Source organism: Streptomyces sp. NPDC059534, from assembly GCF_042743475.1.
Classification (GTDB): domain Bacteria; phylum Actinomycetota; class Actinomycetes; order Streptomycetales; family Streptomycetaceae; genus Streptomyces.
In genome coordinates this window covers 39,280-96,950 of record NZ_JBHWAQ010000005.1, presented here as the reverse complement: position 1 = coordinate 96,950, position 57,671 = coordinate 39,280, and the positions used below count along the sequence as shown (strand labels likewise).

General features: G+C 69.0%; 50 protein-coding genes and 3 pseudogenes (1 of these 53 running past the window's edge). 10 read left to right on the top strand and 43 right to left on the bottom strand.

Annotated elements, in window-relative coordinates; all coding sequences use genetic code 11:
* From ACFVZH_RS08065 to ACFVZH_RS07990, 16 genes and pseudogenes are all read right to left on the bottom strand, one after another.
* Positions 1-451, bottom strand: partial view of a hypothetical protein gene (locus ACFVZH_RS08065; RefSeq protein WP_384894453.1) — the 5' portion only. 143 nt of this gene lie to the left of the window's left edge; the window shows 451 of its 594 coding nt (coding positions 1-451); the start codon lies at positions 449-451; its stop codon lies off the left edge, out of view.
* A gap of 10 nt (positions 452-461) precedes the next feature.
* A complete protein-coding gene (locus ACFVZH_RS08060) occupies positions 462-1,232 on the bottom strand; it encodes a hypothetical protein (RefSeq protein WP_384894451.1) in 771 nt (256 codons plus the stop codon).
* Positions 1,229-1,477, bottom strand: coding sequence for a hypothetical protein (locus ACFVZH_RS08055; RefSeq protein ID WP_384894449.1), 249 nt, complete (start codon positions 1,475-1,477; stop codon positions 1,229-1,231). The genes ACFVZH_RS08060 and ACFVZH_RS08055 overlap by 4 nt, the downstream gene beginning before the upstream one ends.
* Positions 1,474-1,752, bottom strand: a complete 279-nt coding sequence (locus tag ACFVZH_RS08050; protein WP_384894447.1) for a hypothetical protein — start codon at positions 1,750-1,752, stop codon at positions 1,474-1,476. The genes ACFVZH_RS08055 and ACFVZH_RS08050 overlap by 4 nt, the downstream gene beginning before the upstream one ends.
* Positions 1,749-2,396, bottom strand: coding sequence for a toprim domain-containing protein (locus ACFVZH_RS08045; protein WP_384894445.1), 648 nt, complete (start codon positions 2,394-2,396; stop codon positions 1,749-1,751). The genes ACFVZH_RS08050 and ACFVZH_RS08045 overlap by 4 nt, the downstream gene beginning before the upstream one ends.
* A gap of 13 nt (positions 2,397-2,409) precedes the next feature.
* Positions 2,410-2,604, bottom strand: a pseudogene (locus ACFVZH_RS08040) (CHC2 zinc finger domain-containing protein); the annotation flags it as partial.
* 44 nt (positions 2,605-2,648) lie between these two features.
* Complete coding sequence (locus tag ACFVZH_RS08035; protein ID WP_384894443.1) at positions 2,649-3,071, bottom strand: RusA family crossover junction endodeoxyribonuclease; 423 nt, start codon at positions 3,069-3,071, stop codon at positions 2,649-2,651.
* Positions 3,068-3,862: a DnaB-like helicase C-terminal domain-containing protein gene (locus ACFVZH_RS08030; RefSeq protein ID WP_384894441.1), complete on the bottom strand. Its 795-nt coding sequence runs from the start codon at positions 3,860-3,862 to the stop codon at positions 3,068-3,070. The genes ACFVZH_RS08035 and ACFVZH_RS08030 overlap by 4 nt, the downstream gene beginning before the upstream one ends.
* 21 nt (positions 3,863-3,883) lie before the next feature.
* Complete coding sequence (locus ACFVZH_RS08025; protein ID WP_384894439.1) at positions 3,884-4,183, bottom strand: hypothetical protein; 300 nt, start codon at positions 4,181-4,183, stop codon at positions 3,884-3,886.
* Positions 4,184-4,286: 103 nt separating this feature from the next.
* Positions 4,287-4,709 (bottom strand): hypothetical protein, encoded by a 423-nt coding sequence (locus tag ACFVZH_RS08020; protein WP_384894437.1) that lies wholly within the window; start codon positions 4,707-4,709, stop codon positions 4,287-4,289.
* Positions 4,702-5,517, bottom strand: coding sequence for a RecB family exonuclease (locus ACFVZH_RS08015; RefSeq protein ID WP_384894435.1), 816 nt, complete (start codon positions 5,515-5,517; stop codon positions 4,702-4,704). Before ACFVZH_RS08015 ends, ACFVZH_RS08020 begins: the two co-directional genes overlap by 8 nt.
* Before the next feature lie 2 nt (positions 5,518-5,519).
* The gene (locus tag ACFVZH_RS08010) at positions 5,520-5,771 is read right to left on the bottom strand and encodes a hypothetical protein (protein WP_384894433.1); all 252 of its coding nucleotides are present in this window, start codon (positions 5,769-5,771) and stop codon (positions 5,520-5,522) included.
* Between the two features lie 88 nt (positions 5,772-5,859).
* Positions 5,860-6,156: a hypothetical protein gene (locus ACFVZH_RS08005; RefSeq protein ID WP_384894431.1), complete on the bottom strand. Its 297-nt coding sequence runs from the start codon at positions 6,154-6,156 to the stop codon at positions 5,860-5,862.
* 157 nt (positions 6,157-6,313) lie between these two features.
* Positions 6,314-6,727, bottom strand: coding sequence for a WhiB family transcriptional regulator (locus ACFVZH_RS08000; protein WP_384894429.1), 414 nt, complete (start codon positions 6,725-6,727; stop codon positions 6,314-6,316).
* Between the two features lie 103 nt (positions 6,728-6,830).
* Positions 6,831-7,259, bottom strand: a complete 429-nt coding sequence (locus ACFVZH_RS07995; protein ID WP_384894427.1) for a hypothetical protein — start codon at positions 7,257-7,259, stop codon at positions 6,831-6,833.
* 321 nt (positions 7,260-7,580) lie between these two features.
* Positions 7,581-8,534, bottom strand: a pseudogene (locus tag ACFVZH_RS07990) (ABC transporter transmembrane domain-containing protein); the annotation flags it as partial.
* A gap of 322 nt (positions 8,535-8,856) precedes the next feature.
* Between ACFVZH_RS07990 and ACFVZH_RS07985 the strand changes: the two are divergent.
* The 3 genes from ACFVZH_RS07985 to ACFVZH_RS07975 all read left to right on the top strand — a co-directional run bounded on the left by ACFVZH_RS07985 (position 8,857) and on the right by ACFVZH_RS07975 (position 13,654).
* On the top strand, positions 8,857-9,576 hold the full coding sequence (locus tag ACFVZH_RS07985; RefSeq protein ID WP_384894425.1) for a DUF6333 family protein: 720 nt from the start codon (positions 8,857-8,859) through the stop codon (positions 9,574-9,576).
* Between the two features lie 227 nt (positions 9,577-9,803).
* The gene (locus tag ACFVZH_RS07980; RefSeq protein WP_384894423.1) at positions 9,804-12,236 is read left to right on the top strand and encodes a hypothetical protein; all 2,433 of its coding nucleotides are present in this window, start codon (positions 9,804-9,806) and stop codon (positions 12,234-12,236) included.
* 203 nt (positions 12,237-12,439) lie between these two features.
* Positions 12,440-13,654 (top strand): glycosyltransferase, encoded by a 1,215-nt coding sequence (locus tag ACFVZH_RS07975; protein WP_384894421.1) that lies wholly within the window; start codon positions 12,440-12,442, stop codon positions 13,652-13,654.
* Between the two features lie 91 nt (positions 13,655-13,745).
* On the opposite strand, the gene ACFVZH_RS07970 is transcribed toward ACFVZH_RS07975, so the two are convergent.
* A complete protein-coding gene (locus tag ACFVZH_RS07970; protein ID WP_384894419.1) occupies positions 13,746-14,342 on the bottom strand; it encodes a DUF1349 domain-containing protein in 597 nt (198 codons plus the stop codon).
* 288 nt (positions 14,343-14,630) lie between these two features.
* Here ACFVZH_RS07970 and ACFVZH_RS07965 point away from each other — a divergent pair, with 288 nt between their 5' ends.
* On the top strand, positions 14,631-14,834 hold the full coding sequence (locus ACFVZH_RS07965) for a cold-shock protein (protein ID WP_030213732.1): 204 nt from the start codon (positions 14,631-14,633) through the stop codon (positions 14,832-14,834).
* 75 nt (positions 14,835-14,909) lie between these two features.
* Here the strand turns inward: ACFVZH_RS07965 and ACFVZH_RS07960 are convergent, their stop codons facing one another.
* Positions 14,910-16,172, bottom strand: a complete 1,263-nt coding sequence (locus ACFVZH_RS07960; protein WP_384894417.1) for a PP2C family protein-serine/threonine phosphatase — start codon at positions 16,170-16,172, stop codon at positions 14,910-14,912.
* A 403-nt stretch (positions 16,173-16,575) separates the two neighbouring features.
* Between ACFVZH_RS07960 and ACFVZH_RS07955 the strand changes: the two genes are divergently transcribed.
* Positions 16,576-18,678 (top strand): ATP-binding protein, encoded by a 2,103-nt coding sequence (locus ACFVZH_RS07955; RefSeq protein ID WP_384894879.1) that lies wholly within the window; start codon positions 16,576-16,578, stop codon positions 18,676-18,678.
* A 130-nt stretch (positions 18,679-18,808) separates the two neighbouring features.
* Here ACFVZH_RS07955 and ACFVZH_RS07950 read toward each other — a convergent pair whose 3' ends face one another.
* The 4 genes from ACFVZH_RS07950 to ACFVZH_RS07935 form a co-directional block, all read right to left on the bottom strand.
* Complete coding sequence (locus tag ACFVZH_RS07950; protein WP_384894415.1) at positions 18,809-19,570, bottom strand: MerR family transcriptional regulator; 762 nt, start codon at positions 19,568-19,570, stop codon at positions 18,809-18,811.
* 152 nt (positions 19,571-19,722) lie between these two features.
* On the bottom strand, positions 19,723-20,868 hold the full coding sequence (locus ACFVZH_RS07945; RefSeq protein WP_384894877.1) for an RNA polymerase sigma factor: 1,146 nt from the start codon (positions 20,866-20,868) through the stop codon (positions 19,723-19,725).
* Positions 20,869-20,876: 8 nt separating this feature from the next.
* Positions 20,877-21,284 (bottom strand): YciI family protein, encoded by a 408-nt coding sequence (locus ACFVZH_RS07940; RefSeq protein ID WP_384894413.1) that lies wholly within the window; start codon positions 21,282-21,284, stop codon positions 20,877-20,879.
* Positions 21,285-21,325: 41 nt separating this feature from the next.
* A complete protein-coding gene (locus ACFVZH_RS07935) occupies positions 21,326-21,808 on the bottom strand; it encodes a hypothetical protein (protein ID WP_384894411.1) in 483 nt (160 codons plus the stop codon).
* Between the two features lie 270 nt (positions 21,809-22,078).
* Here ACFVZH_RS07935 and ACFVZH_RS07930 point away from each other — a divergent pair, with 270 nt between their 5' ends.
* Positions 22,079-22,831, top strand: a complete 753-nt coding sequence (locus ACFVZH_RS07930; RefSeq protein ID WP_384894409.1) for a hypothetical protein — start codon at positions 22,079-22,081, stop codon at positions 22,829-22,831.
* 166 nt (positions 22,832-22,997) lie between these two features.
* Here the strand turns inward: ACFVZH_RS07930 and ACFVZH_RS07925 are convergent, their stop codons facing one another.
* The 9 genes from ACFVZH_RS07925 to ACFVZH_RS07885 form a co-directional block, all read right to left on the bottom strand.
* A complete protein-coding gene (locus tag ACFVZH_RS07925; RefSeq protein ID WP_384894407.1) occupies positions 22,998-24,209 on the bottom strand; it encodes a hypothetical protein in 1,212 nt (403 codons plus the stop codon).
* A 96-nt stretch (positions 24,210-24,305) separates the two neighbouring features.
* Entirely contained in the window at positions 24,306-26,402 is a 2,097-nt protein-coding gene (locus ACFVZH_RS07920) for a hypothetical protein (protein WP_384894405.1), read from the bottom strand.
* A gap of 92 nt (positions 26,403-26,494) precedes the next feature.
* Positions 26,495-28,525, bottom strand: a complete 2,031-nt coding sequence (locus tag ACFVZH_RS07915; protein WP_384894403.1) for a hypothetical protein — start codon at positions 28,523-28,525, stop codon at positions 26,495-26,497.
* A 242-nt stretch (positions 28,526-28,767) separates the two neighbouring features.
* On the bottom strand, positions 28,768-29,628 hold the full coding sequence (locus ACFVZH_RS07910) for a nuclease (protein ID WP_384894401.1): 861 nt from the start codon (positions 29,626-29,628) through the stop codon (positions 28,768-28,770).
* 74 nt (positions 29,629-29,702) lie between these two features.
* Positions 29,703-30,887: a peptidoglycan-binding protein gene (locus tag ACFVZH_RS07905; RefSeq protein WP_384894399.1), complete on the bottom strand. Its 1,185-nt coding sequence runs from the start codon at positions 30,885-30,887 to the stop codon at positions 29,703-29,705.
* Positions 30,888-31,107: 220 nt separating this feature from the next.
* Entirely contained in the window at positions 31,108-31,413 is a 306-nt protein-coding gene (locus ACFVZH_RS07900) for a hypothetical protein (protein WP_384894397.1), read from the bottom strand.
* A gap of 47 nt (positions 31,414-31,460) precedes the next feature.
* Positions 31,461-31,787 (bottom strand): hypothetical protein, encoded by a 327-nt coding sequence (locus ACFVZH_RS07895; RefSeq protein ID WP_384894395.1) that lies wholly within the window; start codon positions 31,785-31,787, stop codon positions 31,461-31,463.
* 162 nt (positions 31,788-31,949) lie between these two features.
* Positions 31,950-32,573: a histidine phosphatase family protein gene (locus ACFVZH_RS07890; protein WP_384894393.1), complete on the bottom strand. Its 624-nt coding sequence runs from the start codon at positions 32,571-32,573 to the stop codon at positions 31,950-31,952.
* Positions 32,574-32,711: 138 nt separating this feature from the next.
* Entirely contained in the window at positions 32,712-33,095 is a 384-nt protein-coding gene (locus ACFVZH_RS07885) for a VOC family protein (protein ID WP_384894391.1), read from the bottom strand.
* 190 nt (positions 33,096-33,285) lie between these two features.
* Here ACFVZH_RS07885 and ACFVZH_RS07880 point away from each other — a divergent pair, with 190 nt between their 5' ends.
* Together ACFVZH_RS07880 and ACFVZH_RS07875 are read left to right on the top strand one after the other, a co-directional pair.
* The gene (locus ACFVZH_RS07880; RefSeq protein WP_384894389.1) at positions 33,286-33,729 is read left to right on the top strand and encodes a DUF6234 family protein; all 444 of its coding nucleotides are present in this window, start codon (positions 33,286-33,288) and stop codon (positions 33,727-33,729) included.
* Between the two features lie 238 nt (positions 33,730-33,967).
* Complete coding sequence (locus ACFVZH_RS07875; protein WP_384894387.1) at positions 33,968-34,636, top strand: DUF4232 domain-containing protein; 669 nt, start codon at positions 33,968-33,970, stop codon at positions 34,634-34,636.
* A gap of 105 nt (positions 34,637-34,741) precedes the next feature.
* Here ACFVZH_RS07875 and ACFVZH_RS07870 read toward each other — a convergent pair whose 3' ends face one another.
* A complete protein-coding gene (locus tag ACFVZH_RS07870) occupies positions 34,742-36,478 on the bottom strand; it encodes an acyl-CoA dehydrogenase family protein (RefSeq protein ID WP_384894385.1) in 1,737 nt (578 codons plus the stop codon).
* A gap of 222 nt (positions 36,479-36,700) precedes the next feature.
* Complete coding sequence (locus tag ACFVZH_RS07865) at positions 36,701-37,258, bottom strand: PadR family transcriptional regulator (protein ID WP_384894383.1); 558 nt, start codon at positions 37,256-37,258, stop codon at positions 36,701-36,703.
* Positions 37,259-37,368: 110 nt separating this feature from the next.
* Between ACFVZH_RS07865 and ACFVZH_RS07860 the strand changes: the two genes are divergently transcribed.
* Positions 37,369-37,557, top strand: a complete 189-nt coding sequence (locus tag ACFVZH_RS07860; RefSeq protein WP_384894381.1) for a hypothetical protein — start codon at positions 37,369-37,371, stop codon at positions 37,555-37,557.
* Positions 37,558-37,598: 41 nt separating this feature from the next.
* On the opposite strand, the gene ACFVZH_RS07855 is transcribed toward ACFVZH_RS07860, so the two are convergent.
* From ACFVZH_RS07855 to ACFVZH_RS07810, 10 genes and pseudogenes are all read right to left on the bottom strand, one after another.
* A complete protein-coding gene (locus ACFVZH_RS07855) occupies positions 37,599-38,039 on the bottom strand; it encodes a DUF6086 family protein (protein ID WP_384894379.1) in 441 nt (146 codons plus the stop codon).
* 234 nt (positions 38,040-38,273) lie between these two features.
* Entirely contained in the window at positions 38,274-39,314 is a 1,041-nt protein-coding gene (locus ACFVZH_RS07850) for a vWA domain-containing protein (protein WP_384894377.1), read from the bottom strand.
* A 137-nt stretch (positions 39,315-39,451) separates the two neighbouring features.
* Entirely contained in the window at positions 39,452-40,315 is an 864-nt protein-coding gene (locus ACFVZH_RS07845; RefSeq protein ID WP_384894375.1) for an ABC transporter permease, read from the bottom strand.
* Positions 40,312-41,424, bottom strand: coding sequence for an ATP-binding cassette domain-containing protein (locus ACFVZH_RS07840; protein WP_384894373.1), 1,113 nt, complete (start codon positions 41,422-41,424; stop codon positions 40,312-40,314). The genes ACFVZH_RS07845 and ACFVZH_RS07840 overlap by 4 nt, the downstream gene beginning before the upstream one ends.
* 276 nt (positions 41,425-41,700) lie before the next feature.
* A complete protein-coding gene (locus ACFVZH_RS07835) occupies positions 41,701-41,856 on the bottom strand; it encodes a VenA family class IV lanthipeptide (protein ID WP_352019973.1) in 156 nt (51 codons plus the stop codon).
* A 44-nt stretch (positions 41,857-41,900) separates the two neighbouring features.
* Positions 41,901-44,636 (bottom strand): class IV lanthionine synthetase LanL, encoded by a 2,736-nt coding sequence (gene lanL / locus ACFVZH_RS07830; RefSeq protein ID WP_384894371.1) that lies wholly within the window; start codon positions 44,634-44,636, stop codon positions 41,901-41,903.
* A gap of 561 nt (positions 44,637-45,197) precedes the next feature.
* A pseudogene (locus ACFVZH_RS07825) lies at positions 45,198-45,285 on the bottom strand.
* 34 nt (positions 45,286-45,319) lie between these two features.
* Positions 45,320-46,054 (bottom strand): hypothetical protein, encoded by a 735-nt coding sequence (locus ACFVZH_RS07820; RefSeq protein ID WP_384894369.1) that lies wholly within the window; start codon positions 46,052-46,054, stop codon positions 45,320-45,322.
* 103 nt (positions 46,055-46,157) lie between these two features.
* Positions 46,158-46,706, bottom strand: coding sequence for a GNAT family N-acetyltransferase (locus tag ACFVZH_RS07815; protein ID WP_384894367.1), 549 nt, complete (start codon positions 46,704-46,706; stop codon positions 46,158-46,160).
* Positions 46,707-46,869: 163 nt separating this feature from the next.
* Positions 46,870-50,328, bottom strand: coding sequence for a DNRLRE domain-containing protein (locus ACFVZH_RS07810; protein WP_384894365.1), 3,459 nt, complete (start codon positions 50,326-50,328; stop codon positions 46,870-46,872).
* A gap of 709 nt (positions 50,329-51,037) precedes the next feature.
* Between ACFVZH_RS07810 and ACFVZH_RS07805 the strand changes: the two genes are divergently transcribed.
* Positions 51,038-57,541: an RHS repeat domain-containing protein gene (locus ACFVZH_RS07805; RefSeq protein ID WP_384894363.1), complete on the top strand. Its 6,504-nt coding sequence runs from the start codon at positions 51,038-51,040 to the stop codon at positions 57,539-57,541.
* Positions 57,542-57,671 lie beyond the last annotated feature (130 nt).

The following is a 57,671-nucleotide window of genomic DNA, read 5'->3' as shown; positions in this document are numbered from 1 at the left end:
GCGGTTCTTCCCGGTCGTACCGCTTCGCGATCACCTGAGCGTCGAGGATGGGAAGGGCGCCGTAAGCGCGGTCGAGGTCCCAGAGAGCAACGATGACTCCTCCGGCCGTGACCGAGTTCCCGTCATCCTTCGTCGGAGGGTTCTCCCAAAGCTCGGGCCTGAAGAACGCCTTCTCGAAGAGTGCGCGGACTTCGGGGGACGTGTAAACGTACTGGGCCGAGTGATACAGGAACTTGTACCGCTCACGGCCCGCGTAGGACACGGCCACCTGACGGAAGTTCTTTCGAAGCTGCCCATCGGGATAGTCGGCCGTCACGTACGAACCCTCCTTCTCGACTACGTGCAGAAGGATTTCCTGACTCAGGTCCTCGGCGTCAATTCCGGGGTACTCATTGGCAACCTTGCGCGCGACGCTTTCGGCAATGCGCGTGTACTTCGTCCAGTCGATCATGCGTGCTCTCCTAAGCAGTCTTGAAGCCGTACGTCTTGCCTTCGACCACGAAGGATCCGTTCGGACGGATGAATACAGGGACGGGGGTAACGCGGTTCTTCTCGACGTATAGAATTCCGAAGCCTTGCGTCCAGTTACCCGAACCGGCGCGCAGATAGGTTGCGCTCTTGAAGCGCATCAAGTTGCCGACCTCGAACCCCCAACGCTCCTTGGTGATCCGACCGTTTACGCTCATGTGCTCATGCTGAATTCCGAGCTTGTGAGTGTGGCCGCAGATGACCGAGTAGCCCCATTTACGGGCGAGGGCGAGGGCCGTACCGCCGGGAAGGCGGGAACTGGCTCCTTCGTCGCCATGGGCTATCAGCCATCCGGGGGCGATCTCGTAAGGATCTTCATGCCAGTTGATGTCGTAGCGCTTGAAGTCGAGGAGGGATGGCACTTCGAGGGCCTTCAGGCCCATAAGGCCGGGGGCTCGGGTCCGCACGTACGTAAGGGGCCGGTCCATGTGATTCGACCGCTCGAAGTGAACCGGGCCCTGATAGACCTTCCGGAGCGGCTGGGCGAAGGCCCGGCCGAAGGTGTCGCAGTGCTGCTGAAGGTCGCCCTTATACTCGCCGGCCTGGCCGCGCGTCCATCGGCTGATCTGAGGGAAGTCGACTTCGTCGCCGACCGAGTGAATTTCGTCGGGCTGGTATTCACCGATGAAGTTGATTACGTTCCGAAGGGCCCGCTTATCGTGAAAGGGAATCTGCATGTCAGACAGGACTACGATGCGCTTCAAAGAGTTACGTCCTTCTCTCGAAGGGCGTCTTCGAGCTTCTTCAGTCGGATGTCGAGCATGGCCGCGTAGACGGCTAGGTCTTGGGCTTCTTCTCGGGCGTAAATGACCAGTTCAACCAGCGGCATGGTTTCGAACTTCTGGCGCCCGTCAGGCTCTTCGTACTGTTCGGCGCCGATGCCGAGGATCCGTCCTCGGCATCGGCGGATGAAGTTGCCTACTTCGTCGGCCAGTTCCTCGCTGGTCACTTGTGATCTCCCAGGTACTTGGCCATGGCGTCAGTCTTCTGACGCTCCTCGGCCGCCTCCCTGACAAATCGACAGAGCTTCATACAGGCCAGGACAACGGCGTTTTCCGCGCTCTGCCCCTCCTTCGGGGTCGCGTAGACCTCGGTCACGAAAGCCGACCCGAAGCGGCGCTCTCTGCGCACCTGAACTGTGATGCCGTACAGATCGTCCGCAACTCGGTAGAAGTAGCCGGCAGGAAGTTCGGGAGCCCCGAGGTCGGTAAGAGCGTTCTTCATTTCTTGATCTCCAGGAGTTCTAGAAGGGCCTCGGGGCCGTTAGCAAGGACGAAGCTGTTCACGTCGTGTCCGGCGGGCATGGGGCAGATTCGTGCGTTCTTGATCTGCTCGGCGACCTTCTCGGCGAATTCCATTCCCTGCCCCTTGTCGTCCGCGTCGGCGAGAATGTAGACAGCCTTATAGCCCTTGAAGCACCGCGCGAAGTAGGGCTTCCATGCGGAAACGCCACCGATTCCGATAGCCGGTACTCCGGTGAGGGTCGCAGCTATGGCATCGAATTCGCCTTCGCAGATGGCGATGTAGTCGGACGGGATGAGAAGCGCGGACGCGTTATAGATGCGCGGGAGGTCTCCAGGGACCGATCGGTATTTCGGCCCGTCACCGTCGCCGAGGCGTCGGAACCGAATGGTCGTCACTCCGGACCTAGTCAGGTAGGGGACGGCAATCATTCCCCGTGCGGATTCATGCCCCGGCAAGGGGTTTTCGACGTAGCCCAGCCTGTAGGAGGCTGCGTTGTCCTCGGACAGGCCGCGCTTCTTCAAATACGCCACGGCGGCGGGGCTTCTCGTCAGATCCGCTTCGTACCGTGCCGTAGCTTCCTCCAAGAAGCTTCTCAGCGCAGGATCGGGCACAAGGGAAGTCACGACATCCTTCCTGGTGGGCGATTACGTCGAAGCTGTCGCCCGAGATATCGCAAGCGAAGCACCGGAATTTGTTCTCGGCGGTGCAGACCGAGGCGGACGCGTTGCGATCCTCATGAAGGGGGCATTTGATCTTTAGCCACCGATCACCTTCGGGGACATCGGCGGCTCCGTAGTGCTCTAGCACTTCCGCAATCGGCGGCTTTTCCATCCCACCCTCACATTCCAAATATTAGTTTCGGACGGGTGGCGGAATCAATGAGCGGGATAGACCCGTATCCGCGCTCCCGGATCCTGGCCGAGTTCGGCGTAGACCTTTCGCGCGCCAAGGATGACCACCTGGGCGTCGTCCTCGAAGGCCCCGCCAGCCTTCAGGCCGTCGAGCGTGGAGCGACACAGCTTGTCTACGTCCGGGTACTTCGCCGGATGCACGGGAGCGTCCGGCCGGAGCTGATCGGCGTAACGCCCAGTCCGGTAATGGGACTTGGGCCGCTTAAGCCTGAACGTGGCGAAGACGGCTACACAGGGCCATGGCCCGAAGGTGTGGTTCAGGGCCTCACTGGCAATGGCTGCACGCCAGGGCTTGACCTTCTTCGAGGACTCCACCATGCGGCCCCCGCCAACGTGCCGCTTACTGCCCTGGGGGGCCGGGGTGCCGATCACGTCTATCTCGATCATCCGACGAGCCTCATTCGCTCCATGTCGGCGTCCAGGTAGAGGATCATCTGCCCGGACGCGTCAGCCTTGCCCGTACGGTTCTTCACGACGGAAACACCCATCTGGCGAGAGCCGTCGTCGCCTATCCGGTGAAGGGTGAGGACCATTTCCGGTACACGGCCAATCTGCCCCTTGATCTGGGACAGCGGCACCGGCTGGTTACCGTCGTTGCTGTCACCCTTGACGTGGTGCAGGGCGACCACGCAAGCGCCCGTCTCGCGGGCAAGTTCGTGCAGGTACTCACAGACCTTTTCCAGGGCAACGTAGGAAGAACTGTCGCCCTCGGCGTCCGGCACGACGTTCGACAGGTTGTCGACGATGATCAGCTCGGGCCACATGCCGTACGTGATGGCAAACGCCTTCAGTTCGGCTTCAAGGTCGTCGATCGTGAGCGACGCGGTGAAGTCCCAGCGCAGGTGGTCGAAGCCGTCCAACTGGGCTTCCACGGCTCGGGTGTTGCCGCGCTCCATCGCGTTTTCGATGTCTCGCGTCGACCACCCGCTGACGTTCGCGGCAGCCCGAACGAACATGGTCTGGGGGTCGGTGTCCGCGCTGAAGTAGAAGGCCGGCACGCGCGCGTGCAGGGCGAGCGCCATGCTCAGGGCCGACTTACCGACCCCGGGCGCAGCGGACACGATGGTGAACTGTCCTCGGCGGAAGTGCACCGTGTTCGCGGCGAAGGTCTTGAACAGGGTCGGGAGGGGCTCGCCGGTCTTTCCGGCGTCGCCCTTTGCTCGAACAATGGTGTACAAGGGCGCTCCTCTCGGAGGTAGTTACGCGGCCGTCCAGATGGGCAGGGGAGCGCAGTTGCGGTAACGGCTGGATCGGAAGTTGCCGGTAGTGGCGATGAGTCCGCGCTTCGCTGCGCGGCGCATTACGGGACCGAGGGCGCGAGGCTCGCGCGGCTTGATGAGTCCGGCGTCCCACAGGTCATCGGTGGTGAACTCGGCCATGCGGCCGGACAGTTCGGCCACGAAGCCGAGGGCGTACGCCTTCCATTCGGCGTCCGCGTTTGCGTCGACCTGGGCGATAGCCGCGTCACGGGTCTTCTGGGCGTCGAGAGTGCTAGGCATGATGTCTCCGCGGGTTGGTTTAAACGGGGCGTGAAGAGGGCGCGTTGGGAGGCCAGTTGGCCCGGCAGTCGCGCCCCTGCCGTTTCAAATATGAGCTTCGGGCCTACTTGATGAACTCCAGCGAGCACGCGTCCGGGGTGCCCTGGGGGGCCGGGCAGGCCCACGCCTTCCAGTTGCCCGGCTTGTTCCTGTAGGGCTTCTCCAGGAAGCGCTTCGTGCCGTGCGGGCACGTCGGAGGGGTGCCGTACGGGGTCGCGGGAGCGGCCTGGGCCTGGGGCGCGGCCGGGCTGCCGGCGTAGCTCGCGGGGTGCTCGACAGGGCGGGCGCCGAGCTGGGCTCCGAGGGTCTCTTCGGCACGAAGGGCCGCGGTGGCTTCGCCGATCAGCGCACTGATTCCGGTCTTCGCGAAGCCGTCGAGCTGTTCGACCAACTCGGCCTGACTGGCGGCCTTGATGACCACCCACGTCGCGTCGTGGCCGCCGTGCGCCTTCAGCGTCACGGTGAACTTCTCGGGGTTCTCAGACATTCACACTCTCTTCGTAGGGGTACTGGCGCGCGTCGACTCCGTTGAAGTCGCAGAAAGGCCGGACCGTGCAGACTCGGCACGCGTCACCAGGGTTGGGAAGGAAAAGGCCGAGACGAACGGCCTTGTCCATGTTGCGGAACCAGCGGGTGACCTTCTCCAGCGTGTAGTTCTGAAGGTTCCACGGGTCGGTAGGGGCGTTGTTCTTCGCCATGAAGAAGTCGCCAAAGCCCGGCTTCTCGCCGAACATGTCGTTCAGTGCATGGTCATAGATGGCGAGCTGAAAGGCCGTGTCGGGAAGCTTGGTCCCCGTCTTCAGGTCCCGTACCCGAAGGTGCCCGTCCGGGTACTCCACAACCTGATCGATGAATCCCCGGATCTCGATACCGCCGAGGTCAAGCGTGAATGGAAGTTCGACCGCCGGCTGACCCTCGATCGGCTCCCAGATTCGTTCCGTGGCCTCGATCGCATACTCGAAATACGCTTCAACCTGAGCGCGCCCGCGTTCGCGACGCCGCTTAATATCGGTCTCAGACTTCGTGACACCCCCGGTAAGCCATCGGGAGGTATCCGGCTCGACTGCCAGGGCGGCGGCCATGTCCCGTTCCCATGCTTCCTCGAACCATGCCGCCATCGCCTCGGGCCCATAGGCGCGGTGGCTCTTCTCCCAGCGCTCTACCGCTTCGTGGTAGGCGGTCCCCTGAACAAACCAGGCTGCCTGTTTTTGGGGGGCCCGCGCGATCTTCTCTAGCCGGTACGCCTCGCCGCAGCGGACGAAGCTCGAATACTGCGATACGGAGCGATGGGCCACGTTCACGCGCCGTTAGGGGTGGGGTTGTCCATGGCCAGGTTCTCGATCTCGCCGAGGAGGGCCGCCCAGGTCATGCCATCGAGAAGCTTCCGGATGATGCCGTTGGGAAGGTGGACAGTCGTGCCATCCACGTTCAGCTCGACCACGTTGCGCCTGATCCCGTAGTGGTAGACGGGACGCACGGTGACCGGGCGGCCGTCGGCGTCGGCGAAGTTCATGGCGGCGGTGTTCTTCGAGGCATCGAAGGCAGTCACGCGCATCCCTCTTTCCAAATGTGAGCTTCAGGGTAAACAGAAGGGGCACCCTCAGGGGGTGCCCCACAGGTTTTAAGTTGTCGTACTGCTAGTCGAACACCCAGGCCACACTGGTGTATTCGTCGCCGTGCCCGCATCCGAGAGTGTCGCTCTCGTAGCCCCTGAGCGGTATGGCCCCGATGGGCCACATCTCGCGACTCACGTCGTAATCGTCTTCGTCGGCATTCGTGTTGCAGAAGGAGAACTCCAACCTCGTCCCGTTGGCGTACCTGAGACGCGCAACAGATATGACTTGGGGTACGTCCCACAGGATATCTACGCCCTGAAGGTCTTCCCCCGCAGTGTTGAGGTCGACCCCTTTAGAGCTATCTACGAGCATGGACATTTCCCCGAGCTTGTTTCCGCACAACCAACCTTGGGGTCGGTTTTCTCAGTCTATCTGGAGTCGCTCATTCCGCAACCATGTATGTGAAGGTTTCAGCACATGCGTTACCCCTTCGTGATCTGATCCAGGGAACGCGTAGGAACTTAGGGTTGCCTTATTAGGCGGCGAGATTCAAGATCTTCCGGATGCGATCCGTCAAAGTCTTTCTGGGGATGCCCAGTTCGCGACTCATGGCCGATATGGAGACCCCGGCGGCGCACATCTCGCGGATGCGAGAGTTGTTCATCTCTTCGAGCAAGATCACGCGGAAGCGTCGGGCCCTGCGAATCTCATCCGGGGTCATGCCGCCCCAAATGCCGAAATCCTCATTCTCGCCCAACTCGGCACATTCGACTCGCGCAGGGCAAAAGCCGCACGCCTCCTTCGCGGCTTCGGCGTCTTCACCCTTCCCCGAGAACCACAGGTCAGGATCAGCTTCACAGGGGTGCAATATTTCCTCGCTTAGCCGGGTGATATTCCGTCGCGGTATTACGCACACCCCCGGCCCGAATGGGCGGTTCTTCTGTGGCATCCCCCGCTGACATGTATATCTTCACTCGACACCCCTGGCGGAGTCAAATGATAGTTTCAGGAAGCAGAAAAGCCGCCCTGGTAAGGAAGGCGGCTCGGCTTGTTTAAACGGACTTGGACCCTTGGGGGTTGGGCGTCTTTATTACGGGCTCAGAATCCGCATCCGGGTCGACGCGGATCAGGTTGGTACCGTCGGAGGGGCGGCGCTTCGAGTAGTACCACCCGCCGGTATTGCTCGCCGGGTTCGGAACCTGCTCGCGGTTGTAGCAGACGACTACATCGGCTTCCTTGATCTCCGCTAGCCACTTATCGAGCATTCGCTCCTTAACCTCGGGAAGCGTCTCTCCCTGCTCGCGGCGGGAGAATAGGCGGAGCATAGCGTTCGGGCGCGCCTGAGCGTGACCGGCCTTTACGGTCCACGGAATGTACTTGCTGTGGTCCGGGCGCTTGCTCGTTTGCTTGGAGTCGCGGAGCTGAAGGTAGACGGCACCTCGGGTGACTCCGTACATCTCCGCGATTTCGTCGTACGTCATGCCTTTGCTGCGATGATCGCGCAGGACGTCGGATGTCGGGAGGCGTCTGGGGGCCGGCATCGCTGGGACCCTTTCACGGAGGTTGGTCGGTTGTTGATCAAGGTAGCAGGCGGGTGGAAGCTGTCAACAACCTCAGCTGTCTAGCTTCAATCACAGTATAGGTGCGTAGAGCTTCAAGGGTTGTACGGCGGATGAATAAATCTTAGCTTGACCTCGGTCTCAATTCGGAAACCTGTTCGACGACCCCGCTCGAACAGCCCTTGACGCCCCTCCTGGGGCCTCCTATGTTAGGGCGTAAGAGCTGCGTTTCCGCAGGTCAGGGCGCTGTTTCTGGTTGAACTCGAACATGATGCGGGTCGCGCTCGCGTAGTACGTGAACGCCACGATCACCGCCTCCACCCCGTGCTCGGCCCCACCGAGGCCCAGCGCGAGCACCAGCCCCAACACGTTCGTCAGCACCGACATCGGCGCCACCAGCGTGTCGATCCGCAGATTGCCGTAGTCCCACGAACGCAGCGTCAGCCTCCGCGACTCCGCCACCCGAGACCGGTGCTCCGCGGCCTCCCGGTCCTCCGCGGCGAACGCCCTCACCGTGTCCATGTTCATCAGACTGTCCGCGACATGCCCCGACACCCGGGCGATCGCCTGCTCGCGCTGCGCCACCAGCACCTGGCGGCGCCGGATCAACGGCGCCGCGCACAATCCCGTGAACACGATCATCGCCAGAAGCCCCACCACGAGCATCGGGTCGTACTGCCACAACACCACGGACGCGAACAGCAACGGCAGGAAACTGCCCATCACCGAAAACGTCAGCGTGTCCACGAACTCCTCGAAACGAGAAGCGAAACTCAACACCCGCTTCGTCAGCGACCCGGCGAAATTGTCATGGAAGAACGCGGCGTCCTTCGCGAACAGCTCGTCCATACCGACCACGTACAGCTGCTCGATGCCCCGCGCGTCCAGCCGGTTCAGACAGTGCAGCCCCACCCGCCACAACGCCTCGGCGGCGAGCAACACACCGGCGAACCCCAGGACATAAGGCAGCATCGACCCGACCCGCGCCGCCTCCCCGCCGTCCCCCGCGATCCGCCCGACCAGCTTCGCCACGACCAGCGGCGCGATGTAATGAATCCCGATGTTGCCCAGCGCCGGCAGCAACATCGCCGGCAGCGTCAACCACCGCAGCCGAACCAATTCCCGTCCATAGCACCGAAGTGCCAGAAGAACCGAACCCTTGCTCGGTAAACCTTCGTGCGATTCAGGCGATCCCATACCCAACCCATTGTTGTCTTCCCGAAAGGCCAACAATCGGATTCTCCCGCGCCCCCACCCACCCGGTCCAAGCCTTTTCCACCCGCTGCCCGACCTCACAGGCGAAGCCACATGACCAGCCCGACGGCAGATGCCACGCTCGCGGGCCGGTACATCGCGCGTTCGCGTTCCTCGGTACGCATCAGTCGCTGTTCCACCAGGGCCGCCATGCCGAGAATCCCCCGGCCCCGGGCTTCCCCGAAAGGCGGACTTCCGGATCGGTCCGGTGTGCGTCCGAGCCGCATGACCCGCCGGGCGACTCCCGGTCGCTACGGTGGCGGACATGACCCACACCGAATTCTGGACGTCGTCGCCGGACCGGATCGTGCAGGGGAGCGGCACCTGCACGATCACCATCCTGGAGCCGCCGTTCGACGTCTCCGCGACCGAACTGCCCCCGCACGACCCCGTACGCGCGCGCCGCTTCGCCGAGGAGTTCCCGACGGTGGACGCCGTTCTGGGAGAGCTCCCGGACCGGCCGGCGGGTGAGTCGCCGTACCTGGAGACGCGGGCCGACCTGGAACTGATCAGGGTCGGCTGCTGGGGAAACGTCACGGCCATCTCCGATCCGGCCTTCGTGGACAACGGCAACGACGAGCCGCTGCTCGCGCTGACGGAGGAGCTCCACCAGCGGTACCCGCACGCACGGATCGTCGGGCGGGCGGAGGTGGACTGCGGGGAGGCGCACACCGAGGACGTCATCCGGCTGCCCGGCGGGTTGCTGTTCCACGCGTCCGGCTGGCCGACGATGGATCCGTGGAAGCTCACCGGGGACCCGCGCGCCGTCGTCGAGGCGTTGGGCATTCCCGACGACGTGCTGGCGGACCTGGACCTCGATCTGGACGAGGAGCCCGAGGACGTCGAGTGGAAGGCGCTCGTCGCGCTCGGGCTCGGGCAGGCGGACCCGTGGCTGTGGCGCCACCTGGACACGTCGGTGTTCCGGGTGCGGCACACGGAGGCGTACACGCTGACGATGGAGGAGCTCTGGTTCATCGGCGGCTGAGCGCGTCGCACCGCCCGAACACCCGCGGATGACAAGTGAATCGGGCATCCAAACCCCCAACGCACAAAAGATTCACCGAAGTTCACCGACCCGCCCGAACAAATGCCCGGCTGACGCGTCACGGCACGCAACGATGGAGGCTTACGCGGCGCTTACGTCACGGGGGCCTCAAGCGCCGCCCCGAACCCCTCTGCGCCCCCCACAACGACGAGGGAATGAACAACACCTTGAACCGATCCATACAGGCGTCGCGCGGATGGCGGCTGATCGGCCGCTTAGCGGCGGCATGCGGCCTCGCCGGGGCGATGACCCTGACCGGTCTGCCCGGCTCCGGCCTCGACGCGGCGAGCGCCGCTCCCACGACCGTCAAGATCGGCGGGCAGCGCTGCGACACGAAGCACCTCGGTCGCCCGTACGCGACCACACCGCGCAACTCCGGCTTCCCCGACGACCCGACCGGCAACTTCGCCGTGTGGGCGGGGGACCCGAAGAACTACAACTACGACCTGCCGGGACAGGCGTACGACGGCCTCGGCGCGCCGACGGAGGCGCAGAAGACCCAGGCCCGCTCCCAGGACCCGGACCCGAAGAAGAACTGCGACAAGTGGTCGAAGATCGCGGCTGCTTCGGGCAAGCCCTCCGACAAGGCGATGGAGATCTACGCCCGTTACCTCGCCAACAAGGAGGGTCTCTCCTTCAAGCACTGGTTCGACAAGCGGTACATCCGCAACGAGACCAACAACCACAAGGGTTCCTCGTTCGAGCGGCGCCTCGTCAAGGACTTCCAGCTCGTCGGCCCGGACTGGCTGTGCGAGGTCAAGGTCGAGGTCTTCGACGAGAACGGCAAGAAGATCGCCGAGCGGCGGTACGACGCCTACAACCAGAAGACGAAGGAGTTCAACGAGTTCAAGTCGAACTCCAAGCTGCGCAACGACCAGTTGAAGGTCGACCGGATGATCGCCGAAGTGAAGAAGGACCACACCTTCCGCTTCAACGGCGGCAAGACCTTCACCAAGGGCGAGCGCGGGAAGATCGACCGGTTCAACCAGGAACTCGAGCAGTCCCGGGGCAAGGCGAACCAGGTCCGCGGCTTCCAGCGGCAGTACAACGCCATCCCGCAGACCAAGCCCATCCGCGGCTACTCGCAGTACGACAAGTGGTTCGCCCCCGGCTGCGCCGGCGCGACCGCGCAGTCCGCGCAGGCGGCTCCCGCGAGTTCGTGCGGCACCCGCGGCCCGGCCAACGACCGCATCAAGGGCTCCGGCCGCACCCTGGACGAGGCCAAGCGCATCCAGGCCGAGGCACGCCGGTTCGACACCCGCGGCACCCTCCCCAGGGGCGGCCCGGGCGGGATCGACTTCACCACCCTGGAACTGCGGTACGTCGGCGGCCTCGAAAAGGGCAAGGGCATGGCCTACTCCATGAAGGCCGACCTGATGCCCGACCCGGACGAGACCCCGGGCTTCGGCGGCGAGGCGAAGATGACCATGGCCTCGGACGCGCTGTTCACCTGGCTGGCGCTGACGCCGGACAGGATGTGGGTGAACCTCAACCCGGACCAGCCGGACACGATCATGGACAAGGAGTTCGCCAAGACCGACGCCGGCCGCGTCCTGCTCCAGGCGGACATGGAGATGAAGCGCGACTTCGGCCGGGCGATGGACCCCGAGACCGCGGTCGGCGACCGCTTCTGGGACTCCCTCCCGCGCAGGAACGGCTTCCCGTGCCTGCACTCCGGCCGCTACTGGATCGAGCCCGAGCCGGCGAAGGTCCGTGAGCAGGACGGCGGGCTGTACATCCTCGACGCCCCGCTGAACGTGAAGTCCGTCGCCCAGGACTACGACACCCCGGGGCCCGGCAAGGGCTGCGACCTGACCCAGGCCGAGATCCGGCAGGGCCAGGCCAGCATCGACACCATGCTGACCCCGATCGTGAAGAAGCTCGTCAACGAGGCGCCGAAGTACGCCGACCTGCGCCGCGTCTACACCTCCCGGGTCGCCGCGGAGTGGATCCGCGAGCAGGACGCGCGCAAGGCGTCCGACTTCCGCCCCGTCATCAACAGCAACGACGTCTCCCGGTGGCCGCTGCGCGCCCCCAACGCCGACTGGGACAAGAAGACCGTCTTCGACGAGATGGTCAAGTCCTTCAAGGAAGGCGACTTCAAGTACGAGCTGAAGTACGGCGGCGAGGTGGCCGTCTACATGATCGGCGGCGTGGACTTCACCAAGGCCCCGAAGCGGAACATCTCCCAGACCCGGTTCAACGTCGAGAACCGCACCCTGGACACCACCACCAAGACGTCCCTGCAGTCCGACGACACGTCCTACCGGGACACGGACATCGCCTACGCGGGCGGCGACGCGACGGGTGACACCTCGGGCGGCGGCGATGACGACGACCCGACGCCCACGCCGACACCGCACCCGACCGGCACCCCGCAGCCGACCGGGACCCCGGCCCCGACCACTCCGGCGCCTGCCCCGTCCACGCCGGGCACCGTGCCCACGACCCCGCCGGCCCACGACCCGGACGGCGGTCTCGCCGACACCGGCTCCGGCACCCCCGTCGGTCTGCTCGTCACCGTCGCCGCCTCGCTCGCGGCCGCCGGCGGCGCGCTCACCTGGTGGATGCGGCGCCGGCGCCGGGAATCCGCCCACTGACGCCGACGGACACCACCTGAAGTGATGCCGCCCCACCGCGGCAGGGTCCCGCCTCCCCGCAGCGTCGGGGGGCGGGGCCTTTCGCATGGGACGGCACGAAACGGTATGACACGGGTGCGGGCGGGGGCCGATACACGGCAGGACCGGCCACGTACCGCAGAATCTGTCACCGAGACCAAGCAAGGAAAACGGGGAGTCACAAGATGCGTGTGGTGCTGACGACGTACGGGTCGCGCGGGAGCGTCGAGCCGATAGCGGCCCTCGCGGCGCGCTTGGTGGAACTCGGCGCGGAGGCACGGGTGTGCGCGCCGCCGGACGAGGAGTTCGTGCGGCGGCTGGCCGAGCTCGCGGTGCCGATGGTGCCGACGGGCAGGCCGGTACGGCCCCTGGTGACCACGGTGACGCCGGGGTCGGCGGCGGGTCTGGCGGAACGCGCGGCGGAGCTGATGCGAGCCCAGTTCGAGACGGTCGCCGCGACGGCCGAGGGAGCCGATGTGCTGGTGGCCACCGGCCCGTTGCCCGCCGTGACGGGCGCCCGGTCGGTGGCCGAGAAACTGGGCATCCGCTACCTCCACGCGGGCCATCAGCCCGTCAGCCTGCCGTCGCCGCACCAGCGGCCGCCCGCGCGCCGGGGCCAGCCGCTCCCGGCGGACGCGACCGACAACCAGGCGCTGTGGGACGAGGACGCACGGATCGCGAACACGATGTTCGGCGACATGCTCAACACCCATCGGGCGGAGTTCGGACTGCCGCCCGTGGACGACGTCCGCGACTACGCCTTCACCGACCACCCGTGGCTGGCCACCGACCCGGTCCTCTCCCCGTGGCGGCCGACGGGCCTCGGCGTGGTGCAGACCGGCGCCTGGCACGTCACCGACGAACGGCCGCTCCCCGCCGACCTGGTGGAGTTCCTCGACGCGGGCGCGCCGCCCGTCTACGTCGGCTTCGGCAGCATGCCCATGGGCGTGCTGCAGCACGTCGCCCAGCCGGCCGTCGAGGCGATCCGCGCCCGGGGCCACCGCGCCGTCGTCTTCCGGGGCTGGGCCGACCTGACCCCCGTCGACGACCGGGACGACTGCTTCGTCGTCGGCGAGGTCAACCACCAGGCCCTCTTCCGGCGCTCCGCCGCCGTCGTCCACCACGGGAGCGCGGCCACGACGACGACCGCCGCCCAGGCCGGCGTTCCCCAACTGGTCGTCCCCCAGGGAGCGGACCAGCCGTACTGGGCCGAGCGCGTCACTCACCTCGGCATCGGCGCCGCCTACGACGATGCCGTTCCGACGGCCGACTCCCTGGCGGCCGCCCTCGGCACCGCCCTGACCCCCGAGACCCGGTCCCGCGCCATCGCGGTGGCGTCCGGCCTCCGCACCGACGGGACCACGGTCGCCGCCAAGCTCCTGTTCGGCACCACGAGCTGACTACGGCAGCCGGTCCCGCGCCCACCACGCGGGACCGGCGTACGAGCGGGTGCGCCGGCCGCGTGCCGTCTCCCGGCACGCGGTTCCTCGGTCAGCTGCCGTCGAAGAGATCGGCCGACCGGGTCGGCGTCAGCGTCACGTGGTCGAACGTGACGACGCAGCCGTCGCCGACCGGGGACTGGACCGCGAGTCCCACCCGCAGGTCAGGTGCTGCGCCCAGACTGAACTGCCGGGCGAGGCGCCAGGAACGGCCGTCGGGCGAGGAGTGGAAGGCGAAGCCGTCGTCGATGAGGCTGATCCGCAGCCAGGCCGATTCCGGATCGAGGGGCTGCCCCACCGCGTCGTCCGAGAGCCCTCGGGTGACGACCGAGTACACCGCGGGCCTGCCGTCGGGCGACTGCTCGAAGGTGAGTTTCGCCCACACGTCCGGCGACGACCAGACGAGGAGGGCGCCGGCGTCCCACGGCGCCCGGAAGCCGACGCGGAGACGGGCCGAGAACTGCCAGTCGCCCGGTGGCGGGGTGAGGAGCGCCCGCGCCGCGTCGTCCCGGACCTCGCCCGTCAACGGGTTGGTGAAGACATCGGTCCCCGCGTGCGCCTTCACGGTCAGCACACCGGCGTCGACTCCGAGAGCGGCGGGGGCCACCGCCCAGTTCCGGCGGTCCATCAGGGGGGTCGCGAAGGTCATGGGGCCCACTCTGCCGACGCCGCGGTCCCGGCTCAAGGAATTGCCACGAAGGTCCAACAACTGGCCCGGAAGTCCAGGTCCCCCTGCCGCCGGAAGTTCGGTGCACGGACCCGATCGGGTGAGGGCCGGGCCCCTCGAAGACCCCTGCCCGCGACTCTCCTTGTAAGAAGATCGGATTGATGAGTGTAGGGGCGGGTGAGATGGGGGAGGACGCGTGTGGGCGCCCGTGAAGGCGCGCTCCAGGGGCCCGGGAACCGGGCCGCTGAGGAATTGACCAGAGGAACGAGCATGGCCAGCGGCACTGTGAAGTGGTTCAACTCCGAGAAGGGGTTCGGTTTCATCGCCCAGGACGGCGGCGGTCCGGACGTCTTCGCCCACTACTCCAACATCTCGGGCAACGGCTACCGCGAGCTGACGGAGGGCGAGGCCGTCACCTTCGACATCACGCAGGGCCAGAAGGGCCCGCAGGCCGAGAACATCGTCCGCGGCTGAGCTCCGGTCACCCTTTTCCTTCCGACGGCGCCCGCACCTCGTGCGGGCGCCGTCGGCATGCCGGGCCCGCTCCCGTCACGCGCCGGACGGCCGTCCCGTACCCGGGGGAGGGCGGAGGCGGAGGACGACGAGGGCGGTGTCGTCGGTGCTGCCCGTCGGCGGCAGCAGGCTGCCGAGGAGGACGTCGGCCAGCTCGTCGGGGGCGGCCGTGTGGTGCCGCGCGAGGGTGCGGGTGAGTCTGCCCAGGCCGGTGTCGATGTCCTCGTGGCGGCGTTCGACCAGTCCGTCGGTGTAGAGGACGAGGACGGAACCGTCGGAGAAGGCGGTGCGGGCCTGGGGACGTGCCGAATGCTCGGGGTGGGCGCCGAGCGGCGGGTCGGTCGCCCGGTCGAGGAGGACCACCGTGCCGTCCGGGTGGCACAGCGCCGGCGGGGGATGCCCGGCACAGCTGTAGGTGAGCGTGCGGGAGCCCCAGTCGATGAAGACGGACACGGCAGTGGTGGATTCGGCGCCACCGGTGTCGCGGACGTACAGATCGAGCACGTCGAGCGCCTGCGCCGGACCGTCGGCGGCGCGCGACGCGGCCGACAGGGCGCTCCGGAGCTGCCCCATCACGCCGGCGGCCCGCAGTCCGTGGCCGACCACGTCACCGACGGCGACGGCGGTCCGCCCGGGCAGGTCCACGAGGTCGTACCAGTCTCCGCAGACGTTCAGCGCCTCGGTCGCGGGCCGGTAGCGCACGGCGGCCTGGTGCCGGCCCAGCGGCCGGGGAATGGGCAGCATCGCCTCCTGGAGGTGAAGGGCCACCTCGCGCTCGCGGGCGTGCGCCCGGCGCAGCCGTTCGTTGACCTCCTGCAGCTCCCTCGCGCGGCTGTAGAGCTCCGACTCCAGCACGTGCGCGCGGCCCCCGTCACCGCCGTCACCACGGGCCCGGATGAGCTCGGTGACCTCCTCCACCCGGTGCACCAGCAGCACCACGGAGCCGTCGGGCGCGAGAACGGGCGCGTTGACCGGGCTCCAGTACCGCTCCCGCCACTCACCCGGCCGATCGGGATGCTCGACGTCGTAGCGCTGCAGCGCCATGCTGTCGCGCTCCCCGGTGGCCACCACCCGCTCCAGGGAGGCCCGCAGGTTGCGCGTTCCGGTCGCCGCCGGGTCCTCGGGATTGTCGGGGAACACGTCGAACAGGTACCGGCCGACGATCTGCTCGCGCGTATGCCCCGACAGGGACAGGTACGCCTCGTTCACGTCCGCGTAGACGAGGTCCGGCGTCAGCAGCGCGACCGCACTCGGCGTCGCCTGAAAGACCGCCCGATAGTCGATCCCCGGTCCCTTCACCGTCCACCTGTCCCCGCGCCGCCGCTGTGGCCCTGAGGCTCTCCTTCACCCTAGGCGCGAACGTGAGCGACGGCCTCCGGAGCTGGGCCTTTCGCATCGGACCCGTTCGGACGTGGTCGGACCCGGGCGGACATGGTCCGACGTGGTCCGACCGTGTCCGACCTCGGCCACTCCGGGCGGGCGGGCGGTGTCGGGCGGGTGTTCGTCCGTTCGTCGTGAAGGGTGGTTCCTCCGTGCACCGCGCCACCCGCGAGCAGGGCAGCGCGTTGGGGTTGCCGTGACGCCCGTGCAGTGACGGTTCTGCATTGGGGACCTGCAGGTTTCTGTGCCGCTTCCCCGTCCTTGGGCTGGTCGGCGGCGTCCGGTGACCGAGCGACGACCTGGATGGTGGGCAGTGCCGGAGATGTGGACGCGCGGCGATCGATACGACGCCCGGCTCGTGGACCGCTTTCCGGGCGGCCACACCCTCGTCGGACGCGACCGCGAACTGGCGGTACTCCGGGACGCCCTCGCCGGGCACCGCCTGGTCACCGTGACGGGGGCGGCAGGCATCGGAAAGAGCCGGCTGGCCCAGGCGGCCGTCGCCCCCTCCCCGCAAGCGCCCCGGCCGCCGACGACCGTACGACTCCGCTGGCACGACGGCGTCCCCGTGGGCCGCCGCGCGCTGACGGCCAGACTCGCCCGGTACCTGAACGCCCCCGCCCCGCCCCCGGCGTCGACGAACACGTACCTCGCGTCGGTCGTCCGCGCCTTCCCGCCCGGCGACGTCCTGCTCCTCCTGGACGACGTCGACCCCGTACACACCGAGTGCATCGGCCTCGCTCAGGCACTGCTGATGGCCCTGCCGTCCCTGCGCATCCTGGTGACCGCGCGCCACCCCCTGGGACTCGGGGACGAGAAGGTCGTACGTCTGGGGCCGCTGCGGGTCGAGCGGGGAGGAGCGGAGGGAGAAGCGGACCAGGGGGACGAGGGGACGCCGACGGGGCCTGTACCGGAAGGTCCCGCGCCGAGCGGGGCGGGGCCCGACGCGGAGCCGGGTTCCGCGTCGACGTCGCCCTCCGCATCCGCCTCCACTCGCTCTCCCGCCGCGGCGTTCCTCCTCTCCCGGGCACGGGAGCGCGGATGGAGCGGCGAAGAACCCGATCCGGCGGTCGTCGCCCGGGTGTGCGGACTGCTCGAAGGGGTACCGCTGGCCCTCGAACTGGCCGCGGGCCGACTGGGGGAGTGGACGATGGAGGAACTGGCGGACCGCATCGCGACCGATCAGTGCGGGCTGGCCGACCCCGCCCCGCTTCTGCGGCGGCACCGCTCCCTGCGTACCTCCATCGGGGCCGTGCACGCCCTGTGCCCACCGGCGACGCGCAGGGCGTGGCGTCGCGCGAGCGTCTTCGCCGGGCCGTTCACCGAGGCGGCGGCCGTGTTCGTGTGCGCGGGCTCCGGCCTCGCCCCGCACGAGGTGCCGCCCGCCCTGGCGATGCTCAGCGCCACGGGAGTCCTCCAGGTACTGGGGGACCCGGGCGGGCTGCGCCGGCCCCGCTATCGGATGGCCCGGGCCGCCCGTGACTTCGGTACGGAACGGCTCACGGCGGCCGGCGAACTGCCGACCGCACGCGACCGGCACGCCGTCCATTTCCGCGGTGTCGCGGCGGTCGCCGAGACTCTCTGGAACACCGGCCTCCAACGACAGGCCGTCCAGACCGTCCAGGACGAACACGACGACCTGATCGCCCTCGTACGCCACGCGACGGACCGGACCGACCACACCGAGACGGCCTTGGAGACGATGCTCCACCTCTGGTTCTGGTGGGCGGTCCACGGCCACGCCGCGGAAGGCGGCGCCCACCTCCACGCCCTGCTGCCCCGGCTCCCCGCCGACAGCACGCTCGTCGCGCACGGCAGGTGGCTCGCCGCGTGGCTGAGCGCCGACGCGGACCCCCACGGGGCGCACGCCCTGCTGTCCCTCGCCTGGCCGGTCGCCGTCCTCAACGGCGACGACGCCCTCGCCGGCCGCATCGCCCACGTCCACGGCACCCTGGCCTGGCAGCGAAAGGACCACGAGGCCGCCGCCGAGCACTACCGCCAAGCGGCGGACACCGTACCGGTCGGGGCCCCCGGCGGCCCGCCACCCACCGTCAGCCTCGCCGCCCTCGCCGTCGTCCAGGCCCACCACACGCCGGCGGTCGCCGCCCGCACCGCCCGCCGTGCCCTCGCCCAGGACACCGGACGCAACGACGCCTGGGCCACGGCCCTCGCCCACTACGCCCGCGCCTTCGCCGATCACCGCGCCGGCCACACCGGCCGTGCCCGGCACAGGGCGCGCCGCGCCCTCACGGATCTCGAAGCCCGGGTCGACGCCCCGCAGGCCCGGACCGCCCTGCGCCGCCTGCTCGCCGCCCTCGCACCCCCGGCCGGCGGCACGCCCGTACCGCAGCACCGCCCACCCGTGCCGGTACCTCGCGCCGGGGCCAGGACGGCCTCCGCCACGGTGAGCCGGGCCCCGCGGTGACACGATCGGGCGGCAGGCGGCAGGCGGCAGGCGGCAGGTGGCAGGCGGCATGTAGGCACGCACGGTGCCGGGCCCGCGCAGGCGCGGGACCCGGCTTCCGGTAGCGGCCGGCTCATCCTCCGGCCCTGACTCAGTCCGGCAGGGACGCGACGTACGCCTCGATCGCATCGCGCTGGTACAGGGCCAGGCCCGGCGCGATCGACTCGTACGCGGCACGCCACTGCTCGTTGTCCACGCAGGAGCGGCCGAGGGCGGCGTACTCCCCGGCGGAGACGGTGCGCAGTTCCGACAGGGCCCGGTACTGGGCGTCGACCTCGGCCTGTACGGGCCCGGCGTCGGCCGGCAGGCCCGCGGCCATGAGCTCGGCGAGCCGGACCATCTGTGCCGTGCGCTGTCGCTGCCCGGCCTCGATGTCCCGCTGCGTCATCACGGAGACCCGGCGGGTGACCTCGGCGGCGTGCTCCGGGAAGTCACGCAGGCTCTCCTCGTACTGCGAGGGCCGCACGCCCTCGAACAGGTTCTCCGGGCGGTTGATCTCGGTCATGTGTCCGCCGTCCTTTCTGGACTGCTCCAGCTCGGAGATCGTGCGGGAGACGGTGCCGGCCAGGGCGTCGAGCCGGTCCCGTTCGGCGAGCAGCCGACGGCGGTGGCCGCGCAGGGCCTCCACCTCGTCGACCTGATCGGCCAGGATCCGCCCGATCTCGGGCAGCCCGACACCGAGCGCCCGCAGGACGAGGACCTGCTGGAGCCGCAGAAGCTGGCGCTCCTCGTAGTAGCGGAGCCCGCCCGCGCCGATCCTGGCAGGCGCCAGCAGTCCGATCTCGTCGTAGTGCCGCAGGGTCCGGGCGGTCACACCCGACATCCGGGCGACCTCCGAGATCGGCCAGTCCAACGCCGCCTCCCACACGATCTCGTTAACGGGCCGGTCTTTCCGGCCCTGGTCAGGACGGTAGAAGCTGCCGCAGCGGCAACTTCAACCCCCGGCGTTCCCCGTATCCCCGCCCAAGGGAAGGAGCGCGTCCCGGGATCCACACGAGCGGGCCCTCACCGCTCCCGACGCGAGTTGAGCCGGGCGGCCTGGCGGGTCAGGTGGTCCCGTTCGGCGAGGTTCGGGGCCTTGAGGGCCGCCTCCGCGTACAACCGCGCCGCCGTCGCAGGGTCGCCGTCCCGCTCGTGGAGGTACGCCGCCACCGCGGTGTGCCGGGGCAGGGAGTCGTCGAGGGCTGCCAGCGCCGCCAGACCGGCGCGCGGCCCGTCGGCCTCGCCGACCGCGACCGCGCGGTTGAGCCGGACGACCGGGCTGTCGGTCAGACGCACGAGTTCGTCGTACCACTCGACGACCTGCACCCAGTCGGTCTCCTCCGCGGTGGGCGCGTCCGCATGGAGTGCCGCGATGGCGGCCTGCGCCTGGAACTCGCCCAGCCGGTCGCGGGCGAGCGCCGCCTGCAGGATCCCGACGCCCTCGGCGATCGCCACCGTGTCCCACCGGCCCCGGTCCTGCTCCGCGAGCGGCACCAGGCCGCCGTCCGGCGCGGTCCGGGCCGCGCGCCGGGCGTGGTGGAGCAGCATGAGGGCGAGCAGCCCGGCCACCTCCGGATGGTCGATCGAGGCCGCCAGCCGCCGGGTGAGCCGGATGGCCTCGGCGGCGAGGTCGACGTCGCCGGAGTACCCCTCGTTGAAGACCAGGTAGAGGACGCGCAGCACGGTGGCGACGTCACCGGGCCGGTCGAGCCGTACGGCGGAGACCGTGCGCTTGGCCCGGCTGATGCGCTGCGCCATGGTCGCCTCCGGCACCAGGTACGCCCGGGCGATCTGGCGCGTGGTGAGCCCGCCGACGGCGCGCAGCGTGAGCGCCACGGCGGACGAAGGCGTCAGCGACGGGTGCGCGCACAGGAAGAACAGCCGAAGCGTGTCGTCCACCGCGGTCGCCGGCCCGGGCGCCGGCTCCGCGTCCACCCGGTCCTCACGCCGACGGCGTGCCGTGTCCGCCCGCGTCGCGTCGAGGAACTTGCGCCACGCCACCGTGACCAGCCAGCCCTTCGGATCCTGCGGCATGCCGTCGGGCCAGACACGGACCGCCTCGACCAGCGCGTCCTGCACGGCGTCCTCGGCCGCCGCGAAATCGGCTCCGCGGCGGACGAGGACCGTCAGCACGCCCGGTGTGAGACTCCGGAGCAACGCCTCGTCCATCGGACAGGTCACTCCGTGACGGTCGGCGGCGCGGCCAGGAACGGACGCACCTCCAGCCACTCGTGGATCGGCTTCCCACCCGCCCCCGGCGCGGCCGAGAGCTCCCCGGCCAGCTCGATCGCGCGCTCGTAGCTGTCCACGTCGATCACCATCCAGCCGGCGATCAGATCCTTCGTCTCGGCGAACGGCCCGTCCGTCACCGGCGGCCTGCCCTCACCGTCGTACCGGACGAACGTCCCCTCCGCCGCCAGCGCCTGACCGTCGACGAACTCCCCGGTCCCCTCCAGCCGCGTCGCGAAGTCCCGCATGTACTGCACATGCGCCGAGATCTCCTCCGGCGTCCACCGCTCCATGGGCACGTCATTCACCGCCGCCGGCGCGCCCCGGTAGTGCTTCAGCAGCAAGTACTTGGCCATCGTCTTCTCCTCCGTACCCGACCGACCCATTCTGGTCGCTCTCACACCGGGGACGGAGCCGACCACGCGTTCTCGACACCACCGCCGAAGTTTCCTCTGCCCGTCTCTCCCCTCGCCCGACGCAAGAGGCCGCCCTCCGCCACGAGGGCCGCCCGGCAACGGTCAGTGACCAGGCGCGGCTGCTCAGTCCTGGCAGGCGCCCCGAAGATGTCGGTGTCGGGCCAGAAGGCGATCGTGGTCCCGCTCCCGGTCGTGGGTCCCGCGGCGGTGGGCGGTGCGAGCGCGACGCCGCGTGCGTACTCCTGGACCCAGTGGACTCCTTTGCGCCGCACGTCGGCCGTCATACGACTCGACAGGGCGTTGGTGACGCAGAGTCCTATGCCGAAGAGGCTCGTGGCCACGGCGTGGCGGCCGCCCGGCTGAACCTCGGCGTGCATGCGGGTCAGCAGGGCTTCGAGGCCGGTACGGCCGGTGTCCCCGGCGACCTCGATGGGCACCCCGGGTCCGTCGTCGGCGACCCGCATTCCGCTGACGTCGCGGACGGGCGGGCGGGTGGGCGCCCGTCCGGAGGCGGACGGCCCCCCTGGGCGCGAGCTGCGGCCGAAAGGCGCCCGCGGGCTCGTGCAGACGGCTTCCTCCGCCGATTCCAGGCGACCCCGGGGACTCCGAATTCCCGAGCGCCGAGTGCCGGCCGCCGACCGCAATGCCGTGGCCGGCCTGCGGCTCAACGGTGGTGTGGATATCCTGGAATGGTAGGAATTTCATGCTTCTGAGACGCGTGCAGGAGCGAAGTCATGGACCTGCTGCCAGTTGAGATCAAGGTCAATATCGAGGGCGACGTGTCGAGTGCGCTGACGGCTCTCGGTGGTTCCCACGGCCCGCTGATGATGCGTCGCATCTGGTTCGCCGAGGACCGCGACGGTGTCGCCCAGGGGCGGGTGGTGCTACTGGAGGGTGGCGTGATCGTACGGATCAGGACGGGTGGGGGACCGGACGATTTGGTCGTCAAGTTGCGCCCCTGCGTCCGGGAGCAGTTGGTCGGCCGCTTCGAGAAGGCGTTCGAGGTGGAGCGCGTCAAGTACAAGATCGAGGAGGACTGGTCGAGGAACGCCCGCGTGCTGGCGGCCTCTCTGACGCACACTCATCAGCCAGGAGCGCTGGCGGCCGCGGTGGAAGCGGGAGGCAACCCTGCCGCGTCGATCGACGCCGTGCAGGACCAGTTCGTGCACGCCTGCGCGTCCGAAGTCCACTTGGACGGGCTGGTGGCGCTGGGCCCGATCGTCTCGCTGAAGATCGAGGACGTCCCCCTCGACGATCTGGAGGTCGATCTGGAGGTGTGGTCGGTCGGCAGTATGGAGTTCCTGGAGGCATCGACCCGGGTGAAGCCCAAGGACGATGAGGAGCGGGGCGACTTCATCGACCGCGCCGATCGCAGACTGCGCAAGCTCGAAGAGGCGGTGCTCGAACGGGGAGTGGGGCTGTCCGGGGAGCCCGACAGCAAGACGAGTCGCGTTCTCACCGCCTTGGCGCAGGCGGCTCACGTTTGAGACGAGCCCTGGGGTGACGCCTGGTCGACGACTCCGCGCTTCGATGACGGCTTCGCCGATGACGCCTTCGCCGGATTCCGTCCGGCGAAGGCGTCGATTGCGTCCGAACGCGTCAATGGCGTCGAGGCAGTCGCCGGGGCGACCGCCTCGGATTCTTGCCCTGGACTCATATGGCGATGACCGCCAGATACGTGCTCAGTTGGGTGCGGGCCGCCGCCGCCACCTCTGCCAGCCCGCCCTCGATCGTCTGCTCGGCGGTGACAGTGCCACGTAGGGCCAGGATCTGTTCGAGGTTGACGCCGGCCGTCGACGGTTCCCTCTTGAGCGTGACGTGCGTGTCGCCGAAGACGTCGGTCCACCACACCGGGGCTGGTGGGGCAGTCGGCTGGCCGGCCTGGGGGATCGCGCCATGGGGAGCCGTGTCCGCGAGGACGTCGAAGAGCTCGTTCTTGGCCATGAGGAAGACGGCTTTGCGGAGTTCGTCGGTGTCGACGAGCCAGGCGAGGACGGAGGGGTCGGCCAGTCCTACCGGAGCCCCTGTGCCGGTGGTCTCGGACATGGAGGTGCGGACGGCTCCGGTTGCGACGGCGGAGCGGTAGGCGGTGATTGCGGCATCGCCGCCGGGCCAGGGTTCTCCGGGTGGCACCGTCGCCGCGAGAACCGCGTGGAGCTTGTCCATGGCGACGACGACATCGGCGATGACGCTTGCCGCGCCGGTGTCGAACTGCTGGGTGAGCACGTTGCGGATGACGAACGGCGGCGCGGAGGCATCCCGCAGGTTGGTCACGACCGACTCGGCTGCGGCGGGACTGAAGGAGACCAGGAAGGAGCTGCGTGCCTGGATGTCGATGCCGCCCGACGGCCCGCCCTGCACGCTCATGACCAAGGGGCCGGGGCCGGTGGGCGGGTCTTCGATGACGCACGACACGGCGCTGCCGGTGATCGGCGCCATGAGGAGTTCGGGTGCGGGGTTCTCGTGGCGGTGGACGAAGAGGGGGGCGATCCTCGCGGGTGGCTCGGGGTGGTCCTGGTGGGCGAGTTTGTCGACGATGCGGGCCTCGGCGCCGTCGGGCAGGGCGGCGGTGCAGGAGAAGGTGCAGGAGCCGCCGAGGTAGGTGGGGTGGGGGGTGACGGGCGCCTCCACCGTGACCGTGGCCGAGAAGTCCAGGTCGGAGCTTCCGAGCCGGGTCGCGACGGTCACCCGGGGCGGCTGGAAGTAGTACCGGGTGGGCTCGTGGGCGGCCGCGAGCTCGGCGTTGCGCGCGTCGGGCCGGATGGGGACGCCGAGAGGTGGACTACCCGATCCGTCCCCGTCGACGTCGATCACCAGCGAGTCCGGGCCGAAGATGGGTCCGGCGGGGAGAACGTTGCCTGCCATCACACACGTCCCTGTCGGTCGATGGTCTGCGTGTTCGCGGTCGTATTCGCGTTTGTGTTCGTTTACGTGTGCCCGTCCATCTGGAGCGCGTCGGTGTCAGTGGATCGTCGACGACGTGACGACGAGGATCGGCTCGTTGACGAAGTCGTGCGTGAGCGAGACGGTCCGTGTGCCGGAGGCCGTCGTCAGGGTCAGGACGACTGTGCTGTTCAGGCCGGTGACGGCCGAGTCCACCGGCACCGAGACGTGCACGAAGTCGATGGTGTGGGACGGGCTCAGGGTGAGGGAGGGCGCGGAGTCGCCGGGGGTGGCGATCAGCGTGATGTCGGCCTTGATCGTGCTGATGCCCTCCGCCGTGAAGTCGAGGCCGGCGGCGTTCACGGTGAGTGGGTGCTGCACCTCCTGCACGGTTTGGGTGTGGAAGGCGAGGAACCTCAGCATCCCGGCCTTGGGCAGGGGGGCGGCCACCTCCAGGGTCCGCGACACCGCGACGTCGGTGCCGGCTCCGACTCCGGAGAGGGTGGTCGTCTGGCGGGCGGCGAGTACCAGCCCGCCGAGCGGGACGGTCGACCCCGGCCGCTGGCCGTCACGGATGTCCGCACAGCCCAGGAGCTTGAGGTCGAGCGGTCCTTGGTTGAGGGCCGTGGTGCTCGGCGGTGGTCCGGGCTGTCGGGTGGTCGCCAGGTCGTCGCTGTGCGCCGTGCGGCGCAGGTTCAGCAGCAACGTGGTGCGGACGGGCGGGAGGAAGACGTCGTCGAGCCGGACGGCGACGGTGCCGAACAGCGGCGGCGGACCGGTGGCCGCGAGTTGTTGGAGGAACAGGTTGACGAGGGTGGTGGCCGGTGTGGGCCGGTCGTCGGAGATGTCGACGCCCACGTGGATGCCGGTTCCCTCGCCGTCGGCGAAGGCGGCTTGTCCGGAAGGAAAGCCGTCCAGGGTGGAGGGGGCACGGGAGTCCAGCCCGCTGGGCAGCGCGACACGCAGCGTACGGTCCTCGGCCTCCGGGATGTCCAGGATGTCCGCTCGTAGGCGGGCGAGATCGATCGGATCGGCCATCGGGGCGACGGTGAAGGTGAAGTGGAACCGGCAGCCGCTGAAGGAAGCGGGCGACTCGTCCACGACGGAGTCACAGGAGGCCAGGGCGCCTTGCGCGCTGACGAGGATGCCGTAGAGGGACGGCAGGGCGATCACCGTGCCGCTGACCTGGCCGAAGAAGACCCGCCGGAGTGAGGGGTACCTCGTCGAGATGTCGCCGAGTGTCGTGAGTTCGCGGTACTCCGAGCGCTGTCCCGCGAAGCTGTTGAGGTCGTTGACGTCGATGATCGGCCGGGTGATCTCCTCGGCCTCGATCGTGAACAGGTTGCGATAGGCGTCGGTGTGGAAGGTGAGCCCGAGCGGGAGTGAGCGGCGATAGCGGGCTGTGGACGGGAAGAAGACGTACACGTCGAGCTGATGGAGGAGGAGCGGCTCGAAGGGGGACCCCGCGGTGTTTCCGCCGTCGCCGAAGAGCTCGAACTGGAATCCGTGGAAGATCGAGCCATGCACGGGAAATCCGGTGTCGGGCTCCGTCACGAGGGTCGTCTGGTAGCCGGAGTAGGTCGGTTCGAACTCCAGCCTCAGATCGCCGCGGCGCGTGAGGTGCACGTAGGCGGCCTCGACCAGTGAACCGGTCAGCTCGAACGTGGCGATGAAACCGAGCCCGTCGGCGATCCGTGTCGTCCCCGGTACCGGCCTTTCGACGGGTATCCCGTCGGATCCCGTGAGGGGGACGATCAGGCTGACCCCCGGGTTCAGATCCGGCACCTGGACGAGGGGGAGGTCGGCCTCGTGGGCCAGGAGATGGTCCGGCACCACCGCGTCGAACGTCAGGGTGAGTGTGGCGCGATTGAACGGGCCGCCGTCCTCGGCGACGTCCCCGTTCTGGACGACTTCGAAGGCGAAGTTCTCATCCTCGCCGAGCAGATCGTCGACCAGCGCGAACCGGGGTAGATACCAGGTCCTGTCGGGGTCGACTCCGACCGCCTCGCGGAAGAAGTTGCTTTCCAGGCGTGGCATGTCCATCAGATCCGCGGGGAGTTCGGCGCTTCGTTCCTCGTTGACCACCGAGTCGATGTGTTCGCCGAAGCGCCCGACCAGCCAGTGCTTCGGCTCCGCGGCGAGGAACTCGTCGAATGCCTGCTCTACTTCGACCATGGTGCTTCCCCGTCCGGGGCGTGGCCGGGGCCGCCGGAGCCTGCCCCGGACGGTGCGTCCGCCCGTCCGGGGCCGGGCCGTGCGGCGTTCGGTCACACGGTGGTTGCGGCGGCCTTGATGTACCGGTTGATGGTGTCGATCTTGTCCTGGGGAGGCGTCGGCAGCGGGGCGAAGAGCTGCGGTATGTACTTGATCCGCCCTGCCGGAACGGGCACTCGGACGGGCTGTGCGGTCGAGTAGAAGACCGGCTCATCGGTGAAGTTGGGTCCGCTCACCTCGACGTTCATCGTGTACCGGATCTCGGTTTCGCCGACGTACTTGTCCGAGTACACCTCCCACAGCACGTTCTTCACGTTCTCCTTTGTCACGAGGAGCGGTGGGAAGGTGTCGTTCCCGATGGACGGGGTGATCTGGACGATGACGTTGGACGGGAGGCGGGCGGGCGACACCCAGAAGCGGGCGAAGACGTAGCCGACAGCGCTGGCGGTCAGGACCGGGGCGTGGTTGTCGCTCACCTCCTCGATCACGGCCACCGCCGGGTCGTCGGGCGCGATGGCGCTGGAGAGGTTGACCCGGGGGTCCAGCCCGTCGAAGATCCACTTCCGGCGCAGCTTCACCTGGTCCGACGGCCAGCCGTCGACGGGGTTGTCCAGGCGGAGGAAGGAGATGTTGACGAAGTCCTTCGACGTCGTCTCGTCCCAGATGGCGGGCCTGACGGGTCCGGCGGGCTGTGTCTCGCCGGGCACGTAGTGCTGTCCGCTCGTCCGCATGGCCAGGTTGACGTGGCCGTTCTCCGTGGGCCGGGAGAAGTCGGGGTAGCCGGCTTCCAGCTGGACGGCCTGGAGCGGGTCCTTGAGTTCGGTGCCGTCGGGCAGCTTCTCGGTGAAGTTGACCTTGCAGAATCCCGCGACCTGGACCTTCTTGAAGAACTCGCCGATGTCGACGATGAACAGGTACTTGTTCAGGTCGGCCCGCACGGCGGGCAGCAGGTCGTTCAGGTTGCCGCTGACGGTGTGGCCGACGGCCACCGTCTGGTTGAGGATCAGCGTCTGGCTGAAGTGAACGCCCTGGCGGATGTGCGTGGACTTGACCGAGACGGACGAGCCGCCGAACAGCTCACTGAACCAGCCGCGGTCGGTCGAGGCCCTGGAGTCGGTCTTGCCCGGGTCGAAGTCGAAGATCTCGTGCTTGACCAGGTCGATCGCGGTCTTCCGCATCATGTCGACGTGATCGTCCACCCACTTCTTGGTGGACGGATCCAGCGGCACGCCGTTGTTCATCGTCATGACGGTGCTGATGCCGCCGGTCGTCAGGCAGTTCTGGTACGCGAATTCCGCGCCCAGCGAGTTGATCCTGAAGAGACCACCGGTGGAGACCGCGGCCGAGAACGAGTCGTACACCTTGTCCACGTCGACCTTCACTTCGATGGTGACGCCGTTGATGTAGAAGCTCTCCTGCAGCGTGTTGGTGACCAGGAACGGCGGGGAGGCGCCCTGCTTCAGCGCGCTCGCGATCTGGCCGGCGGCGGGCAGGTTGCAGCTGACCAGGAACGAGCAGATGCCCTGCGCCTCGATGCTGCCCTTTCCGCTGTGCTGGGCGGTCATGAGGATCTTGCCGCCGGTGACCGCGGGGTCCTGCACGGAGCACACGACGGTGCTGTCGGTGATCGGAACGATGCCTAGGGACGGCTCCGGGTCGTTGTTCTGGAAGTTGAAGAAGGGGCCGAGCCTGTCAGGGGTGTTGTGCTCCCGTTGCTTCAGCTTCTCCAGCGCACCCGTGATCACACTCGGCGGGATCGCGAACGTCGTCGAGAACGCGCAGAAACCGCCGCCCAGTTCGGTCCCGGCCAGTTCGGCGGGGGTGACGTTCGCCTCTTCCGACAGTAGGCCCTTGAACAGGGTCATCTGGAAGTCGAAGTCCTGGGGGGAGTCGTGCTTCCGTGCCAGGAACACCTGCGCCGGCTGGAAGTAGTACTGAGTCGGCAGACCGGCGTCGCGCAGCTCCGGGTTGTGCGCATCCGGGTACACCTGGATCTGGAACGGCCTGCCGGTGTCGTCGTTGGCGGTGACGATGACGAAGTTCGGGCCGAACAGCGGTCCGACTCCCGATATGAAGTTGGCCATGAGGGAACTCCCCGCTGGAGACTCCAGCAGATCTGCTGGAAGAGCCACCCGGTCCGGCCCGGCGCACGAGATCAGGGAGCTGCGGCTGAGTGCTGCCGCCACTGAGTCGTCGACCGGCGGGTCGGACGGCGGGTGTGCTGTGGAACTGCTTCGGGTTCGATGGGGTGTCGGATTCCAGGAGCGTCAGGCGTTTCCTACGACTCCAGGTGTGTGAGGTGTCTCCTACGACTCCAGGTCTGTTGTCAGGCATCCTCGAAGACCAGGTCCTCGGGCAGCTGTGTCATCCGCACGGTGCTGCTGTTCGTGACCTCGACGATGTGATGCAGACCGGCCCGGCGCTCGCCGGTCGACAGGACGGAATAGCGGTCCTGGACACCGGCCAGGAAGGCCGGGTAGCACGACAGGGGCATGGCGAGGCGGAGGTAGTCCACCGTGCGGCGGAACAGCTTCGGGAGGATCACGACCTCGTCGGTGAGCGAGGGCAGGCCGGTGATCTTCGCCCCGGTCGTGGTCACGTCGCTCGGCCAGAGGCCCTGGCCGGCATCCCGCGCCGTCTTGGTCGCGGTGGCCAGCTCCGTACGGAGGGTGGTGAACAGGCTGCGGTAGAAGGTCGGGTACACCAGTCCTTTCACGATCAGGTGGTGATTGACCGTCGTCTGCAGCAAGGGGACGTCCACGTCGATCTCCAGGCCGCTGGTTCCGGGTGGAGCGCCGCGCCCGGCCAGGGCCACGCAACGGCCGTGGACATCGGCGCCGCGGGTGAGGACGAAGCCGGGAACCGTGTCGGGCGTGGAGGCGGTCACGGTCTCGCCCGTCGGACGTTGTACATCAGTGAAGCCGAGGAACCTCAGCAGCTCGTCACGCGCCGCGTGAGCGAACATGAGCGGCTGGTGGTCACGGCCGGGGCCGTAGTGCGTCTCGAGCGCGTCGATGGCGTCCAGGCGCAGCGTCGCGCGCCCCAGCGCAGTGTGTTCGACAGCCCGCCCGCCCCCTCCGCCGACGAGGCTCCACTCGGCTGGATCGTCGGCCGTGAAGTGGACCGTGTCCCCGTCCGGCTGTGATCCCTTGATGTCGTAGAAGCCCTTGATGAGCAGCATGGGCATGGCGACTCCTCAGGAGTGGGACTGGATGGTTCGTCCCCCCCCGGGTGGCGCCCTGGAGGGCGCCGCGATCTCCGCTACACCGTGTCGCGAAGATCTTGCAGGTACTGCTGAACGAACGCGTTGACTGCCGTCTGCAGATCCTGTTCCTCCTCCAGCTCGGTGTCGACGCCGTCGGGGTCCGCACCGAAGACGAGGTCGGCGAGACCACCCTCCGGCTGAATCTCGCTCAGGTCCGCGGCGGCCATCAGGTTGTTCAGGTGCGTCGACTCCAGCTCGGTCTCCGTGGCGTCCCCCGGCGTCAGGTTGCCCGCGGTGTCCTCCAGGCCGGCGGCGCTCTGGAAATCCGAGAGCGCACCCGCCGTCTCCTCGCTGAAGAAGCCGTCGACGGCGATGAGGGAGCCGTCGGTCGTGGCCCGCCAGTCGTTGACCAGCGCTTGGACGTACCTCACGTCCTGCGAGTCGTTGGTGCCGTCCGGGCCCACGGACCCGCCCAGGGGGGAGTTGAAGACGAGCACCGCCGGGCCGAGGATCCCGCCACCGAAGATGGCGACGGCGATGGCGGCCAGCGCGGCGAGCGCGGCGATGATCGCCGAGACGATGATCGCCTTGGCGAACGCCTCCAACAGCTCCCCGTCCACCTCCACGCAGATCTCGTAGACGATCAGGCCCCGGTCGATCTCGGGTTCCGTCGCGCGCCTGTAGTGCAAGGAGACCCTGCAGGGGACGATGCCGAGATAGTTACGCTGATAGAACGTGATCGTCCGGTCGGGATCGAAGAGCTTCCCCTTCTCGTACTTCTCGAAGAGCGGGTCGTTGTCGGCGAGGAAGTCCATCAGGGACAGGAACGTCTCGATCTTGGCCCGCCCGGCCACCCTTCCCGTGACGGAGTTCGGTTTTATCTCGTAGAACTCCATGCGCGCGCCCGGCTCGTGGGTGATGATGTCCGGCACCGCGAACCGTTCGTTCTCGTCGTCGTCCGCGTCGACCGGCTTCTTCCGCGCCTCGCAGTCGGCCGAGATGGATCCTTCGTTGACCGAGGGCTGGCGTGTGGCCAGGAAACTCGCGAGGAACCGGCATCGTGTCGTATCGGACAGCTCGTCGAAGAAGTCCGTACCGGTTCCGCCGCGTTGATAGGGGTTGCAGCCGCCCTTGCTGAGGCAGTACTCCTGCCTGACGATCCATTCGACGACCAGGCCGACCTTCGCGGCTGCCCAGCGAGGCGCGCCGGCTGCTCGAGGTGTTGTGCAGAACTTCGCCACGGGAGTCACCCCTCCGTGTGCGGCATACCATTTCATTACTGCGTCATATAACGCTCGGTGACGAGTACCACGCGCTAGCACAATGTCCCAGTACCAGCATATCCGGGCGGCGTCACACCGCAGCTTGGAGGCGGTTGCCCTCGGAGGGTGGTTGAGACGTCAATCAGAGAGGACGGGCGAACCGTCAACTCGACCGCACGGGAGCCGAGTCGGCGACCGGTCAGAGGAGGTCGACGCACTCCGCGAACGACCGGATCAGCAGCGCCCAGGCGGCACCTCCGAGCAGCCCCACGAAACAGACGGCAGCCGTGGGCCCCAGCAGCTTCTCGAGGATCTTGATGATCACCGAGGACGCGATCCCCGCGAGCGCCAGCACCAGCGCCCGGTCGGAATCACGCAGGCTCCGATTCCACTCCACGACCCGGCGGATCGCGTCGGCCCCCAGATTGCGCAGATCGTCGATGATCGAGTCGATCGTGTTCTCGACCCGAGCTCCGTAGCAGTTGGCGAATTCCTCGATGGCCATGTCCGAACTCCGTTCCGTTTATTTGTCGACCGGCAGCGAAGCAGTACCTACACCTGACCCTGGACCTGATCCAGTGTTTCGCGAGTCGCCTGCAGCAGCTCCGTCAGACGCATGTTGGGCGTGCGGTCGAATGCGGCGAGAATCGATGAGATCTCAGGCGCGATATTGACCGTGGGATCCGCCAGAACCGAACACACGGCGAAGTCGACGGAACTCTCGTCCCACCCCTCGCGCACGGCCTCGTCCATGCCGCTCATGAAGCCGCTGATGTTGTCGAGCGCACCGCCGATCACATCCGGGGCGGGAACGTCCGCCGCGTCCATCTCGATCCCTCGCTGCCCCAGAGCAGCCGCGAAATCCTCGTCGAAGGCCATGGGAATTCTCCTCGATCGCCATCCCTGTGACGGAGCACCGACCGGCCCCGGTCGGGACTCATCCTGGCGCGGAACGCATACCCCCGCGCGCCAGTGGGTCCGGATGGCGGCACCGCGCGACCGTACGCGGCGACCCCGGCCGACGGACCGGACGAGGGTGTGTCAGACGTGGAGCTCCTGGGGGAAGCCGGTCCAGCGAAGGTCGGCGGGGAGGTGGCCGGTGTCGTTGAAGAGAAGAACGGCCGGCGCGCGGTCGGGTGCGTAGCGGATGACGGTCAGTGCCGCGTTGGCGTGGTTGATACCCATCCAGCGCCACCTCGGAGCGTCGAGGGCGGCACGCACCAGCCAGCCGGTGAGGAAGTTGTGGGTGACGACGAGCTCGTGGCGGGGCTCGTCGCCGGCCACCGGACCGGTGAACCGTGCGAGCGCCTCCGCCGCGAGCCCGGCCCCCTCCGCCACCTCCCCAGCCGTGAACTGGCCCAGGAAGCCGAGCATCGCCTCGGCCGACTCCGACGGCAGCTCCTCGCGCGACGGCGCATAGGGAACGTAGTCGCCGGCCGCCTCCGAGAGCCGTAGCGGAACACCGTCGAGCTGCTTGCCGACCAGCACCGCGGTCTCTTGCGCGCGTGCCAGCGGCCCGTGGTGGATCGCGCTGAGCGGGACCTCGCGCAGTCTCTCCCCGAGCAGCGCCGCCTGGCGCCGTCCCGCGTCCGTCAGTTCGCTCTCGTCCGCGGACGCCTCGCCGTGCCGGGTGAGGTACAGATAGCGCGCGGCCGTGCCGGTCATGAGCAGGTCCTCCCAAGGAATCGATCTTGCCAACCTCTGGAGTGACGCCCACCGGCGCATGGCGGTTCCACGAAGCCCGGTGATCGAGCCCGCCCACCCGCTCGCGGCGCAAACGGCCTGTCTTCGTGGCGCTACGGGTCACACAGGGGGGAGTCGCCTGTGCAGGAGGCAGAACTCGTTTCCTTCGGGGTCTGCCAGGACGTGCCAGTTCTCGTCGCCGGTCTGGCCGACGTCGGCGGGTGTGGCCCCGAGGGCGAGGAGGCGCGCCAGCTCGGCGTCCTGGTCGCGGTCGGTGGGATTGACGTCGATGTGCAGGGGGAGCTTTCCGCGCCGTGGGTCGCTGCTGGGGCTGAGGACGAGGGTGGGCTGGGGGCCGCCGAAGCCGATCGTGGGCGGTCCGATCTCGATGCTTCCGTCGTCTTCCCGGCCGAGCTCGACGTATCCGAGGACCTCGCTCCAGAACGCGGCGAGGCGTTCGGCGTCGGCGCAGTCGATCACGAGCTCACTGATGCGGCATGCCATGCGCGTCAGTCTATGAACCGAACCCAGCCGTGCCCAGCCGAGCCGAGGCGAACTCAGCCGAGCCGAGCCGACCTGAGCGGGGCCGTGCCGTGCCGAGTCGGACCCAGCCGAGCCGAAGCGAAGGAAGGCGGCCGGGCACCTGGGTACGCGTACTCATGTGCCGACCGCGCCGCCCGGTCACGATGACGGTATGGACCTTCCCATCGCGCCTCCGGCGTTCGACGCTTCCGTGAGGACCCGGCCAGGTCGGGGCGCCGACGTGGGCGTTGCCGTGGGGCTGATGCTTCTGGAGGGAATCGTTCTGCTGGTGACGTTCGGCTTCTGGCTGCTGTCGGGGGTGAGCCTGGATCCGGGGAGGACGGTGAGCCCGGACCCGCTGGGGGGATATCTCGTCGCCGCCGGCGTCGTAGGGGCGCTGACGGCGGTCGCCGCTGTGATCGCGGCCCGTTCCCGGGCCGTGGTCACAGCGGCGACCCAGGGCTTCGTCACCCTGGTGGTGGTGATCGGGGTGGCCGGCGGGGTTGCGGTGGAACGGCAGGAAGGGCGGACCGATCACCCCGCTCCCGCGCCCATCGGCGAGGTGGGGTGCCGCAGTGGCGGCGACAGCAGGGAGTGCGCGAACACCGGGGGGTGAGTTCCGGGCCGGAGCTCGGCCGGTCACGGCGCCCGGCCCGACGGGAGCCGGTGGAGGGTACGGCCACCAGGGGGCCGGCCGGTGCCCGCGGTCTGTCGGGCGGAATTCCCGCGAAGGCACCCTTGGGGCGAACCGTGGTGAATTCGGTAAGCCGTCGTCACAGAACTGTGAAGCACGCGCGCGAACCTGGTGTCCACCACAGCGCAGGTCGTGCGTTGTCATCGGGGGGAGAACCGCCATGAGTACCGTCCGCAGAGCCGCAGTCGTCCTCGTCGCCGTATCCGCACTGGCCCTGACCGCCTGCGGGCCCTCCGAGGACGGTGCCGGGGGCGGCGCCGACGTGCCGACCGCGACTCCTCCCACGTCCACCGCGCCGTCCACGCCGGTCAAGCCGACGACGCCCGCCAAGCCGACGGCGAAGCCGACCACGTCCAAGAAGCCGACGACGCCCGCGAAGCCGACGAAGCCGATCCCGCCGTCGACGGATCCGGACTACGACGTCTTCCCGTGCAGCACGTACGACGTGGCCTTCACCGCGACGCTCGCCGAGCCCACCACCAGCAGCTACCTGCTCAAGATCACCAACAAGTCCGGCAAGGCGTGTCGCGTGCTCGGGCACCCCATCGTCACCTTCGGCGACCTGGACGGTCAGGCGACGCAGCGGGGCGCGGCGCCCGGCATCGAGGATGCCATTCGCCTCGCGCCGGGACAGTCCGCCTACGCGGGGCTCATGGGCGGACCGAAGGGCCCCAAGAGCAAGACGGTCTCCTCCATCGCCATGACGATGGACACCGAGTCCGACCTGGAGCAGGTGCCCCTCAAGGCCCCGACCCCCGGCCTGAACGTCTCCGCCGACAACTCCGTGACCGCGTGGGTGGACAACGTCGAGGACGCGCTCAGCCTCTGACGGGTACGCCACCGGTGTCGCCGGTGCCGCCGCGATGAAGCGGAGGCGCCGGCGGGCCGGCAGACCGCGCCGAGGCGGGGTCTGCCGGGACTCGGGAACCGCGGCTCAGGGCGCCATCTCGTACGTGCCCGAGAGCGCCTCGACGCGCTGCCAGACGCGGTGGGACCGGGCCTCGTCGACGACGGGGCGCCGCAGGGCGCCGAGGGCCCAGAGCTGCTGCTGCTCGGTCGCGGAGTCCTTGCCGTGCAGCTCGACCGCGTGAGCGGAGAAGTCGCGGACGAGGACGGCGAAGAGCTCGTCGAGCACGTCGGCGTCGAGATCGGTCAGGGCGGCCTGTTCGAGGACCAGCTGGCCGTGGACGACGAGGGCGAAGAGCTGGCCGACGGCGAGGAGGAGGTCGAGGTCGCGGCTCTGGTTCTCGTCGGGGGCGGCCTTGAGGACGAACTCGCAGAGGGCGTCGGCCTGTTCGCGGAAGCGGGCGATGTTCGGCAGGTGGGCGTACGTGTCGTAGGCCGTGCGCCAGTCGTGGAAGCGGACCGAGCCGAGGCCGCGGGCCGGGCCCTGACGGAAGAGGAACGTGTCGTCGGCCGCGTCCAGACGGGTCGGGACGGGCTCGTACGCGACCGGGTCGAGGAGGTGGTTGCGCATGAACTTGAGGATCAGCGCCAGGTTGACGTGGACCGTTCCCTCCAACTTGGGCAGGCCGCGGATCTCGACGGCCGCCTGAGCGAAGTAGTTGTCCTTCTCGAAGCCCTTGGCCGCGATGACGTCCCACATGAGGTCGATGACCTTCTCGCCCTCCGTGGTCACCTTCATCTTCGTCATCGGGTTGAAGAGGAGGTAGCGGCGGTCGTCGGGACCCGCGGTCCGGAAGTAGTCGACGGCACGGTCGCTGAAGAGCTTCATGCCCACGAGCCGGACGTACGCGTCCGTCAACTCGCGCCGCACGTGCGGGAAGGCCGTGACCGGGCGGCCGTACAGGATGCGGTTCTGCGCGTGGGTGACGGCCTCGTACATCGCGTGCTCGCAGATGCCGATGGAGGCGGTGCAGAGGTTGAACTTGCCGACGTTCACGGTGTTGAGCGCGGCGTCGAAGGCGGCGCGGCCGGTGTGCAGGACGTCCTCGGCGGCGACCGGGTACTCCGCCAGCCGGAACTCGCTGACGTACTTGGAGGAGTCGACGACGTTCTTGACGAGGTGGTACGCCGGGTGGCGGCTGTCGGCGGCGAAGAAGACGTAGCCGTCGGGACCCTCGACGTCGGTGCGGCGGCCGAAGACGGAGACGAGTCCGGCCGCGTTGCCGTTGCCGATGTAGTACTTGGAGCCGCTGGCGCGGAAGCCGCCCTCGCCGTCGGGCTCCAGGAGCATGTCGGTGGAGTAGATGTCGGCGCCGTGGCTCTTCTCGGAGAGACCGAAGGCGAACACCTCACCCTGGGAGAGGAGTTCGGCGGCGCGGGCGCGGGCGGCGGCGTTGTCGCTCTGCCAGACCGGGCCGAGGCCGAGGATGGTCACCTGCCAGGCGTACCAGTAGTCCAGGCCGTAGAAGCCGAGGATCTCGTTGAGGGCGGCGATGCGAGCCGTGTCCCAGCGCTTGTCGCCCGCGTCCTCGCCGCCGCCCTCGCCCGCGTCCGAGGACGGCGTGAGGAAGGTCGCGAAGAGCCCTTCCTCGGCCGCGAAGGCGAGGAAGTCGCCGAGCCAGGCCCGGGTCCGGTAGTCCTCGATGATCCGGCGCTTGCCACGCGCCTCGAACCAGTCGACGGTGGCGCGCAGCAGCCGACGGGTCTCCGGGTCGAAGTGCGCGGGGTCGTAGGTGTTCGGGTTGAACAGCAGCGGGTCGGCCATGACGTCCGCCTTTCCGGCTAGGGGTGAGGGTGGTGGTGCTGGAGATGTCGGTACAGAGGACTTCGTGAGGATCTGGTCGTACCGAGGACTTCGTACCGAGGACTTCGTCGGAGGTGCCGTACGGCTCCGGCCGTACGGGGACGGCCTGGCGAGTTGTCCGTACGGAGGTGTCCGTACGGGAAGGCGTGAAGAGGCACTCGTGCGGAGGGCGCACGCCCCCGCTCACTGTCCGGTGCGGAACCGGTCGAGCGTGGCGAGGACGTCGTCGAGCCAGGCGATCATCATGCGTTCGTACGCGATGCCGCCGCGCAGCACGACGTGCTGGAGCTCCCGCTCGGGGTCGAGTGGGCCGCCGGCCGGCGGTTCGCCGAAGTCCCGCTCCTCGCCCGCCAGGTAGTGGGCGAGACGTCCCGCGTGTGCCTGCTTGTGTCGCTCGACCTCGCTGATCAGGGCGGTCGGGTCGTCGAAGGCGGCGCCGCGGATCTTCACGGCGAGGTCGTGGCGCACGCTCTCGGGCTCGATCGGTTCGTGCAGCCACGAGGAGAGCGCTTCGCGTCCGCGCGCGGCGACGGAGTACTCCTTCTTGTCCGGTCGGCCCTGCTGCGGCACTTCGAGAACGTCGATCCAGCCGTCCTGTTCCATGCGCTTGAGCACGCGATAGATCTGCTGGTGGGTGGCGGTCCAGAAGTATCCGATGGACCGCTCGAAGCGCCGGGCCAGCTCATAACCGGAACCGGGCTTCTCGAGGAGGGACACGAGGATCGCGTGGTCGAGCGCCATGCCCCGGATCTTGCTATGCAACAAGGTGCATAGCAAGCGCGGCCGAACCGGTGAGACGCGACTCACCCCATCCCTCAGCCTGACGACGCTTCGACCGTTGCGTACCAGGGGTGGGGATCCAGACGGCGGCGCGTACGACCGGCGGCTGTACGACCGTCGCGGCGCTCGACCTCATGACCGGCCGTGAACTGTGGCGCACACGGCGCACGCCGGCGGATCTGCTCGTGCGCGACAACCTGGTCGGCGTCGTGCGGTGGAGCAGAGGGGTGCGGCCCTTCTCGGCGTACGAGCGCGGATGACCCCGGGGACGCGGGCTCTGCGGGCCCGGGTGGTTGCCCCGTCAGCGGGCCATGAACCGAGCCAGCTGCCGCGCCTTCTCTCGCAACTCCTCACCCCGGACTTCGCCATCCGCCGGGGCGGACATGCCCGCGACGGCGGAGACCTGTACATCGGTGCGCGGGCCTTCCGGCTCGGAACCGAGCCCTGGCCAGTCCACCCCGATACCCGCACGCGTCGCGAGCACGAGCACGGTGGCGGTGAAGCCCTCGGAAAGCGCGATGAGGATGCGGTGCGTGGTTGCCCGGTGCCGTGCCAGCAGGGCGTTGACGAAGGTCTCGAAGACGGCGGGGTCGATCTGGCACTCGTCGTTCTCCATGGGGCCGATGCCCGAGGGGAGCCCGAGCTCCGCCTCGAAGACCGCCACCTGGCGTTGGAACATCCGGGAGGCTCCGTTGGACGGGTTCCACAGGGTCTCGTCGCCGATGTCGAAGTACTGGCTCATCGCGGCCGCCTTTCACTTGATCACGGCGCGCCAGCGTAGCCAGGGGGTTTCAAGCCGACCTCTGCATTTCGGCTTGGCCAGCGCCGGCGGGCCCGCGCCGCCGGAGGGGCGGCACGGGCCTGGACGGACCGGTCAAGGCATGCGGAGGCGCTGGATCCACCCGGTACCGAACTGAGCTGAGCTGAGCTGAGTGGGGCCGGGCGGGTCGAGGTGGGCCCGGTCGGGGCGAGGCCGTCAGTTCATGAGCAGGAGCTGGGTCTGCGGGACGAGCTTGCGGTTCACGCTGGTGCTCTGGACGAAGATGGTGAAGTCGGCGTTGTGGTCGGGCTTGACGCGTACCTCCACGTCGGGCAGGCCGAGCAGGGCGCGGGCCTCGGGGCCGGTGTAGACACGGTCCGTCTTCTTCTCCAGTACCGCGATCTTCTTGCGCGCCTGGACCTTTTCCGACTTGCTCAGCTGATAGAAGGCGCAACCGGTCCGGTAGGTGTGTCCGGATTCGGTGACCCATTCCCGGATCGCCGCGTCACGGGCGACGGGAATCAGCTGATAGCCCGACGGATCCACGGGCTTGAGGCCGGCGGCCTTGATGGTGTCCTTGTTGACCGCTTCGGCTCCCGTGGAGAATACGGCGCGCGACCCCCGGATTCCCTTGGTGCGCCCGACCATGAATTTCTCCGTGGCCTGCTGGATGACCTGACCGGCCTCTTCCAGTCCCTGGGTGCTCGTGGCGTCCCAGATGGCGATGTTCTCCTTCGGGAAACCGCAGTTCATGGCCTCCCGCTTGCCCATCTGGTCCGGAACGAGGACGGCCAGCGTCCAGTTGTCCCCTTGCGTGGCGATCATCTCGGACACGGCCGTGACCAGGTCACGCGCGTTCTTGGTGGGGGAGTCCGGGCAGCGGTGGCTCGCGTTCTCCTGGCCGTCGGTCAGAACGAACGTCAGGAAGCTGTGGTCGCCGTACAGTTGCGCCGTCTGCGCCAGTTCCCGCTGCGACTTCAGCGCGGCCGCCAGCAGGGCCGTCATTCCACCGGCCCGGTACAACTGCTTCAGCGACGGCATGCGCAGCACGTCCTTGTCGTAGATGACGCATTCCACCTTGTCGGCGAAGGCATACACCGTGACGCGGGTTTCCTGATCCAGTTCCCGCGAGCGCCGGGCAAGGTACGCGATCTGCTGATCGGCGACTTCAACGACCTTGCGGCTCAGGTGCGACATGGACGAACTGGCGTCCAACACGAGAGCAACGTGGTTGATGTAGTTCTGGTTTCCGGACAAGGCAGCATCCCCCTCTTTCCGACTGGATGCTCCTAGCCTCTCACCCACCACTGACAATCGATCTTGGTCGCGAGAGGGCCGCCACGTACCGCCCCGGCTCCCGGGGGCGCGGGGTGGGGGAAGGGGTGCCCGAGGTGTCATTCGGGGCGGTTGAAGCGGCGCGCGGCCCACAGCAGGGCGAGGGTTCCGCTGACCAGGAGCAGGCCCGCCTCCAGGAACAGGGGTGGTGGGGCGCCGGCCCATTCGATGCCGCTGACGGACGCCTGGTCGGGTACCCGTAGGGCGATACAGCGGCGGAGCAGGTCGACCGCGTAGGCGAGGGGATTGGCAGCGGCGAGGGTGTGGGCCCAGCCGGGCAGGGACGCGAGCGGGAAGAAGCCGCCGGAGAGGAAGAGGAGGGGCATCATCACCAGGCCGAGCAGGGTGTGGAACGTCTCGGGTCTGCTGAGGCTCACGGCCAGGGCCAGGGCCAGGGCGGTGATGGTGAAGGAGGCGAGGATCATGCCGGCGAGGAGGAGCGCCAGAAGGAGCGGGTCGTAGGGCAGGCCGACGGCGCCGGCCAGGCCGAGCAGGACGGCGCCTTGTGCCGTGGCGACCAGGGTGCCGCCGGCGCAGTTGCCCAGGAGCAGCGTGGCGCGGTGGACCGGGGCCATGAGGAGTTCCCGGAGGTAGCCGCTCTGGCGGTCGGTGATGAGGCGGACGCCGACCATGATGGCCGGTGTCTGCACGGTCATCATCAGGATGCCGGGGAAGAGGTAGGTCTGGTAGCCGACTCCCAGCCGGGACTGGGGGATGAGCGCGGCCAGTCCACCTCCGAGGATGAGGAGGTAGAGCGCGGGGTGGAGCAGCATCAGCGCGGTGTGGGTGCGGTGGCCGGCCAGGCGCAGGAGATCACGGTGGACCAGGGCGTGCACCGCTCGCAGTTCGTGCCGAAGGCGGACGGGCCGCTCGCCCCCGTCATCGCGGGAGAGGCCGGGTGTGCCCGAGGCGAGCGTGGTCATCGGCTGCCGCCCGTCTCCGCCCCCGCGGCGAGCGGGGCGGGACCGGCGACGGGCGGGGCGGCTTGCGGGGCGTTGATACTGCGGCCGGTGTGGTGGAAGAAGACGTCGTCGAGCGTGGGCGGAGTCGCGGAAGCGGCGTGTACGGCGATGCCGTGACGCTCCAGCGCCGCGCAGAGCCGGGGGATCCAGGCGCTGCCGTCCGGCACCCGCAGGCAGATTCCGTCCGCGTCCGCGGCGACGGAGCTGTCGGGCGGCGCGATCGCGCGTACGACCCGGAGTGCTCGCTCGTCGTCGCCGGTGCGCAACACGACCCGGTCGTCTCCGATCGCGTTCTTCAGCGCGAGGGGCGTGCCCTGGGCGACCAGGCGGCCCCGGTCGATGATGGCGATGCGGTCGCAGTGCTCCGCCTCGTCCAGGTAGTGGGTGGTGACGAAGAGGGTGTTGCCGTGCTTCTCGCGCAGTGTGCGCAGGTGCTGCCAGACCTGGGCGCGGGCGTGGGGGTCGAGGCCGGTGGTCGGCTCGTCCAGGAACAGCACGCGCGGCGCGTGGAGCAGTTGGCGGGCGATCTCCAGGCGCCGCCGCATGCCGCCCGACAGGGTGCGGACGGGGGAGCGGCGGCGGTCGCCGAGTTCGGCCGTCTCGAGGACCTCGGCGGTACGTCGCCGGGCGTCGCGGCGGCGCATCCCGTAGAGGCGGGCGTGGATGTGCAGGTTCTGTTCGGCGGTCAGGTCCGGGTCCACAGCGCTGTGCTGGAAGAGCATGCCGACCCGCCGCCGCACCTGGTGGGGCTGGGTCAGCACGTCGGCGCCGGCCACCGTGGCGTGGCCGGCGGTGGGGCGGGCCAGCGCGCAGAGCAGGGCGATGGTGGTGGACTTTCCCGCTCCGTTGGGGCCGAGGAAGGCGAACGTCTCGCCCTGCGGCACGTCCAGGTCCAGCCCCCGCACGGCGTGGGTGGTCGTGCCCTGGGGGCCCGGGTAGCTCTTGACCAGGCCGCGGGTGCTGATCGCGTGGACGGGTTCGGAGACGTGCGGTGGGGCGTCGGGGCCGGCGGGGGCGGCTGTCATGAGGGCTGCTCGGTCGAGATCGTCGTCACCGGCGTGTCGCTGCATGTGGTCTGGTCCTCGTCTACGGGTTCGCCGACCGCGGCCCCGCCCAGGCGTGCGTGGGGCAGGCGTGCCGGGCGCGCCTTCGGTGCGCTAGGCCGGTCGCGCCACCGCGGCCGGCCTGTCCGTGACCGGGGCGTACGTCCGGTTCGGGTGCGAGGCGCGGCCGCGGGCGGCCGCGCCGGGGGATCACTGGTGGATGGGCTGGTGGATCGGATCGGATCGGTGTCCGGCCGGCGGCTTTCCCGGGTTTCGGCCGCCGGCCGGATGGTGCCGGCTGTCCTACGCGCAGCTGATGCCGATGCAGACCGTGTTGAGGAGGGTCAGCAGGCCGATGCACTCGCAGGTGGCGGCGAACGGCGCGCCGTCAACGCCGACGGGGTCGGTCTCCGGGAGGGCGTGGAGCTGGGCGAGCAGTTCGATGTCCTGGTTTTCCATGATTTTCTCCTTCTCTGTGAAGTGGCGGCAGCCTCTGCTGCCGCTCACACCGGCGGCTGGACCATCCAGTGCCGGGGGTCTGTGTGACGGATCCGCAGGAGGAAGGCCAGGATTCCGGCCGACCCGTCGCTCCAGCTGGTCGAGACGTCCCCGTACTCGTTGGGGAAGACCACGTGGTCGTGGCGGTGGGCCCGCTCGGCCAGGATGAGGTGGGCCACGTCCTCGGCCATGGCGCGGTACTCGAAATCACCCGTGGCGTCGGCCATGTCGAGGAGGAAGTCGCCGTTGCCCGCCAGCCCGTGGCACTGGGTGAGGGCGGCGCGGGAGGAGCGTTCCGCGACGGCGTACGTACTGCGGTGGGCGAGCTCGCCGAACCTGTCGTCCCCGCCTGCCTGCCACAGCCGGACGAGGAAGGTGCCGATGCCCGCCGCGCCGTGGCACCAGTACGGAGCCGTGGGTACGTCCCCGGACTGGGCGGGCCACTGGGCCGTCTCGCCGACGCGTACGGCGTCGGCCAGCAGGTGCTCGCCGATCTCCACGGCGAGGTCCATGTGCGCGGGGCGCCGGGAGACGGCTGCGGCGGCGAGGAGGAAGGAGCCGATGCCGGCCGATCCATGGGCGAAGCCGAGATAGCGTTTGCCGTCCTCCCCGGAGGCGGCTTCCGCCGGAACCGGCCAGCCCACCCCGCCCGGCCCCCGCTGTGCGGCGGCGGCCAGCCGGTCGGCCGCGTCGACGGCCAGTTCGGCGAAGCGCGCGTCACCGGTGCGGTGCCACAGGTGCAGCGCCGCGAGCCCGCTGCCCGCGGAACCGTGGGTGATGTCGTGATGGGGCGTCGACTGCTGGGGCGCCAGCGCCAGAGCCAGCGCGCGGTCGACGAGACGACGGTCGTCGATGGCCCGTCCGGCGTCGTACAGCGCCCAGGCCGTCCCGCGTCCGCCGAAGTGCAGGCCGGGGCGCGTGGAGCGGGGGTCGCTGCGGTCCGCGATCCACCGGCCCGCGGCGGCCAGCAGCCCGGGCAGACGCGGGTCGCCGCTCAGTTCGAAGTACCGCGTCAGCACCGCCAGGACACCGGCCGCCCCCTGCTGGACGGTGCACGGGTCGCTCTCCCCGGCCCGCGTGGACACGGGCCACAGCCGCTGGTCGTCGTCCGGGGTCATGGAGTCGACGAGGTGATCCACCAGCCCGGCCACCGCGTCCCGTCCGTCGGCGTTCCGCTCCGGACGGGCGGCGGTGCCGTAGCCCTGCCGCGCCCGGCCCGTGTGCGACAGGGCGCGCAGGGCCTCGCGGGCCCGCGGCGGGTCCCACCGCTCGGCGGGATCGTCCCTCATCAGCCCCAGGATCACCTCGGCCACACCGTCCGGCAGCCGAATCGAACCGGCACAGGCGGACAGCCACGCGGCGAGCCGCTCCTCCATGGCCCCGCCGGCGGGCCGCGCGGCCCTGTCGGCGGGCTCCCCGGTGGCGCCGTCGCGTTCCTCGGCCGCGCCGTCCGGTTCGTCGGCCAGCAGGTTCGGCACCTTCCCCGCCAGTACGAAGCATGCCGTGGCGCCGAGGCTGTAGTAGTCGGCCGTCGGGTGGACGGGCGCGTCGGCGAGCCGTTCGGGGGCGCTGAATCCGGGCGTTCCCACGCGGGTCGGCAGTGCGACGTCACCGGTATGGACGGCGAGCTCCAGGTCGATGAGGCGGAGTTCACCGTCCGGCCGGACCATCACGTTCCCCGGGGTGAAGTCCCTCAGGACACAGCCGCGGGCGTGCGCCGCCTCGACCAGGTCCACCAGGCGCGCGACCTGCGCCAGCGCGTCCACGCGGTAGCGCTCGCCCCCCACGTCGCGGAAGTGCTCGGCGACCCAGGTACGCAGCGGCACGCCCGGCACTTCCTCCTGGGCCAGGAACAGGTGTCCACCGTGCTCGAACAGCCCCAGCGGCTCCGGAGCCAGCCCCAGGCCCTTGAGCCTCTCCAGCATCTGGGCCTCGGCGCGCAGCCAGTCCCGGACGTCGTACCCGGTGGCGTCGGCCTCCACGTGGGGCCGGGCCTCCTTGATGACCACACCGGAGCCCGTGGGGACGTCGCTGCCCCGGTACACGCCGCCCTTGTTCGTGTGGCGGATCGCCTCCCTGACGGCGAATCGACCCGCGAGGACCACCGGACCGCCTGTCGTAACCCCGGCGCGCGGCAGGGCGGGTGCCACGGCGGGGAACGGACACACGGCCCAGGACGGCGGACAGTACTGGCCCGTCCGCTTGTCCTCCACGGGATTGCCGTCCGGGTCCTCGATGAACCACACCAGCAGACCGTCGTCCGACAGGCGCCGCCGCCCGACGAAGGACCCGTAGCGGTAGTGCACGAGGCTGCGTACGGCATAGGGCTGGTCGGAGAGGATCCGCGGCCCGGCCAGTCCCGCCGTCGCCTGGTGCAGCTCCCGGGCGAGCCCGGCCGCCTCGGCGTCGGAGCGCGGATAGACGGTGATGAACTTCCCCGAGCTTCCCCTGGGCGTGGCACGGGAGTTGAGTGCGCTCACCTGCTCCAGCGACCGCGCGAACTTGAACCCCGACCCCTCCCGCAGCAGCACAGCGAGCGCTCTGGTGAGAACCGTCGGCGCGGACGCGGCCGTCGCCGACACGTGCAGCTTCCAACCCTGCTCGCGTCGCGTCCCGGACTGGAGCGCGAGGCGGCACCACATCTCGTCCGCGTCGACCGTCCAGCGCGCCTCCGTACCCGTGGCGCGCAGCGCGTGACGCAGAATGCCTTCCAGATCAACTTCGGTGGCGTGGCTCGTCATTGGTGTCGTCCCTCTCAACGGTGAGAACCGCTGACGAGTAGGTGCCCGACGACATCGCCACACCAACACGCACCCTGCCGAATTCACTGAATTCAGCGAGCGCACAGCGCTGTTCACCCGAAAAGAGGCGCGCCCGGCGCAGTGAACGGCGCACAATTCCCCGTGCCAGGAGGCGATTTACGGAGCTTGTGTTGCGGCCGTGCCGAAGGGCTCGAACGAGACATAGCCGAAATTCAGCCGGGTAATCATTTCCGGCCACCCAGCTTCGGGATGCCGGGGAAAAGGAGCGGGTCCGAGGGCGTAGCCTGCCCCCGGACCCTGTCGATGCCGCTCACATCACACGCCGGCACACTTGAGAACCCGGGTCATTCGTCATTGCGTCGCGTCCTGCCTTTGGACCACCGCCGATCGAGCTCGGCGGACCAGATTCGAACTGGCATTTCGACGCACCAGGGCCCGGGCCCGGTCGATCCGGCGATGAGCGGCGCATGCTGAGTCTGGAGCAATAGTCTGAGATTGACGCGGTCTGCCTCTGCCTGATTGGGCCATCCCGGCGGGAAGTGCCGGGAGGAGGGTTCGAACCTCCACTGGAACCGCGGATGTCACGACAAGGCTCAGCTTCAGCTTTGCGCTCCTCGCGCACCCCGGCCGCGTTCTGTGGCCGGGGAGTTCATGGTCTTCCGCTACCCGAAGAGGTAGCCGAAGACGGCGTCGCCGACCCGCTGGTCGGTGACCTCGGCGCTGTTCGCCTCCTCACGGGCGAACTTCACCGCCTGCTGCAGCTTCTCCACCCGCGCCAGCAGCTCGTTGACCCGCCGGGCCGGCAGCGCGCCCGAGAACTTCACGGTGGTCCAGTAACCGACCGGCACGTCCTCGTAGTAGACCTCGACCTGCGCCGGGTGCTTGTCCGTCGCCTCCGCCTTCACGTGGTTGCGCGGCACCTTCTTCGTACGGACCGTCCGGACGATCTCGGTCTTCCACGCGTCCGTCGACGGGTCCTGCGTCCACGACTCGGCGGCGTCCAGCACCGGAAGCTTGCGGACGAACGTGCTGATGTCCGTCAACTGCTTCTCCAGGAACAGCAGATACGCGACGGGCACCTGCCCCACGAGCACGCGACCGTCGACCGTGACGTCCGCGCGAGCCTCGCAGTTCGCCCAGTCCTTGGTGGCCGTCACGTCGAAGAGACGGGTCAGCGCCCGCGCGGTCTCGCGCAGTACGTCCTCCGCCTTCACCTGCACCAGCGTCGACTCGGGCGGCAGCTGCTCGCCCTCCTCGTCCTTCGGCTGGTAGGTGCGGGAGATCCCCGCGAGCAACGCGGGCTTCTGCAGGCCGTGATGGGCCGCCGTCAGGTCCTGGTGCGCCCGGGACTTGACGCCCTTCTCCACCGCGATGATCTGGTTCAGTTTCGTTGCCACGTCCGCGACCCTAGATCGGCGGCCGCCGTCAGGAGAAATGATTTTCCGCCCGAGGGTGCCGGACTCCCGGAAGGCGCCCGGGCCACGGACGCGGACCCGGTGGCTACACCTCGGGGAGGGACGGGTCGGGCTTCCAGGGCGAGGGTGCGGTGACGGACCAGCGTTCGTGGTCGCGCCAGGCCCCGTTGATGTAGAGATAGGCGGGCGACAGGCCCTCGTACCGGAAGCCCAGACGCTGGACGAGGGCCAAGGACGGCTTGTTCCCCGGCTGGATACTCGCCTCCAGCCGGTGGAGCCGCAGGTCGTCGAAGGCGTGTCGCAGGACGGCTCCGAGACCCTCGGTCATGTATCCCCGCCCCGCGGACGGGGCGAACGCCGCGTAGCCGAGGGACGCGCCCTGGTAGCGACCCCGGATGATCGAGTTGATGTTGACCGTGCCGGCGGCCGCGCCGGTTTCCCGTACGCGGATGAGGTAGCCCCGGTTGGTGCCGTCGTCGAACCGCTCCATCCAGCTCCGGAAATCCGCCGCGTTCTTGGGCAGTTGCATGAACGGCCCATGGAGCTCGGCGCTCGCCCTCACGAGCTCGCAGAACTCGTCCTGGTCGGCGAGGGTCAGAGGGTGCAGTTCGACTCGTGATGGCGTAGAGGGCATGGGCTCATGCTAGCCAACGGAGTCCGGATGCCGACCTGACGATCGTCGGCAAGGGGGCGAGCACCCCGCCGCCCGCCGGTCCCCTGCGTATCACTGTCACGCGCAGGACAGCAGGCCGCCGCCCTTCCGGGCGACGGCCTGCTCGTCGGTCACGGACCGGGTGTCAGCCGATGGCGAGGCGGGTCTGCCAGTAGCTCCTCGGCGTGAGGATCTCGGTTCCGGCACCGGGGAGGATGGTCCGGGCACCCGCGTACAGACGGACGCTGCCGTTGGCGGGCACCGTCCAGACGTCGGGGATGCCGTCGCCCGTCACGTCGGGGGTGCCGACGAGCCGGGGAATGCTGGCGCTGGACCACCCGCCGGAGCCGTAGACGGTGTCGGTTCCGTCCTTGGAGGCGGCAGCCGTCGCGAGAGAGGCGAGGTCCACCCCTCCACCGGCGGCGGGCTTGCCCTTGCGCAGCATCAGCTTTCCGGTCTCCTGGCGGAACACGAGGTCGGTCACCGCGTCACCGTCGATGTCGAGCGCGGTGACGATGTCCTGGGTGTTCCACGGGGTGGCGGCGATCTGCTGGGCCTGCTGGACGGTCGCTCCGTGGTAGCCGGTGAACGCCCACAGGGCGTCGCCGACCGTGACGAGGAAGTCGGCCCTGCCGTCGCCCGTCATGTCGCCCGCCGACATGATCTGCGTGTACGTGCCGGGGTTCGGCGCGTTGGCGGGCAGCAGGATCTCGCGGCGCTTGTCGACGTTCACCGCCCCGTAGCCGTCACCGGGGTAGACCCACAGCTTGTCGCCGAGCCGGACCACGAGGTCCTGGAGCCCGTCGCCACCGTAGATGTCGCCGTTGTGGGTGATCAGCGGGTTGTTCTTGAAGTGGCCACCGGGCGCGCCCACATAGGCCGGCAGGGTGTCGCCGTTGGGATCCTTCTCCGGGTTGCCGCGGTAGGCGCCGGACATGGAGTAGCCGAGCTTGCCGCTGGGCTTGGTGATGTCCGCGGTCTGACCGAGGGACGGGTAGAGGGCGAGGTTGCCGCCCTCGGTGACGACCATGAGGTCGGGGAGCTTGTCACCGGTGAAGTCGCCCGGTGTGTCGGCATCGTCGCGCGGGGTGACGTAGAAGAAGTACCTGGTCGCCTCGGAGACGTTGCCCGCCTGGTCGATGGTGCGCACGTAGAGGACGTTGGGTCCGGCGGTGGGCGGCTTCAGGTCGGTGACGGCGGCCTCGACGCTGGGCGACGTGCCGACGGTGCGAGTCTTGGAGAAGTTGTAGGAGGCGCTGTTGAAGCTGTACTCGTACCTGACGACGTCGCTGTTCAGCGCGCGGAGGTAGAAGGTGCCCGGGGAGCCGAACTTGACGGTGCTCCAGATCGCGTCCTCGGCGTCGTTGGCGAAGCCGTTCTCCTTGACGTCGGCGTTCGGGAAGACGTCCGAGCGGACCTTGGGAGGCTTCGGCGCCGCGGTGTCGAGGACGAAGCGGCAGGGCGACGTGGCGGGGGAGAAGGCGGAGGTGGCGCCGGCGGCGTCGACCGACCTCACCCGCCATGAGTACAACGTGTTGTTGGTGAGGTTGGTCGTGGAGAACGCGGGCGTGGTCCGCAGGGCCTCCGACGTGCTGCCGCCGACGGAGACCGTGCCGGCACCCTTCAGGAGGTCCTTGGTCGTGTCCCACTGGCCGGTCGGCCACAGGTCGAAGTCGAACTCCTTGAGGTTGGAGTCCTTGTCGGTGGACTTCGCGGTGAAGTAGACGGTGCCGGAGCCCATGCGGACGTACGGCGGAGTCGTCGTGCACTTGGCTTCCGGGCCGAGGTCGAGGTTGGTCGGCGCGGTCGGCTTGCGGTTGTAGACGAGGACCAGGACGGGACCGTTCTCCCCGTTGGCCTGGAACTTCTTCCAGGCGTACTGGGACTTCTCGTCGCCCGCGCGGAGTCCGAAGGTGATGCTGTTCCAGCTGCCGTCGGCGGCCTGCTGGGCTGTCTTCCTCACGTCGAAGGTCTCGTACGCGTCCCGGCACCCGGACTTGTAGCCGTGGGCGAAGCTGCGCGCGGCGATCTGGTTCCCGTCGTGCAGCTTGGGGGCGTTCTTCCAGTTCGTGTTCGAGCTGATCTTCCCGGAGAGATGGACGGTCATCTGGCGTGCGCTGCACGACCAGGAGTAGGTCTCCAGCAGACGCAGAGTCGCGCTGGAGATGACCGTTCCGCGCAGGGACGGGTCGAAGTCGACGGTGAAGAAGGAGCGGGAGGTGCCCCAGGTGTCGGACTCGAACCCGACGCGCGCCTCGTGCGTACCGCCCTTGTTGAAGTTGCGCCCGTTGTAGAACGTGGCCTGGGGGTGACGGCTGTACGCGGTCGTCCAGTTCTGGGTGTGCTTGGTCACCGAGGGGTCGATGAACACCGGGTAGACGGTCGCCGGATCGGTCAGGAAGTCCGCGTCGGGCGTCAGGGTCCACTGGTCGGCGGCGAGGTCGGCCTCGACCAGGGCGCCGCGGGTGTCCGGGCCGGGACCGTCGAGCGCGGGCAGCGCGAGCGTGGCGGCGGAGCCGCTCTGCGACGGCGCGGGCGTGGGCTCGGTGGGAACCGGCGGGAGCGACGGGTCGGAGACGGCGGGTGCCGGTTCCTCGGAGGCGGTGGGCAGCACCTCGGCCTCGGCGTCGGTCTGCTCGTCCGACTCGACGTCGGTCTCGGTCGTGGCCGTCGCGGTGGGTTCCGGCTCGGTGCTGGGTGTGGAGGTGGGTGCCTCGGGGGCGGTCGGCTGCGAACTCGCCCCGACCTGGCCGTCGGTGACCGCCGGCTGACCCGAGTTGTCCCACATCAGCGGCGAGGGGGAGAGGGCGACCTCGTCGCCGTTCTTGTTCTCGGCCGACACGATGTCGGAGAGCGGGTCGACGCGGAAGAGCAGGGTGGGAGACGTCAGCCCGTAGGTGAGCTGGGTGACGCGAGGGTCCGCGGCCGCCTGCCGGTTCTTGACCACCAGCAGCTGGGCGAACCCGCCGTCGTCGGCGGTCAGCACCAGGTCGGCACCCGGCAGGATCTCCGGATAGAGGATGCGTGAACCGTCGACCACCGGGGTGGGGATCGGGCCGGGCCACGTCAGCTGCACGATGCCCTCGCCGATGTCGAGGGAGGCCAGCGGGCTGGGCGTCTCCCCCGCACGCGCGGGCGCGGCCCGGACGAGTGAGACCCGCTGCACCACACGGGAGGCCCGGTCGTCATGGCCCGCGGTGTGGGCGGTTCCCGCCGAGAACACCATGTGGGTGTTGGTGGCCGCCGGCTCCCAGCCCGCGCCGGTCCGGCGCAGGGTGGTGTCGATCGGCTTCCACACGCCGTCGACCTTCGCGCGGATCGGCGAGACGTACTGGTGCCTCTCCAGCAGACGGTCGGGGCGCGCGTACGTGCTGGAACTCGGGGTGCGCAGCTCGGTGATCTCGACCGGCTTGCCGGTACGGGTGGCCCGGCTCATCGCCACGGCCGCCGTGACCTCCTTGACCGCGGGCCGCGGTGGCGACGCGTGGCCGCTGTCGTCATCACCGCCGAGACCGGCCCAGGTGATGCCGGTCGCGGCGATCGCGGTGGCCACGGCCGCCGCCATGGTGCGACGCCCAGGTCGACGGCGCCAGATGCCCTTCATGCGGGACTGCTCCCCTTCCCCCTCGTACCGGCCGCACGGTCGCGCCGGTGTGCTGCGGCACCGGCCATGACACCGCCGGCGAACGACGACGGGGGTGTGGGCATGGCGGGGCGGGCAGCGTGCAGATCATGGCCCATCGAGGCGGGTCCGTCACCCCGCCCGCCGGCCCCGCCGGGGGGAGACGCGCGCCGTGCGCGGAGGTGTTGTGAGGTGCTCGAACCGGCAGAGGAGAGCTCTTCAGTCGATCATGGCCTGTTTGGCATAGATCAAATCATGACAACACACCTTGAAAGGATGGGCGTTGCTGCAACTAAGTGCCTAATTGAACGCCAATACCCCTTTTATTGGCGGAGATTCCACGCCATCTGAATAAGGTCAACAGTCGCGTTGAACTCGCTCTGGGACAGTGCGCCACCTATGCGCGGTGATCATCGCCACACGACCCCCTCTCGTGTGGCGGATCCTCATGGGAAGGACACAGAATCTGCGCCATCTGCCGTCACGCGTGGTCCAGCTCGGGTCCCGCTCAATGTGGTCCGGGGGGACCTTCACCGTGTCTGGTCGTCTGAGGCGTGCGCGCCTTCGTTCCACCCGGAGTGGCGTTGCCGCACTCCTGGGTGCGGCATTGTTCACAGGGCTGCTGCCGGCCCCCGCTCTCGCGCTCCCACCGGATCCCGCGAGAGCCGAAGTCGGCAGGGAAGCCATCCAGTTGGAGAGCCTCCAGCAGGACAGCCCGCTGGAGGGCAAGAGTCTCGAGAAGCGCCTCGACCGCCTCAAGGCCGAGATCCCGGCCGATCAGGCCGATGCGCCCGCGGGGACCTCGGTGGCACCGCTCGCCGACAGTGGCCAGGTCACCTTCGCGGCTTCCGCCCCGCCGGCCGGCGGCTCCGCCGTCACACCGGTCGAGGACCTGCCCGTCGGGCTGGGACAGGCCGACGGGCAGGCGGCACCCGCCGGCACCTGGAACGTCTCGATCGACTCCCACGCGGGCGCCCTGGCCCAGGGCGTCAACGGGGTCCTCCTGGAGATCGACACCCCGGCCGGCGGCTCCGTCCCGGTCGACGTCCGGCTCGACTACTCCGCCTTCAAGAACCTCTACGGAGCCGACTGGGCCTCCCGCCTGAAGTTCGTCCAGTTCCCGGACTGCTACCTCAGCACCCCCGAACTGGAGGAATGCCAGGCGTACACCGAGCTGGCGACGGAGAACGACACCGACTCCGCATCCGCCACCGCGACCATCGACCCCGCCGCCGTGAGCGCCGAGGCCCCCGCCGGCGGGGTCTCGACCCAGCTGATGAGCACCTCGGCGCAGGCCGACCCGGCGGGCGACAAGACCGCCGTCGGCGTGGTCGACTCGGGTGACGGCGCCGGCGGAACGTTCAAGGCGAGCCCGCTGGCCGCCAGCGGCAAGTGGGCCACCACCGGCTCCTCCGGTGCGTTCACCTGGTCGTACCCGATCGCCGTGCCGATCGCCCCCGCGGGCCCCACGCCGAAGATCTCGCTCGACTACAACTCCCAGACCGTGGACGGCCGTACGGCCGTCACCTCTCCCCAGGCGTCGTGGGTCGGCGAGGGCTGGAACTACGAGCCGGGCCACATCGAGCGCCGCTACCGCACGTGTCAGGACGACACGAAGGACATGGCCTCGGGGAAGCCCAACAACACGGGCTCGGACAACAAGACGTCCGACCTGTGCTGGGTCTCGTACAACGCGGTCATGACCCTGAACGGCGTGACCACCGAACTGGTCCGCGTCGACGCCGACACCTACCGCCCCGCCGCCGACGACGGCACGCGCATCGAACTCAAGACCGGCGGCACCAACGGCGACGACAACGGCGAGTACTGGGTCGTCACCACGGTCGACGGCACCGCCTACCACTTCGGCCTGAACAAGGTCGGAACGGGCCACGCGGACACCAACTCGGTCTCCGCCGTGCCGGTCTTCGGCAACCACCCCGGCGAACCGTGCCACGCCACGGCCTTCGCCGACTCCCGGTGCGGCGCCGGCAAGCAGCAGGCATGGCGCTGGGGCCTCGACAAGGTCGTCGACGTGCACGGCAACGTCATGGTGGTCAACTGGGTCCAGGAGACCAACTACTACGCCGTCCGCAAGAAGTTCAAGACGCCCGAGCGCTACCACCGCTACGGCTACGCGTCCTCCATCGAGTACGGTCTGCGCCTCTCCGACCTCACCAAGCCCGCGGGCGTGGTCGAGTTCGCCACACAGCAGCGCTGCCTGCAGTCCGCCGAGCTCTGCGCCGCCACGAACTTCGACAAGACCGACGACCCCGGCGCCTACCGCCCCTGGTGGGACACGCCCGGAAACCTCAACTGCAAGTCCGGCTCCGACCTCTGCCCGCCGTTCCCCTCCTTCTGGACCCAGCGCCGCCTGGAGTCCATCACCACCAAGTCGGAACGCCCCGGACAGACCGGCCTCGGCAAGGTGGACACGTACACGCTCCACCAGTCCTTCCCCGCCGAGTGGTATGACACCTCCCCGGGCCTGTGGCTCAACTCCATCACCCGCCGCGGCTTCGGACCGGGCGACAGCACCGGCACCCTGCAGTCCGCCGACGGCGTGAGCTTCGCCCACTACCAGGTCGGGCCCCGCGACCCCCTGCAGAGCAGGCTGCGTGACCGCCAGCTGCCCAACCTCGTGGCGGGCGACCCCCGCCGCCCCGGCTTCACACGCCCCCGCATCGGCGTGGTCTCCACCGAAGAGGGCGGGGACATCGAGGTCAAGTACACGGGAGGCTGCGCGGCCGAGCCCGCGACGGACAAGGAACGCGCCAACGGGACCTGCTTCCCCGTGCGCTGGTCCCCGGACGGCGAGGAGAAGAAGCCGGCCAAGGCGTGGTTCAACAAGTACGTCGTCGCGAGCGTCGTGGAGACCGACAAGGTCACCACGCACGGCGTGCCGGTCTACACCCAGTACTCGTACAAGGAACCGGCGTGGAGCCAGAGTGACGACGAGTTCACCAAGCCCTCGCTGAGGACCTACAGCGACTGGCGCGGCTACCGCGAAGTCACCACGGTCAAGGGCAAGAAGAACAACATCAAGGCCGGTGACCCCCAGGCCCAGTCGACCTCCACCGTCCGGTACTTCCTCGGCGTCGGCGGCGCCCTCAAGGACTCCGCCGGCAAGTACACCCTCGCCACGGACGACTCCAGGCCGCTCGCCGGCCAGACCGCCGAGACCCTCACCTACGACCGCACCGCCGGCCGGGTCGTCAAGCGTGTCCTGACCTTCCCCTGGGTGAAGGAGACGGCCTCGCGCACCCGGGAGGGCGAGGACGGCACGGCACTCGATCCGCTGAAGGCATACCGCACCGGAACGGCACGCACCGACACCATCCAGACGGTCGGCACCTCCTGGCAGAGCGTGCGCACCACGACCGACGTCGACACCACCTACGGGCTGCCGACACAGTCGGAGACCTCCGTCGTCAAGCCCAACGGCACGGCCGAGACGCTCAGCGAGCAGCGCTGCACCACCTACTCCTACGTCCACAACACCAGTGCCTGGCTCATCGGACTCGCGTCCCAGACCAGGACCACGGCCACGCCGTGCACCGGCCACACCACCGCCGACCCCGCGACCGAGCTCGTCAGCACCAGCCGCAGCAGCTACGACGGCCTGGCCTTCGGAGCCACGCCGACCAAGGGTCTCGCCACCTCGATGGCGGTGAACGACGGCACGGGCAACTGCTGTGCGCTCGTCACCACCAGCACGTACGACGCCCTGGGCCGACTGCGCACGGTGACCAAGCCCGGAGAGGGCACCACCGAGACCCGGTTCACCCCGGCCGACGGCGGCCCCGTGACCGCCACCACGTCGATCCAGACGGTCGGCGGCCGAGAGTTCGCCACCACCACCACGTTCGACGCCGGCCGCGCGCTGCCGCTGACCGTGACCGACCCGAACGGCCGCGTCACCCGTCGTCAGTACGACGCGCTGGGACGACTGACCACCGGCTGGCTGCCCTCGCGCTCCTCCGGCAACCAGACGCCGAGCGTGAAGTTCGCCTATCAGCCGGCCGTGGCCACCAGCAGCGCCACCAAGCCCGCCGCGGTCACCACCGAGACGCTCCAGGACGACGGCACCTACCGCAAGCACGTCATGCTGTACGACGGGCTGGGACGCGAGGTGCAGTCCCAGGAGGACGCCTACGGCCCGGGCCGCGTCGTCGTGGACACCTTCTACAACGACCACGGCCTCGTCGAGGAGAAGACCGGGAAGTACCTGGCCAAGGGCAGCCCCACCGCGGCGCTCTTCGAGCCCAGGTCCGACAGCGTCGTCCCGAACAAGACCCGCACGCGCTACGACGGCATGGAGCGGCCGGTCCAGCTCTCCACGTACTTCGGCTCCACCTTCAAGTACGCGACCTACACGACCTACGGCGACAACTACACGAAGGTCGACAAGCCCGGTTCCACGGTCCCGGTGACGGACACGTACACCGACGCCCTGGGCCGCGTCTCCTCGGTCCGCACCTACACGGACGCCGCCGGCACCGCCAAGCGCACCACCACGTACGGCTACGACGCCCGCGGCAACCGCAACAAGGTGACGGACCCCGCCGGCAACGCGTGGACCTACGTCTACGACGCGCGCGGTCAGCTGGTCTCGCAGACGGACCCCGACTCCGGCACCTCCGCCTTCGGCTACGACGACGCCGGCCGGCGCGTCAAGAGCACGAACGAGGCGACGGCGAAGTCGATCTTCACCGAGTACGACACGCTCGGCCGGACCACCGTCGTCCGCGAGGGCGACTCCACCATGACCCCTGCCCAGGCCACCCTGGTCAAGGAGTTCACCTACGACACGGTGGCCGGCGCCCTCGGAAAGCCCGCGTCCTCCACCCAGTACCAGGGCGCGACCGCCTACATCAACCGCGTCACCGGCTACGACACCGAATACCGGTCCACCGGCAAGCAGGTCGTCATCCCGGACACCGCCGCCACCAAGGGCCTGTCCGGCACCTACACCTACGGCTACAGCTACACGCCCACCGGCAGGCAGCAGTCCGTGACGCTCCCCGCGGTCGGCGGGCTCGCCGCGGAGAAGGTCGTCACCCGGTACGACGACGAAGGACTCGCGGAGTCCACCTCCGGCCAGGACTGGTACACCTCCGACGTCACCTACTCGCCGTTCGGCGAACCGCTCCGCGTGGTCAGCGGCGCACAGCCGGGGCGCGTCTGGACGACCAACTTCATCGACGAGCACACCGGACGCCTCGAACGGAGCGTCGCCGACCGCGAGACCACCGGGCCGCACCGCATCGCGGACAGCCGCTACGCGTACGACTCCGCCGGCCTGATCTCCTCGTACGCCAGGGAACTCACCGACGCGTCGGGATCCACCTGGGACACCCAGTGCTTCACCTACGACCGCCTCGGTCAGCTGGTCAACGCCTGGACCTCGAACATCGCCGTCACCGGCAAGGGCGCCGGCTGCAAGTCCGCGGCCGGCACGGTCTGGGGCCCGCGCACCGACGGTGAACCCAGCGGTGCGGGCGGCGCCGACGCGTCCGACAGCGCCGCCGACACCGCGGGCAGCCCCGACGCCTCGCTGACCTCGACCTTGGCGGCGGCCGCACCGGCCTCCGGCACGGTCGCCTCCGGCGGCCCCTCCTACTGGCAGACGTTCAGCTACGACTGGCTCGGCAACCGGGCCGCCATGGTCGAGCACGGCGCCACCGACACGACCTCCGCCTACACCTACGGCAGGACCGTCACCGGCAACGGCACCGGCCCCGCCACCATCGCCCAGCCCCACACCCTCCAGCGGACCGTCACCACGCCGACGGGACCGGGCAGCACCTACGCGTACGACAGCGCCGGCAACACCACGGACCGGGATCTCCCCTCCGGCGCCCAGGACCTGACCTGGACGCAGGAGAACCGTCTCGCCACGATCACCGCGGGCGGGGTCAAGACCACCTACGTCTACGACCCCGAGGGCAACCGCCTCCTGGAGTCCTCCTCCACGGGCGCCACCCTGTACCTGGGCGAGACCGAGGTCACCGCCGACGCCACCGGCAAGGTGACCAAGGCGACCCGCGCCTACACCCAGACCGGCGCCCCCAACGTGGTGCGGACGGCCCTCAACGGCTCCGCCACCGGGCACAAGCTCACCGTCCTGCTCGCCGACAGCCTCGGAACGGCCCACACGGCCGTCGAGCTCACCGGTGCGCAGACGGTCACCCGGAGGGAGTCCAAGCCCTTCGGCGAATCCCGTGGCGCCAAGCCCGCCTCGTGGCCCGACAAGCGCGGCTACCTCGGCGTCGGCATCGACGACAGCGCCACCGGCCTGACCCACCTGGGCGCACGCGAGTACGACCAGAGCACCGGGCGGTTCATCTCCGTCGACCCGGTCATGGAGATGGACGACCCGCTCCAGATCAACGGCTACGCCTACGCGGGCAGCAGCCCCCTCACCCGGTCCGACCCCACCGGCCTCTGCCCGAAGGACATCTGCGAAGGCTACGGCCAGCACAACAACGCCAGCCAGCAGGGCAGCGGGAGCACCGGCGGCACCGGGCAGGGGACGACCAGCGGCACCACCGAACAGCCCACCAAGGGGCGGTCCGGCGCGGACATGGCCGCCGACAAGGCGCGCCACGACGCGGCCGTGCAGGCCATGGCCGCCTTCCTGCGGGCCTTCTGGGCCCAGAACCCCGACGTACGCATCCAGACCGAGTACCACATTCCCGGAGCGGGACCCAACAAGGGGGACGGCTTCGCGGACATCGTGATGTTCTTCAACGAGGACATCTACATCTGGGAGGTGAAGTCCGCCAAGACCGCCGAGGAGGCCGGCCCCGCCCAGCTGGACCGCTACGTCGACACCCTCAACAGCATCGAGTCGAAGAAGACGTTCGGCCGGACCGTGCACAAGGGCTGGGAACTCCCGCAGGTCGCCACCGTCGACCCGATCGACCCGCGGCTCATGCTGGTCGCCCAGTCCACCCGCAGCCGCCCCAACACCAACCGCGGCGGCGCGGAATACAAGGGCGTCATCGGCTGGTGGACACGCAACCAGAACCGGAATCCTCCCCCGAACATGGAGCCCGTCCCCGTCTGGGCCCCGGTCTCGGTCCAGGCATGGCAGCCGTCACCCGAGCAGACGAAGAACATCGGCGTGACGGGCGTCCTCCTGGCGTTCCTCTACGTCGCAGGCAGGATCGTCGCCGACCCCATTCCCTGACGACCTGATCAGCTCGCCGCCGGGGGGGGGGCCCCCCGGGGGGGGCGCCCCCCGCCGGCGGCCGAAAAAAACCCCCCCACAGACAGCCGAGGGGGAGAGCCCCCGGGCGCACAAACGACGGGCGGAAAAG

Excerpts from the sequence above, each read along its gene's own strand:
- ACFVZH_RS08050 (WP_384894447.1), bottom strand. The coding sequence starts at position 1,752 with ATGAAGAACGCTCTTACCGACCTCGGGGCTCCCGAACTTCCTGCCGGC.
- ACFVZH_RS08035 (WP_384894443.1), bottom strand. The coding sequence starts at position 3,071 with ATGATCGAGATAGACGTGATCGGCACCCCGGCCCCCCAGGGCAGTAAG.
- ACFVZH_RS08025 (WP_384894439.1), bottom strand. The coding sequence starts at position 4,183 with ATGCCTAGCACTCTCGACGCCCAGAAGACCCGTGACGCGGCTATCGCC.
- ACFVZH_RS08020 (WP_384894437.1), bottom strand. The coding sequence starts at position 4,709 with ATGTCTGAGAACCCCGAGAAGTTCACCGTGACGCTGAAGGCGCACGGC.
- ACFVZH_RS08005 (WP_384894431.1), bottom strand. The coding sequence starts at position 6,156 with ATGTCCATGCTCGTAGATAGCTCTAAAGGGGTCGACCTCAACACTGCG.
- ACFVZH_RS08000 (WP_384894429.1), bottom strand. The coding sequence starts at position 6,727 with ATGCCACAGAAGAACCGCCCATTCGGGCCGGGGGTGTGCGTAATACCG.
- ACFVZH_RS07995 (WP_384894427.1), bottom strand. The coding sequence starts at position 7,259 with ATGACGTACGACGAAATCGCGGAGATGTACGGAGTCACCCGAGGTGCC.
- ACFVZH_RS07985 (WP_384894425.1), top strand. The coding sequence starts at position 8,857 with ATGACCCACACCGAATTCTGGACGTCGTCGCCGGACCGGATCGTGCAG.
- ACFVZH_RS07975 (WP_384894421.1), top strand. The coding sequence starts at position 12,440 with ATGCGTGTGGTGCTGACGACGTACGGGTCGCGCGGGAGCGTCGAGCCG.
- ACFVZH_RS07970 (WP_384894419.1), bottom strand. The coding sequence starts at position 14,342 with ATGACCTTCGCGACCCCCCTGATGGACCGCCGGAACTGGGCGGTGGCC.
- ACFVZH_RS07965 (WP_030213732.1), top strand. The coding sequence starts at position 14,631 with ATGGCCAGCGGCACTGTGAAGTGGTTCAACTCCGAGAAGGGGTTCGGT.
- ACFVZH_RS07955 (WP_384894879.1), top strand. The coding sequence starts at position 16,576 with ATGTGGACGCGCGGCGATCGATACGACGCCCGGCTCGTGGACCGCTTT.
- ACFVZH_RS07945 (WP_384894877.1), bottom strand. The coding sequence starts at position 20,868 with ATGGACGAGGCGTTGCTCCGGAGTCTCACACCGGGCGTGCTGACGGTC.
- ACFVZH_RS07940 (WP_384894413.1), bottom strand. The coding sequence starts at position 21,284 with ATGGCCAAGTACTTGCTGCTGAAGCACTACCGGGGCGCGCCGGCGGCG.
- ACFVZH_RS07935 (WP_384894411.1), bottom strand. The coding sequence starts at position 21,808 with ATGCGGGTCGCCGACGACGGACCCGGGGTGCCCATCGAGGTCGCCGGG.
- ACFVZH_RS07930 (WP_384894409.1), top strand. The coding sequence starts at position 22,079 with ATGGACCTGCTGCCAGTTGAGATCAAGGTCAATATCGAGGGCGACGTG.
- ACFVZH_RS07925 (WP_384894407.1), bottom strand. The coding sequence starts at position 24,209 with ATGGCAGGCAACGTTCTCCCCGCCGGACCCATCTTCGGCCCGGACTCG.
- ACFVZH_RS07920 (WP_384894405.1), bottom strand. The coding sequence starts at position 26,402 with ATGGTCGAAGTAGAGCAGGCATTCGACGAGTTCCTCGCCGCGGAGCCG.
- ACFVZH_RS07915 (WP_384894403.1), bottom strand. The coding sequence starts at position 28,525 with ATGGCCAACTTCATATCGGGAGTCGGACCGCTGTTCGGCCCGAACTTC.
- ACFVZH_RS07910 (WP_384894401.1), bottom strand. The coding sequence starts at position 29,628 with ATGCCCATGCTGCTCATCAAGGGCTTCTACGACATCAAGGGATCACAG.
- ACFVZH_RS07900 (WP_384894397.1), bottom strand. The coding sequence starts at position 31,413 with ATGGCCATCGAGGAATTCGCCAACTGCTACGGAGCTCGGGTCGAGAAC.
- ACFVZH_RS07895 (WP_384894395.1), bottom strand. The coding sequence starts at position 31,787 with ATGGCCTTCGACGAGGATTTCGCGGCTGCTCTGGGGCAGCGAGGGATC.
- ACFVZH_RS07890 (WP_384894393.1), bottom strand. The coding sequence starts at position 32,573 with ATGACCGGCACGGCCGCGCGCTATCTGTACCTCACCCGGCACGGCGAG.
- ACFVZH_RS07885 (WP_384894391.1), bottom strand. The coding sequence starts at position 33,095 with ATGGCATGCCGCATCAGTGAGCTCGTGATCGACTGCGCCGACGCCGAA.
- ACFVZH_RS07880 (WP_384894389.1), top strand. The coding sequence starts at position 33,286 with ATGGACCTTCCCATCGCGCCTCCGGCGTTCGACGCTTCCGTGAGGACC.
- ACFVZH_RS07875 (WP_384894387.1), top strand. The coding sequence starts at position 33,968 with ATGAGTACCGTCCGCAGAGCCGCAGTCGTCCTCGTCGCCGTATCCGCA.
- ACFVZH_RS07870 (WP_384894385.1), bottom strand. The coding sequence starts at position 36,478 with ATGGCCGACCCGCTGCTGTTCAACCCGAACACCTACGACCCCGCGCAC.
- ACFVZH_RS07865 (WP_384894383.1), bottom strand. The coding sequence starts at position 37,258 with ATGGCGCTCGACCACGCGATCCTCGTGTCCCTCCTCGAGAAGCCCGGT.
- ACFVZH_RS07855 (WP_384894379.1), bottom strand. The coding sequence starts at position 38,039 with ATGAGCCAGTACTTCGACATCGGCGACGAGACCCTGTGGAACCCGTCC.
- ACFVZH_RS07845 (WP_384894375.1), bottom strand. The coding sequence starts at position 40,315 with ATGACCACGCTCGCCTCGGGCACACCCGGCCTCTCCCGCGATGACGGG.
- ACFVZH_RS07840 (WP_384894373.1), bottom strand. The coding sequence starts at position 41,424 with ATGCAGCGACACGCCGGTGACGACGATCTCGACCGAGCAGCCCTCATG.
- ACFVZH_RS07835 (WP_352019973.1), bottom strand. The coding sequence starts at position 41,856 with ATGGAAAACCAGGACATCGAACTGCTCGCCCAGCTCCACGCCCTCCCG.
- lanL (WP_384894371.1), bottom strand. The coding sequence starts at position 44,636 with ATGACGAGCCACGCCACCGAAGTTGATCTGGAAGGCATTCTGCGTCAC.
- ACFVZH_RS07815 (WP_384894367.1), bottom strand. The coding sequence starts at position 46,706 with ATGCCCTCTACGCCATCACGAGTCGAACTGCACCCTCTGACCCTCGCC.
- ACFVZH_RS07810 (WP_384894365.1), bottom strand. The coding sequence starts at position 50,328 with ATGAAGGGCATCTGGCGCCGTCGACCTGGGCGTCGCACCATGGCGGCG.